The following is a 57,671-nucleotide window of genomic DNA, read 5'->3' as shown; positions in this document are numbered from 1 at the left end:
TTCGAACTGCAGCTCGGCCAGGGTCTGGAAGAACTCGCGCGCCTTGATCTTGGTCTTGCGAATCCGACGGTCCTCGACCATCTCGTGGTACTTGTCGGTCACGTTGATGTCGGCGAACGGCACGCCATAGACGCGCTCGACGTCGTACGGGCTGAACAGGTACATGTCGTCGTTGTTCTTGGCGAGCTGGAAGGTGATGTCGGGGATCACCACGCCGAGGCTGAGCGTCTTGATGCGGATCTTCTCGTCGGCGTTCTCCCGCTTGGTGTCGAGGAAGCGGTAGATGTCGGGATGATGTGCATGCAGGTACACCGCGCCAGCCCCCTGGCGCGCGCCGAGTTGGTTGGCGTAGGAGAACGAATCCTCGAGCAACTTCATGATCGGGATGACGCCCGAACTCTGGTTCTCGATCTTCTTGATGGGTGCGCCGTGCTCGCGGATGTTGCTCAGCAGAAGCGCAACACCGCCGCCGCGCTTGGACAGCTGTAACGCCGAATTGATTGCGCGCCCAATGGATTCCATGTTGTCTTCGATACGCAGCAGGAAACAGCTCACCGGCTCGCCCCGCTGCTTCTTGCCCGAGTTGAGGAAGGTGGGTGTCGCCGGCTGGAAGCGCCCCTCGATGATCTCGTCCACCAGCGCGCGCGCCAGCGACGTGTCGCCGTCGGCGAGCGTCAGCGCGACCATGCACACACGGTCCTCGAAACGTTCGAGGTAGCGCTTGCCGTCGAAGGTCTTGAGCGTGTAGCTCGTGTAGTACTTGAACGCGCCGAGGAACGTCGGGAAGCGGAACTTCTTACCGTACGCATGCCCGAAGAGCAGTTTCACGAACTCGCGATCGTACTTCGCGAGTACCTCCGGCTCGTAGTAGTTCTCCTCGAGCAGGTAGTCGAGCTTCTCGTCGAGATCGTGGAAGAACACCGTGTTCTGGTTGACGTGCTGCAGGAAGTACTGATGCGCAGCCTCGCGGTCCTTCTCGAACTGGATCTTCCCGTCGGCGTCGTAGAGATTCAGCATCGCGTTGAGCGCGTGGTAGTCGAGCTCACCCGGGTCGTGACCCGCCGGACCGTTGTGCACCCCCGACAGACTCGCGGAGGTCGTGGTGTCGGGGACGGTGGATTCCGAGACGGATGCGGTAGGCGACACGAAGAGACTCCTCGGAGATGGATGCGTATGGAGATGGATGCGTATGGAGGGCTGTGCGGAGCGAAAAGCAGGGACGGAAGACGCTATGAGGGATACCGGGTATGTGGTCGAGACGGGTATGTGTCAAGACGATAGCTGGCGCTACCGACACTCAGACGCGGACGTTGACGGCCGTCTCGGGATCGACGAAGGCGTCGCTGTGCGCGAAGTCGGCCAGCCCGCTACGGACGCGGTCGACGTCGTCGGAAGTGCCCATGAGCTCGAATCGGTAGAGATACGGAACCGAGCACTTACGCGAGATGATGTCGCCGGCGAGACAGTACTCCTCGCCGAAGTTCGTGTTCCCCGCGGCAATGACGCCACGGATCAGCGAACGGTTGTGTGTGTTGTTCAGGAATTTGATGACCTGCTTGGGCACGAACCCGTTGCTTCCCGTCGACGACGGTTTGCCGCCACCGTAGGTGGGACAGATCAGAACGTAGGGCTCGTCGACCTCGAATGCCGCACCCCCTCGCCGCCCACCGTCGAGAACCGGGATGCGCGCGACACGCATTCCCAGCTTCTCGACAAACCGATGGGTGTTCTCCGACACCGATGAGAAGTAGACGATCAGCGGTGACTCGAGAGACGGTTGCGGCGTGAGAGATGATGCTGTGAGAGACATTCGATCCGGCTTCCCCTTCGGATCGTGATGCGGAGACTTCAGGCTGCGCGTGTTGCCAATGCTTTGATGCGGTCGAGACGGAAGCCCGACCAGTGCTCTTCGTCGGCGACGACGACGGGCGCCTGTAGGTAACCGAGAGCCATGACGTAATCGCGAGCGTCTGCATCCTGGGTGATGTCGACGACCTCGTACTCGATCCCTTGCTTGTCGAGAGCCTTGTAGGTGGCATTGCACTGCACGCAGGCCGGCTTGGTGTAGACGGTGATGGCCATCAGATTGCTCCTCGGTCGTGGTGAAGTCGTACTGCCTCAGATGGTTCTCCAGCGTGAAGATAGTGATTTGAGTCACCGACCTCACCGCCGTCTCTGAGGGTTATGAGCGATCCCCGTCGTCGGCCTTGCTGGTGTTCCAAACACTACACCTTGTGTCTGACATTTGGTTGAACCACTAGAGGTTGTAATCACATTGATGAAAGTCGCAGGTCGCAGGCCTACGCGATCGTGAACTCCGGCGTGTCACCTCGGGGAATGCGGCAGCCGCCCGCGCCAGAACTCACACATGTGTGATTCTTCCGACACGGGCGGCGGCGACACGGCGGCAGCGAGACGCCGGGTCAGGCGGCGACGGTGACCTCGGAGCCGAGCACGCGCACGGCGTCGACGGCCTGACCAACCACCTCGACCGGCAACTGGCCCGACTCGCCGAGCTGGCTTCCGGACAGTCCGAACTCGACCTCCTCGACGACCCGTCCGCCCGCGATCTTCACCGACTTGCGAATGTCCTCCCGCGACCAGACTCCGCCGAACCGGCCCAGCGCGGCGCCGATCACACCGACAGGCTTTCCGGTCAACGCTCCCGCGCCGTACGGTCGCGAGAGCCAGTCGATGGCGTTCTTCAGCACCGCGGGTGCCGAACCGTTGTATTCGGGCGTGACGATCAACACGGCGTCGGCGGCGGCGACCCGCTCCCGCAGCGCGACGACCTCGGCGTCTAGGACACCCCCATCCGATCCAGGCGCATGGTCGATGTCCTCGTTGTAGAACGGCACCCGCGCGATGTTGTCCACGACGCTGAACTCGATACCCGCGGGCGCGTTCTGCACGACCGCGGCCGCGAGTTGCTTGTTGATCGACCCGGATCGGAGGCTACCGACCAAGACTGCGACTGTGATGTTCTGACCTGTCACGCGATTTCTCCTCTTTGCGGCGTTACACTTACTCAAGTAAACGGACCACGGTCCGATTTGTTTCCAATCCAGAATTGGGTCCGCACGCCGGATCCGTCAACCGTTAGGCTCATCACATGCGTAAAGACGTCGAGGGAGGACTTCCGTCACTGCAGTTCACTCAACCGGACAGCGTCGAGCGCGCCGACGCAGCGCGTAACCGGCGGCTGCTCCTGGCTGCCGCGAAGAACCTGATCGACAACCATGGCGCCTCCGCCGTCACCATGGACGCCGTCGCGCGGGAGGCAGGAGTCGGTAAGGGCACGGTGTTCCGACGGTTCGGCAGCAGAACAGGGTTGATGTTCGCGCTTCTCGACCACTCGGAGTCGGAGCTGCAACAGGCGTACCTGTCGGGACCGGCGCCCCTGGGACCGGGAGCCGCCCCATTGGACCGGCTCCTCGCCTACGGCGCGGCGCGCGTGAGGATGAACGCGGCCCACCTCGACATCCTGCTCGAAGCAGATCTGCCCGGTGCCGAGTTCTGGACACATCCAGTGTCGCGCGCATCGAGCATGCACGTCCAGATCCTGCTGCGACAGTTGGGTTTTTCCGATCCTGTCGAGGTGAGCGCCATCGCGCTACTGACACCTCTGGGCGCCACGGCGCTCAAGCACCTGACCGAGGTCGTCGGGCTCGACCTCGAGACGATCATCACACAGTGGCAGACGATGGTGACCGCGATGGTCGACGGAGTGAGGCGCGGCTGAGCCCACGCCGAGATCGCCTCGACGCGCGCGGCGAGGTGATCGGCCCTAGCCTTGGTTTCACCATGGGAAGGGATGGATCGTGAAGGCAGTCATCATCGGTGCGGGTATGGGCGGCATGAGTGCCGCGATCGCGCTCAAGCAACTCGGGTTCGACGTCGAGGTCTACGAACAGGTGACCGAGAACAAGCCCGTCGGCGCAGCGATCTCGGTGTGGTCCAACGGCGTCAAGTGTCTCAACCACCTGGGACTCGAGAAGGAGACCGCGGCGCTCGGCGGGATCGTCGACACCATGAGCTACGTCGACGGCCACACCGGCGACACCATGTGCAGGTTCAGCATGCAGCCGCTCATCGACGAGGTCGGGCAGCGTCCGTATCCCATCGCGAGAGCCGAACTGCAACTCATGCTCATGAACGCCTACGGATTCGACGACATCAACTTCGGGATGAAGATGGTGTCCGTCGAGGACGGGCCCGACGCGGCCACAGTGCACTTCGCCGATGGGACGAGCGCCAGTGGCGACATCGTGATCGGGGCAGATGGTGCGAAGTCGTTGACGCGCGAATATGTGCTCGGCGGACCGGTGACCCGTCGCTATGCGGGATACGTGAACTTCAACGGCCTCGTCGACACCGATCCCGCGATCGGGCCGTCGACCGAGTGGACGACGTATGTCGGTGACGGCAAGCGGGTTTCGGTGATGCCGGTGGCAGGTGACCGCTTCTACTTCTTCTTCGACGTGCCGATGCCGGAGGGGCAGCCGTTCGAGCGGGGCACCGCCCGCGAAGTACTCACCAAGGAGTTCGACGGCTGGGCCGATGGCGTTCAGACGCTGATCGAGAAACTCGACCCGGCCACCACCAATCGGGTCGAGATACTCGACCTCGACCCCTTCGACACCTGGGTCAAGGGACGTGTCGCGGTGCTCGGCGACGCCGCGCACAACACCACTCCCGACATCGGGCAGGGTGGGTGCTCGGCGATGGAGGACGCGGTGGCCCTGCAGTTCGCGTTCCGGGATCATCCCGACGACGTCCATGCGGCGCTCGCCGACTACGCGGCTACCCGCACCGAGCGGGCAGGAGACCTCGTGCTGCGCGCCCGTAAACGCTGCGACGTGACGCACGCCAAGGATCCCGAGAAGACCGAGCAGTGGTACGCCGAACTCCGCGAAGAGGACGGCACCAACATCATCCGCGGAATCGTCGGAAACATCGTCGGCGGCCCCGTCACCTGAGCGACCCCGTCACCTGGGCGACCCCGTCACCTGAGCGACCCCGTCACCTGAGCGACCCCGTCACCTAGCCGGTCGGGTCACCGAGACGGTTCGCGCAACCGATGGTGCCTCCCCACCGGCGCGGGCACACGACTACTCCCCTAGCCGCCGGTTTTCGGCGAGTCCTCAGGTGGACTGACAGCCGTGCCTTCCGGGTCGGCGCCCATTCCGTCGTGTGCGACGAGCGCGTTCTCCCGCGACAGGGTCGGCCCGGCGACGAGCAATGAGGTCACATCCCACGGAGCGCGTGTCGGCGTCGTGCCGAGCCCGAGGATCGACCCTGTCTCGGCATCCGAGACGCCGTAGCGCACACCGGTGTCTGCGACATAGAACATCGATTCCGCACGCGCGCTGCCGGATTCGTTTCCGGTCACCTGGATATAGGCGCCGGAACCCGGACGCACGTACACCTGGTCGACACCCGGGCCCGGTCCGTCGGCGCTGGCGACCCGCACCGGGGTCGCTCCGTCGGGCAGCGGCAGCGCATCTCCGACGAGCAACGTCGTACGCGCGGGGTCGTCAGCTGCCTCGCGCGTCCAGGCTCGACACACCGTGGTGTCGCTCGCTGTGACGAGATGCGGTACCGCCACGGGGAAGTCGGCGATCGGCAGTTCGTCGAGCATCGGAGTAGACGCGATCACCCCGGGTGCCACGGTCGCGACAGGCGCGGCGTCGTCGAGTTCCGCGAGCCGCAGGATCTCGGCTGTCGCAGCGCTGATCGGCTGAACCCCGTCACGAAGCACGATGTAGTAGCCGACAGCGCCATCAGCTCCGGTGGTCTTGACCACCGAGCCCACCCGCGCTCCGGCACGCCCCACAGCACCCGTTCCGCCCTTGCCGGTGATGGACGGAAGCGTCAACGCGTCGACCTCGGGGAAGGTGTTGAGCAATCCCACACTGATCGGACGCGGCGTCTCGTTCTCGAGCCCCAGCGCCCGCAGCACGGGCACACTGTCCGTATCCACTTGCGCGCGAACAGGTGTCGCGCGCCCGTCGCGGTCGAGTTGGTAGACGAGAAACGTGTCGTCGCCAGCGGTCACGAAGAGCGCCTCGTCGGATCGTGCCGTACGGGTGTGTTGCCCCGTGTGTAATTCGCCTGCGATCACCGACAACAGACCGGTCCCGTGCGATGACGCGCCGAGTGCCGATTCGGTCACGCCCGACCGGGAGCCGGGGCCGTCGCACACCGACCACGTGGTGACCGACGACGTCGGCAATGCCGAAGGCGCCCCGGGGATACCGAGCAACGGGCCACGGGGATAGTGAGCGAGCTTGCGTTCCGACGCCGACGCCGGCTTCTCGTTGCTCCCGGTGATGAGTCGCGCAGAGGCCAGGTTCAACACGGGGTGCAGTGTGCCGTCGATCAGCACATAGGTGCCGCCCGTCTTAGCGGCGATGATCGTGGACTTGCCGACCGACCCCTGCGGGCTGACCAGTCCCCAGACCGCAAAACCGGCAAGCACGAGCACCCCGAGTACCGCACCGACGGCCAGGGCGCGTCCCTGGGAGCGCATCGGGTCGTGCAGCATCCGTACATCTCGGCGGATCAGCGCGTGATCAAGACGCCGCAGCAGAAATCTGTAACCGTTGACCTGTGCCCTGGTGGTCAGTTGACGCGCCACCGTTTCCCCCTTCACCCACCCCTGCGCTGCATCCCACCCCTGCGCCACGGCCCTCGGCATGCGGACCGGCGGTGGATGAACCCCGCGCCGCCTCACTCGCGCGGTAGTAGCCTAACCGAACCAGACCCGCACAAATCCGGCAATCCGGCGCGTCGGGCGCCGCTTGTGGACAACGTCTGATTCGGCGCGCAGCTGCCCGCGGCGCGGTGTACTAACCGAGCGAGTTCGACTCGATGAGCTCTGCCACACGAGCTCTACCGAACGAGCTGGGCAGAACCGAACGAGTGGGTGAAGACGGGTCGGAGGTGGCAGCCGGGTGCCACATGGACGAGAGGGTGGATACCCCATGGGGATCGGCACGAAACACCGCACACCGGCACGGTTGCCGGGACTCGCGACGTTGGTCGGGATCGAGGTGTTGCTGGCCGTAGGACTCGTGGGCTGGTGGTTCTCCGGCGCACGGTCGGGGATCGCCGCACTCGGGGTGGCAGTCCTCGCCGCGCTGACGCTCATCCCGATAGCCGGCCGAACGTCGTTGGCGGGCAGATTGATCCGTCGGGGCGGTTTCCTCGTGTCCCGCGCGCGCCGGCGGTCGGCCGGGTCGGCTCCTGCACCGTTCGACGTGCCGACGTCGGGTCGGCACCACGGCCGTTCGCCGACCTCACACGCCGAGACCGGGGTCGTGGGCGTCCGCTGGACAGGCGAAATGCTCATCACCGTGCTGCGGGTTTCACCGGCCCGCAGCGCTCCGACCTTCCTCTCGCCGTTCGGCTCCGAGACCACCGACCCTCCGCTGCCGCTGACGACGCTCGCCGAGTGCATCGATCCGTATGACATCCCACTCGCGTCGATCGACATCGTCGTGCAGGGCATCCGGGTCGGTGGCGCCGGGCCCGCGGCCGCGATCTACGAACGCACCCTTGGCCCGCTTCCTGCGACGACTCACCGCGACACCCTGGTGATACTCCGACTGGACCCGAGGCGATGCCCGAACGCGATCGCCCGACGCGGAGGCGGAGCGACCGGAGCACTACGGACCGCGACCATCACCACGCAACGGGTGGCTCGTCGACTCCGCGAGTGCGATCTGGCGGCCACTCCCCTCGATGCGGTCGGGATCGACGCCGTCACAACCCGGTTGATGCAGGGCGCACGTCTCGATGCCACGCACGAGGACTGGTCTCACGTGTCAGCGGGGCGCGTCCGCTTCCGCACCGCCTCGCTCGACCCGCGCAAGCTGTCACGTGCGCTCGAAAGACAGTGGGGCGGTACACCGCTCTCGACGACCCTGACACTTTCTCTCTCGCACGGGCCCGCCGGTGACCTGGAGGTGCGAGCGCTCGTCCGCGTCGACGAACTCCCGGATGCGGGACGTGTCGCCACCGCATGGCCCCACGGCGCCGAACCACTCGACGGACGACAGTTCGACGCTCTCGCGGCGTCGCTGCCGACCACGGGCGCGAATCGTATCCACCGTCACCTCCCGGTGGCGGCGGGCACCGAGGCGTTCGCGCTGCTCGACACGCTGCGTGTGGAATCAGGCGGCTGTGGCCAATTGATCGGCGCCGATCACACCGGCCGCGCGGTCACGGCGCGGCTCTTCGGAACGGATGTGCCAGAGGTCGCGCTGATCGGCACCACCGCTCTGGCCACGCAGGTCGTGCTACGGATCGTCGCCACCGGTGGGCGCGTTGCGCTCCACACCTCACGCCCCGACCGATGGCACCATCTCGTGGACGCAATCGGCGATCGCCATGTGCTCGGCTTCGCAGATAATCGGAGCGGACGCGACATCGACGCGCGTGTACAGCTTTTCGACAGCGTCGCGCCCTGTGCTGTGGCCGACGGCGTGACCCGCATCCTCGTCGTACCGCAGGATCAGGAGGTCGACGACGTCCGCACCGGTGCGATCGTGTTGAGGCAGCACCGGACGTGGGCACATCAGCTCACTCTCGAGACGAGCCGCGACAGGGTCGGTGTCACGATGGTCTCGACACCGGAGGAGTCGGGGTTCATCGGGCAGCGCTCACGGCAGCCGTCCGCCTACCCCGCCCCGCAGACTGTCGCGACCACCTAGAGCGTCGGTGGCGTCTGAACTGCCGACGCCCGGGCGTGTACCGACCCGTCTGGGTCGCTGACGGGCACCCTGGCACGGAAGAACAAGGCCCGACTCGACGACGCACGCACCACCACGTCCGGATCGCCGTCGGGAATCCAGACGGCATATCCCGAGGAGACAGCCAACGGCGGGTCTCCGGGTAGCCGAACCTCGATGGTTCCACCCAGAGTCGCCAGAATCTGCGGACCGGGCATGTCGAAGCAGATCGACGACGGCTGATGCAGGCCCGTACCCTCCAATTCGACTCGGGAGAGACGGAATTCAGGCGCAGGCGTCACGTAGATCCGCTCAGCGCCCACCGTGCGCATCCTCGGTGTGAGATCGCCGACGTCAACCGGTGCGAAGTCGAGCACACGCAGCAGTTCGGGCACATCGATGTGTTTGGGGGTCAGACCACCGCGCAGCACATTGTCCGAATTGGCCATGATCTCGACACCCGTGCCGCTGAGATAGGCATGCAGCACGCCGGCGGGCAGATAGAGACCTTCGTTGGGCGACAGGTGAATCCGGTTGAGCAGCAACGACGCGAGCACTCCCGGATCGTTGGGGTATATCTCACCGAGTTCCAGTGCCGTACGCAGTTCCGGAGCGAACTGCGACCCTGCGTTCAATGCGTCGACCGCGCCGGAGAGCACCGCGGGTACGACCGTCCGCAGACTCGATTCCGGCAGCGTGAGCCACGTGGTGAACACCGCGCGCAGCCCCTCGGCGTCCGGTTGGCCCACCAACATGCCCAGGTACGGGTCGAGTTCTCTGACCTGTAGTTCACGCAGCAGGTCGATCGTTCGCGCCGGGTCGCGGAAACCTGCCAGCGCATCGAACTCGGAGATCGCGACGATCAGCTCAGGCTTGTGCGACGCATCCTTGTAGTTGCGTGTCGGCGCGTCGATCGGAACTCCCGCTGCCTCTTCGCGGGCGAACCCCTCGCGCGCCTGCTCGGCGCTCGGATGCGCCTGCAAAGACAACGGTTCGTCCGCCGCAAGAACCTTGAGCAGGAGCGGCAGCCGCGCACCGAACTGATCGATGCTCGCCGCGCCGAGCGCTCGCTGGGGATCGTCGTCGATCAACTCGAGCAGATCACCCTGGACCCCACCGTCTGAGCCGAGAACCGTGGCCGGACCCTCGGCGTGCGCCCCGAACCAGAGCTCCGCTTCCGGGTGCGGAGACGGAACCGGTTTCTGCCGTAACGACGCGATAGCCGTTCGTGACCCCCATGCGTAGGGCCGCACCACTCCGTCCAGCAGTTTCATCGTTCTCCGATTCCGGTCAGATGTAGGTACACCGCAGCAATGTCGACGCGCAGCGCGAGGATCACGTACCCCGGCAGATCGCTGGGACCGTCAGCAAGGTCTTCGGGACCGGCGGGCACCTGAGGTCGGACGACGGACTCTGCTTCATCGACGTCGCCGCTCACCGCCTCCGCGTCAGGGATCCCGGCGATTCGCTGTGCGGCGTACCACCGCCTCGCAGCGGTGGTGACCGCGAGGACGCGCGGCGGCTGATCCGCCAGTGGTCCGTCGATCTGCGGATCGTGGAAGATCGAATCGACCGGCGACGCCCCACCCGCTGTCCACGATTCCCGCGACAGACGCGCGACGTCGTCGATATCTGCTGCGGCGCAGATCTTTCCCGACAACACGAAGAGCGATGAGGCGTTTCGTGCGGCAACCACCGACGCCGCGGGACTGTCGCCTGTCCACACCACTCGACGATCAGCCAACCGCGCAGCGAGTAACTTGGCGCGATTGTGGAACGTCTCCCTCGTCGGATGATCTGCCGCTGCCTCCTCATCGAGCGCGTCGGCGATGTCGCTCACGAGTGGGACGGGACCGGTGAAACGCACGTCGGACAGCGCGCTGAACACGGCAAGCAACGTCGCGACATATCCTGCGAACCGAAACCGGGCGTCGACGTGTACGCGTGGCGATAGATCGATCCCGCTGCCGCCCAGCGCATCTCGCAACGGCCCCTCCACGGGTGCAGCGACAACGACCTCGGCGCGACGACGCTGAGCACGTGCTGCGGCGTCGGCCAGCGCCATATCACCTGCATCGTCGCCCGCGACGACCACGACGTCGAGCGGACCGACCCAGCCAGGCAGAGCGGGCACGGACACGATCGGGACGTCGACGCGATTCGCCACGCACGCCACGACAAGCGCGACAGCGTCGCGGACCACACCGGACACGCCGTGCACGACCACGACGCTACGAGGACGCAGCGACGCGAGTGGTTCGAGGACACCCTCGCGCATCGCCTCCGCGACCGCGCGTACCTGGGCGCCCGCCAGCGCCGCAACAGGCAGCAGACCTTCGGTGTCCCCTGCGATCAGATCATCGACATCATCGAGGTCGGCGGCACCCGTACGCATGTGCTCAGCCTAGCGACGTGCGGCGCCGCTGCCCACACGCACGCAGATTACGACTCACCGCAGTTATCGGAGGCAATCAATCGACCGGATCAGGCAGCACTCGCAGATGCCCACGCCTGCCCGGACGCGGCTTGACCGCCCCACTGCGACGCGGCGCATCCGACACCGAACGACCGTCACCGGTCGGCGCACCCGCGCCGTAACCGCCCGACGCCCCGGCACCGCGTCCACCAGGAGCACCAGCACCGCGTCCACCAGGTGCACCGGCACCGCGTCCACCAGGTGCACCGGCACCGCGTCCATTAGAAGTGCCAGCACGGTGACGACCGGCCCGGGCATCGTCGAACACGTCCTGATCGAAACCGGGCGCCCGGCCGACAGCGCCGGCTATCCCGCGTGCACCCACCTCACGCACGGCTTCGGCGAGCGCGGTGAGTTCGTAATCCTCGGCGACCGGAGCCGAGAACCCCCGCTCGCTGCGCAGCATCTCCCAGCCGCGCGGAACCGTGATGCGTCGTGCATGCTCTTCGCACAGATCCCATGAATGCGGCTCGTCCGACGTGGCGAGGGGACCGATGACCGCCGTCGACTCGGCGTAGACGAACGTCAGGGTCGCCACCGCCGACCGGGAGCAAGCCGGGCGGCAGCACTGTCGGGGAAGCTTCACAGCAGAAAGGTTAGTCGCACCCGTTCTCCATCGGCGGGGCGACACGCGGCGTCGGGTCTCGCAGGTGACAGCGCGGCGGCGGGACTTACAATCACCGCATGCGTATCGAACGACGACGCACCGCGCGTGATCGGAGTCAGGGCTCCCCGGTACGCATCCCTGAGCCCCGCGTGTCCGACATGCGGCTTTCTGCCGTTCGGGCAGCACGACGAGCGCGACGAGACCGTCGCGGACGGGGACTGCGTTCGCCGCTCCTGCCGCAGGGAGTACCCGCGTGGCGGAGCAAATCAGATGATTTCGACGCCGTGGCGCTCGAGGCCTTCGCCGAGATCGACACACACTGGCACGATCAACTGGCCGGACTCGACATCGCCGTCGACGAGATCCCGCGGCTGCTGCCCCGCGACCCCGACACCGTGCAATGGCCCGACGAGGTGACCGCGGACGGAGCCGTTCCACTGGCCAGACTGATGCCCGCGGGCGTCGACGTCCACGGGGCGCCCACCCGAGCGCAGATCATCCTCTTCCGTCGCCCACTGGAGAGTAGAGCCAAACGGGGTGAGGAGTTACTCGACCTCGTACACGAGGTCCTGGTACAACAAGTCGCAACTCACCTGGGCCTCGACGAGGAGACCATCGACCGGGGACCGGAGTAGAGCGCAGCCGAACACGACCGCGGAGCTGAATACAACCTTGCCCGGACCGCGTCGGATCAGATGATGCCGCGCTTGAGGCGACGGCGCTCGCGCTCAGACAATCCACCCCAGATACCGAAGCGCTCGTCGTTGTGCAGGGCGTACTCGAGGCATTCTGCTTTCACCTCGCAGCCCTGGCAGATGCGCTTGGCCTCGCGCGTCGATCCACCCTTCTCCGGGAAGAAGGCCTCGGGATCGGTCTGCGCGCACAGCGCGCGGTCTTGCCACTGATCCTCGATGACGTCGAACAAGTCCTCGAAGTCGTTGGGCACCAAGGACAGATGTCGATGCTGCGAGATCTCGTCGCTCCCGGATGACACGTCAGGTGTTCCGATCATCGAAACATCAACGGGCCCAAGGGTTGTGAAGTTCGGATCCTCACTCACCGGGGACTGCATCTCGGAATGTCCATGCGGTTCAAGGGGATTGCCGATCGCGTTGTCGAATGCCATCGTCGGCGCCTCCTGCCTGGGAAGTCGTTTTTCTCTGTCGTCAGAGCGGCGCGGCATCGGTGCCACACCGCCACTCATACCCGTACATTTCGATCTTCACCAAGTGTCCGGCGCGATCTGGCACCACCACGGTGTCGGACCAACCTTTCCGCATTCGAACAAGTGATCGAACTTCGTTGCTGTGCACCGATTCTCGATCTCGAACCAGAAATGACACTGATGTGATTAGACACGCCAGAGACCTGTTCGGTCAAGTTGAATCGAAATATTCCTTAATACCATCGACCGACAGGAACTCCCCGCGCGACACGAGTTGTGTTGCACGGACTCGTGAATGTCACATCGAACGCGAACAGCGAGCAGAGCGTCGTGGTCCATGGTATCGACTCGATCCGCACTCACTAGAGTGGGTCGTTGTGAAGGTGACGGTACTCGTCGGCGGTGTCGGCGGAGCACGCTTTTTGTCCGGGGTCCGCGAATTGCTCGGTCCGACGCCGTTCCCGGCTGTCGCGGCCGACGGGGAGTCGACCGACGGGAAGTCGGACGACAGGAAGTCAAACGACGGGGGCCACGAGATCACCGCAGTGGTCAACGTCGGCGACGACGCGTGGATGCACGGCGTACGGATCTGTCCCGATCTCGACACCTGTATGTACACGCTCGGCGGCGGAATCGACCCCGAACGTAGTTGGGGTCGCGCAAACGAGACCTGGCATGCCAAGGAAGAGCTCGCTGCCTACGGGGCAGATCCCGACTGGTTCGGCCTGGGCGACCGCGACCTCGCGACCCATCTGATCCGCACGCAGATGCTCGACGCCGGATACCGGCTGTCGGACGTCACCGCGGCGCTCTGCCGCCGATGGCAGCCGGGAGTTCGGTTGTTGCCTGCAACCGACGAGCGCCACGAGACACACGTCGTGGTCTCCAAACCCGGTGGGCAAGAAGGTGAACGGGTAGCCATCCATTTCCAGGAGTGGTGGGTTCGTCATCGTGCGCAGATCCCGACCTTCGGATTCGCGCAGGTCGGCTCGGACGACACCGCGCCTGCACCCGGCGTCGCCGAGGCGATCGCGGAGGCGGACGTCGTTCTGCTCGCGCCGAGCAATCCGGTCGTCAGCATCGGCGCCATCGTCAGCGTTCCCGGAATTCGCAGCGCATTACGCACCACGTCGGCGCCGGTGGTCGGCATCTCCCCCGTCATCGACAACCGGCCACTCCGGGGCATGGCCGACGAGTGCCTGTCGGTCATCGGTGTCGAGTCCTCCGCGGAAGCCATCGCCGCGCACTACGGAGCCCGCAGCGGCAACGGCATCCTCGACGGCTGGCTCATCGCCGACGGCGACACCGCACACGTCGACGGAATCGCGATCGGGGCGGCTCCATTGCTGATGACCGACCCACAGGCCACCGCCGCGATGGTCCGGGACGCCTGCGCCCTCGTCGGGGTCGACGTCCCGGACGTACCACGGCAGGTGTCGAACGGCGGCGCCCGGTGACGGCCGACCACGCCCCGGCGAACGCGGAACGGCTCGTCGACGACCACCGGGCACCGGCCTCACTGGAGATCATCCCCATCCTCGGCCTGCCCGAGTTCGACACCGCCACCGACCTGGCGTCGGAGATCGTGCGCGCCGCGCCGTGGCTACGCGATGAGGACGTACTCGTCGTCACCAGCAAGGTCTTCTCCAAGACAGAGGGGCGGATGGTTGCGGCACCTGTCGACCCTGACGAGCGTGATGCGCTGCGCCGCAAGCTGATCGATGACGAATCAGTGCGCGTTCTGGCGCGAAAGAACCGCACACTCATCACCGAGAACAGGCTCGGCCTCGTCCAGGCCGCCGCTGGTGTCGACGGCTCCAACGTGCCGACGGATCAGATCGCGCTACTGCCCACCGACCCCGACGGAAGCGCCCGGAAGCTACGGGAGGCCATCACCCGCCTCACCGGCGTGCACGTCGCGGTCGTCGTGACCGACACCATGGGGCGTGCGTGGCGCACCGGGCAGACCGATGTCGCCATCGGCGCGTCCGGAATCGCCGTCACCCACCCCTACGAGGGTGGCCAGGACGCGTACGGGAATCCGTTGCTCGTCACCGATATCGCGGTCGCCGACGAGATCGCCTCGGCAGCCGACCTGGTGAAGGGCAAGCTCGACGGGGTCCCCGTCGCCGTGGTGCGGGGGCTCCGTGTACACGACGACGGGTCCTCGGCGGCCCACCTCGTCCGGCCCGCCGACGAGGACCTGTTCCGACTCGGCACCCAGGAGGCGATCGCGCAGGGCAGGGTCGAGGCGGTTCGCACCCGACGTTCCGTCCGGCACTTCTCCCCCGAGCCGGTAGACCCTGACGCGCTCAGGGCGGCGATCGCCGACGCACTGACAGCCCCCGCACCCCACCACACACATCCGTTCCGTTTCGTCTGGGTGCGCTCAGAGGAACGTCGCCGCGCCCTTCTCGACGCCATGGCGGTCGCCTGGCGCGCCGACCTCACCGTCGACGCCAAGACCCCGGAGTCGATCGACAAGCGTGTGAGCCGCGGTCGGATACTGTACGACGCACCGGAACTGGTGATCCCCATGCTCACCGGCGACGGCGCGCACACGTATCCGGACTCGCGTCGCAACGCCGCCGAACGCACCATGTTCACCGTCGCCGCCGGTGGCGCCGTCGCCAGCCTGCTCGTCGCGCTGTCAGCGCGCGGCATGGGCAGTTGCTGGGTGGGATCGACGATCTTCGCGCCCGACGTCGTACATCGTGAGCTCGACGTCGACCCGTCATGGCAGCCGCTGGGTGCCGTCGCCGTCGGACACCCCGCCGAATCGCATCCGCTGCGCGAGCCCGCCCCGACCGACGAGTGGGTGATCGAACGATGAGCTCACAGTCCGTCCACGCGTCCGCCGTCGAGCTTCTGCGATCGTGGAACGCCTCAGAGCCGGAACAGGATTCGCTTCGTCATACCTACCTCGCGTTCCTCCACGCGCAGCCGGATGCGTGCCTGCGACGCAACGTCCCAGGCCATCTCACCGCGTCGACGATCGTGTTCGACGCCGCCTACACCCATGTCCTGCTGACGCTGCATCCGCGCGTGGGCAAGTGGATTCAGCTCGGCGGGCACTGCGAGGACACCGATGACTCGATCGGCGAAGCCGCACTGCGTGAGGCGCGCGAGGAGTCGGGCATCGACAACCTGGAGCTCGGCGGCCTGGCGCAACTGCACACCCACCCCATCACGTGCTCGCTCGGTGTGCCGACCCGGCATCTCGACGTCCGCTTCGCCGCTGTCGCGCCGCCGCAGGCTGGTGGCGGGCTCCCGCGCTTCGAGGTGAGCTCGGAATCCGATGACCTCCGGTGGTGGCCCGTGGACGATCTGCCGTCGGACGACGGCACCGAGATCCAGAGTCTCGTCGACGCAGCGCTGAGTCGCGGGCCGGACCGAACCACGTAGTCCGCGCAGAATCCTCGCCTCGGTGTCTTCCCCTGCTGTCTTCGCGCAGTGCGCGACGAATGGCGCGTGACGCGGCGGTCAGACGTGAGTGCCCTTACCGACGGTGACCACTTCACCGTTGCTCACCGCGAACCGCTCGCGGTCGGCGACAAGGTCGACACCGACCTGTTCACCGTCGGAGATCACGACGTTCTTGTCGAGAATCGCGTGGCGGACGACGGCACCCTTCCCGATCCGTACACCTGGCATCAAGACGCTGCCCTCCACGATCGCGCCGTCCTCGATGTGCACATTCGCCGAGATCACCGACTGCGACACCGACCCGCCCGAGATGATGCTGCCGCCGCCGACGACAGAGTCCTGCGCCGACCCACCCTGCACGAACTTGGCAGGGGGCACGTTCAACGACTCGGCTCGGATCGGCCAGTTCCGGTTGTAGAGGTTGAACACCGGATGCACCGATACGAGATCCATGTGTGCGTCGTAGAACGCGTCGAGTGTCCCGACGTCGCGCCAGTAACCCTTGTCGCGTTCTGTGGCACCGGGAACCTCGTTGTCCTTGAAGTCGTAGACGTACGCGGTCTTCCGATCGACGAAACCGGGAATGATGTCGCCGCCCATGTCGTGGTCGGAGTCGGCGTCGGCCGCATCTTTGATGATCGCCTCGACGAGCGCATCGGTCGTGAACACGTAGTTGCCCATCGACGCGAAGGTCATGTCCGGATCGTCCGGGGTACCGGGCGGATTGCTCGGCTTCTCCAGAAAACGCGTGATGTTCCCCGAGTCGTCGGAATCGATGACACCGAACGCCGATGCATCAGCGCGCGGGACACGAATCCCCGCGACGGTCACCTCGGCACCCGACGCGATATGCGCCTCGACCATCTGTGACGGATCCATCCGATACACGTGATCGGCACCGAACACGACGATGTATTCGGGTTGCTCGTCGAAGATGAGGTTCAGCGACTGATAGATCGCATCCGCACTACCCGTGTACCACCGCGGCCCGAGACGCTGCTGCGCCGGCACCGGGGTGATGTACTCACCGTGAAATCCCGATGTCCACCAGGTTTGCGAGATGTGCCGGTCGAGCGAGTGGGACTTGTACTGGGTGAGCACGCAAATGCGTTCGTATCCGGCATTGACCAGATTCGACAGCACGAAATCGATCAGCCGGTACGCACCGCCGAACGGAACCGCCGGTTTCGCGCGGTCCTTCGTCAACGGGTACAGACGTTTTCCCTCGCCACCGGCGAGGACGATTCCGAGAACGTGCGGCTGCGATCTCACACCCCCCAACTTAACCGCCATCCACGAGCGAGGCCATACGAATCGCGCGTCCCCACCACGTGAATGGCGAAGTGGCACTCTTACAGCTAGCGTCAGGTGCCATGAGGGTGGCGATGATGACACGGGAGTATCCACCCGAGGTCTACGGCGGAGCCGGTGTCCACGTCACCGAACTGGTCCGGCACCTCCGAAGCCTGGTCACAGTCGATGTGCACTGCATGGGTGTCCCGCGCGACGACGCCTACGTCTACTCACCCGACCCCGCGCTCGTCGAGGCCAATCCGGCCTTGTCGATGCTCTCCACCGACCTCCGCATGGCACAGGGTGCCGCCGGTGCCGACATCGCGCACTCACACACCTGGTACACCGGTACCGCTGGACACCTCGCCGCACGCCTGTACGGAATCCCCCATGTGCTGACAGCCCACTCCCTCGAACCACTACGGCCCTGGAAGGCCGAGCAACTCGGCGGGGGTTATCAGGTGTCGAGTTGGTCGGAGCGCAACGCCGTCGAGTACGCCGACGCCGTCATCGCAGTGAGCTCCGGTATGCGTGCCGATGTGGTCAACGCCTACCCGAGGTTGAACCCGGACCGAGTTCACGTCGTGCGCAACGGAATCGACACGACGATCTGGTATCCGGTCGACGAACCGTACAACCAGGAGTCGACGCTCGTACGACTCGGCGTGGATCCCTCGCGGCCCGTGGTCGCTTTCGTCGGACGCATCACCCGGCAGAAGGGCGTGGGACATCTCGTCGCCGCCGCTCACCGCTTCGATCCGGCGATCCAGCTGGTGCTGTGCGCCGGTGCTCCCGACACACCCGAGATCGGCGCCGAGACAGAGGCCGCCGTCGCCGAGTTGTCGGCGGCGCGCGACGGCGTGCACTGGGTGCGCGAGATGCTACCTCTACCCCGAATCCGCGAGATACTCACCGCAGCAGATGTTTTCGTGTGCCCGTCCGTGTACGAGCCACTCGGAATCGTCAACCTCGAGGCCATGGCATGCCAGACAGCGGTCGTCGCGTCGGCCGTGGGCGGGATCCCCGAAGTGGTGCGCGACAACGTCACCGGCCGCCTCGTGCCCTACGACCCCGCCGACACACGAGCATTCGAGCACGGACTTGCCGAGGCCGTGAACGAGGTCGTCGCAGACCCCGCCACCGCGACCGCCATGGGTGTCGCCGGACGCGAGCGCGCCGAATCCGAGTTCTCCTGGGACACCATCGCCGAACAGACTCTCGACGTCTACCGGTCGACCCTCGCCTGACAGACCGTCACGGTGACGGCGACGGTCACCGGAGTCGGTGCCGAGGCGAAGGCGTGTGCCGCACGCTCGATCTCGTCGCGGTCGCGGTGAAAGGCGGTGGGACCCATGGACACGAGGTCGGCGATCACCGGAGCCGACACATCGTTGCGCTCGCGGACCACACGCTGCTCGACGATGTCGAAGCGGCTACCGACCGCCACCGACAGGGCGTCGGCCTTGTCTTCTGCGACCGACAGCATCGCCATCGGTTCGATCAGTTCACCGAGATGATCGGGTTGCGGTGTGACGATGATCCACCGTCCGCCCTCCCGGAGTATTCGAGCGGTCTCGTCGACGTTCCGCGGCGAGAACACCGAGAGCACGACGTCGGCGACACCGTCGGCGATCGGCAGGTCACGCCAGACGTCGGCGACGACGGCACCCGCGCGCGCGACGCGCCGCATCAGCGCGCGGGCACAGTATTTCGAGAGATCCACTCCGATGCCACGAGCCTCGTCGGCGTCGGCCAGCGCTGCGTCGAGATAGTGGCCGGGTCCAGAACCGAGGTCGACGATCAGCGGTGAATACCGGTCCACACCGACAGCGCCGGGTCCCCGCGGCGTGAAGGCGTCTGTCGTGGCGTCGACCACGGCGTTCACGACCGGACCGAGGACACCCGCGTCGTGAACGCGGACTCGAGCAGAGACCATGTCTGCGGTGTCGGACCTGAGCGCACCGGACCGGCCGTCGAGCAGGGACACGTAGCCCTGCTTGGCGATGTCGAAGGAATGTCGATGTGCGCAGAACAGGCGCCGGCCTTGTTCATCGACCTCGAGGGGCTCACCACAGATCGGACATCGGAGCTGCTCGACGATGTCGGCGACGCGGCCGACCGACCATGGCGGCACCTGGTTCAGCCGGTGACCCCGCGCAGTTCCTCCCCGAGGGCCGCGGCTTCGTCGGCGGTCAATTCGACGACGAGACGACCGCCACCCTCGATAGGAATGCGGACAACGATCCCACGCCCCTCCTTGGCTGCTTCCAGGGGCCCATCCCCAGTACGTGGCTTCATCGCCGCCATTTCGCAAACTCCCTTCAGAGTTCTCCTCGCCGTGGTGGTCCTCCGACGACAGCGCACGGCTGCCGGGTCAATGATACGTGTTCCTCCGATGAGGCCGACCGACTGCCATATCCGTGCGTGTCCTCCGCCGGGCTCGGTGACCTCGGACCACACGTGCCTCAGTCGTCGGCTGGTGGCGCCGCGCGACGTCGACCGTCGGTGTCGCGGCCATCCGCGGACGGCGGACGCGTCGACGGCGAAGGCGTGGCGAGGTCGGATGTGGAGATGTGGTCGGACGTGGAGTCGTAGACCGGCGCACCTGACGCGGGTACGGGCTCGGCTCCATCGCGGGCCTGCAGCGTGAGCACGACAGAACGTAGCTCGTCGATCTCGGCGGCAAGACGTTCAAGCGCCCAATCGACCTCACGCGGCTTGTAGCCGCGGACCGTCTGAGCGAACACGAGTGCCCGCACGTCGTCGCCCGCGATGCCTGCCGCGGGCAGTCGGGTGAGGGTGGTGTCGTCGTCGAGCGGCGGCAGGTCCTCACCTCGTCCGAACACGAACCACACGACAGCGAACACGGCGACCACGACCACCACCATGATCAGCAGGTAGAGCAAGAGCGTCTGCATAATGTGAAGTCTATGGCCGCCGTGCGGCAGCTCAGGTCAGCTGGCCATCTCCTCGGCGTCCGCGTCGGCTGCGCGCACCGTGTTCATCGGGGGACGGTCCTCAAGGTAGAGGTCGGTGGTGTGCGGCGTGAACGTGCCATCGGGTTCCGCGGTGAACTGGGTGAGCCCTGCTCCCGAGTCCTCGATGCCGCATCGCCGCATGAGGGTGCCGACGATCTGGCGGCTCATCACACCGAGTTCGATCAGCGGGCGGTTGCGATGGGTGCGGACGCCCAGATTCACCTGTCCGATGCCGTGTAATCCGTAGCGGTCGTAGGTGTCGATGAGCAGCCCGATCTCGACACCGTAGCCGGGGGCGAACGGAACCGACGACAGCAGCTCGCGGGTTCCCGCGTATTCGCCGCCGAGCGGCTGGAGGACTGCGGTCAGCTCGGGCTTCTGCGATGCCAGCAGCGGTCGGGCGACGAGCTCGGTGACCCTACCCCCACCGTTGGCGTCCTGGGTGGCCCCGGTTCGCAGTGGTCGGCGGTAATAGCCCTTGACCAGCTGGATCTGTGGGTTCACGAGGAGAGGTCCGAGCATCTTGGGCACGAACATCGGATCGGGATCGATGAGGTCGGAATCGACGAAGGCTATGAGGTCGCCGGTCACCGCAGCGATCGACCGCCACAGCACCTCCCCCTTGCCCTTGACCGGTTCGAGCTCTGGCACGGCTTCTTCACGGCTGATGACCCGCGCTCCCGCGGCTGTCGCGCGTTCGGCGGTCGCGTCGGTGGAACCGGAGTCGAGGACGATGAGTTCGTCGACGAGGGTGCCGACGAGGGGACGGATCGTCGCGATCACGTCGGCGACGGTCTCCTCCTCGTTGAGCGCGGGCAGGACCACCGACACCGTGCGGCCCTGCTTGGCCTCCACCAGCTCCTCGATGGTCCAGTCCGGCTGTTCCCACGTGTGCGTGCTCGACCATTCCCGTTCGTCGCCGGCGCTGTCGGCAGGTGCGGGCCACATGGCGGTGCGGTCGCGGTTGTTCGAAGCGGTCGCCCGGTGGCGGGCGTGGGTCCGTCGTACCTGATCGGTCATGCGAGTCCCCTGACTGTTCGGGCGGGAGGTCGTGTTCCCGCTATTGCAGCGACCATGTCGACCACGCGACGCGTGGCGGCGACCTGGTGGACGCGAAAGATCCGAGCTCCGGATGAGGCGCTCAACGCTGTCGCAGCCAGTGTCCCCTCCACTCGTCCGTCGAGGTCCACACCCAGAGTCTCCCCCACGAAATCCTTGTTGCTGAGCGCCATCAGCACTGGCCAGCCTGTATTAACAAGATCTTTTACGTGGCGTAACAGGAGCAGCCCGTGGTGAGTGTTTTTGCCGAAGTCGTGTGTCGGGTCGATAACGATTGAGTCGCGGGCGACACCTTCTGCTTCGGCTGCCGCGGCCGCTCGCGTCACGTCGGCGATCACCGCGGCGACCACATCCTCGGGCCTGTCCCCGTAGGCGACCCGGTGCGGGCGTGTCCGAACGGCCATGCCGCCCGTATGCGAGCAGACGATGCCGGCACGGCGCGCGGCTGCGACCTTGACCAGATCCGGGTCAGCGCCCGCCCACGTGTCGTTGATCAGGTCCGCACCCGCTGCGCAGGCGCGATCGGCCACCTCTGCACGCCAGGTGTCGACACTGATCAGAAGGTCCGGATAGGTCTCCCGAATCCACTCGACCATGGGCACCACACGCTCGATTTCGGTCGCCGCGTCGACCTCGACGCCCGGCCCCGCCTTCACGCCGCCGATGTCGACGATGTCGGCACCTTCGGCGACGACCTGGTGCACACGGGCAGTGGCGGCGTCGTCGGAGAAGGATGCTCCCCGGTCGTAGAAGGAGTCCGGGGTGCGATTGACGATCGCCATCACCAGGGCACGGTCGGCGGCCACAGGCCTACCGCACAGGGTCGCGTTCATGGATGCCAGCGTATCGATCGCCGACATCGACACATCGTCGGCGAGTGTGCGCCGGACGGGCTCAGCTCTGGCCCCGCCCGGTCCGCGACGAGTCCGTCGTCGATGCGCTCAGTTCTTGGGCACCTTGGCGTTGGCGACGTCGTCGACGTACCCGTCGTAGTACTCGACGTATCCCTCCGAGCGTCCCTTGAGCACGTAGAGCGGATCGTCGCCGGTCTCGGAGTAGCCCTCGTCACGAAGCTCGACCTTGCGGTTCTTGAACGTCGACGTCGCTTCGAGATGGTCGACGACGCGCACGAACAGCGGGATCGCGTACACCGGCAGGACGTCGTAGAGGTGGGCTGCGAGCTTGTTGCCGTCGAGTTCGCCGTCGCGCAGGGTGACCACACCCATCCCCGCCTTGCCGTCGGTTCCGGGTACCTCCACACCGAAGACGACCGATTGGCTGATCTGGTCGTAGCCGTCGAGCCCGGCCTCCACCTCGGTCGTGGCCACGTTCTCACCCTTCCAGCGGAACGTGTCGCCGAGTCGGTCGACGAACGCGATGTGGAAAAAACCCTGGTCACGGACGAGGTCGCCGGAGTTGAACCATTCGTCGCCGTCCTTGAAAGCGCCTCGGATGATCTTCTTCTCGGTCTCGGCGGGATCGGTGTATCCGTCGATCGGCACACGGTCGTTGATGCCGGAGAGCAGCAGGCCGATGCCGCCCCGCTTGACCTTGGTCAGGCGGCCGTCGGCGTCGCGTTTGGGTTTGCCCTCGTCGTCGTAGTCGACGATCGCGTACGGGAGCGGGCAGAATCCCGCGGTCCGCTCGACACTGAAGGCATTGACGAAGACGAGGTTGAGCTCACTGGCACCGTAGAACTCGACGATGCGCTCGATGCCGAAGCGTCGCTGGAATTCATCCCAGATGTCGGGTCGCATCCCATTGCCGACGATGAGCCGGACGTCGTGTGCTCGGTCGGTGGGCTTCTCGGGCTGCGCCAGGAGGTACCGACAGAGTTCGCCGATGTAGCAGAACGCTGTTGCCCGATTGCGGATGACGTCGTCCCAGAACTTCGACGCCGAGAAGTGCTTGCCGATGGCGATGCAGGCGCCTGCCGCGAGCACCGACGAGAGCGAGACGCTGAGCGCATTGTTGTGGTAGAGCGGCAGCGGAACGTACATGGTGTCGTTGTGCTTGAGGCGCACCGCAAGCCCACCGATTCCGGAAAGGCTTGCAAGCCAACGATTGTGGCTCATCACGCTCGCCTTGGGCATACCCGTGGTGCCGGATGTGAAGATGTAGAACGCCTCGGTCGACGCGGGCAGCTCCGCGGTGATGGACGGATTGCTCTCCGACTTCCCGTCGGCCTCTTTCTCGAACTGCTCGAAATCGTAGACGTGCGAAGGCAATACGTCGGCCTCGATGGACTCGAGAGCTTCGGCACAGTCCGGATCGAAGACCAGCACCCGGGCACCGAGCAACTTCACACTGTGCTCGAGCACGCTGCCGCGCTGGTTGTAGTTCAGCATCCCCGCGATGGCGCCGAGCTTGACCGTGGCGAGCATGAGCATGAGGTCGGTCGGACAGTTCTTCGACAGGATGGCGACGACGTCGCCCTTGCGCACACCGTCGTCGGTGAGCACCGCGGCAAACCGGTTCACGTGGCGATTGGCTTCGCCGTAAGTGATGGTCTTGCCCTCGAAGCGGATGAACGGGCGCTCGGGATGGTCGGCGGCACGCTTGGCGAAGATCGACCCGATGGTCCGCTTGGCATCGGGCGGACGCCTGATCAGACCCGGCGCGTTCTTGATCATGCCGACGGCGTCGGGCGCCATCTTGGCGACACCCTTCAACACGTCCGTGATTCCGACGACCTTGGTGGCGTCACCTGACATCTACTTCCACCCTCCCGCTACGTTGCCGACACGCGTTGACGTGTTGTTCGACACCTTACCGCTCAGTAGCAAACGCGAGAGCGCCCGGCACCGTCTCGGTCACTCGGAGACGGGATAGTGATCGCTCCGACACGAATCCCTCGCCACGCAAGTGTTGCAGCCACCCGAGCAGCGGCGCATAGAAATCGAAGGGGTCGCAGATGATTACCGGTTTGGCGTGCATACCGAGGTAGCCGCCGGTCCAGGTCTCGAAGAATTCCTCGAGGGTGCCGATTCCGCCCGGCAGCGTGATGAAGGCATCGGCACGGTCGTCCATCAACTGCTTGCGCTGGCGCATCGTCTCGGTGACGACCAGTTCGTCGGCGTCGAGGTCGGCCACCTCGCGCTCCATCAGCGCCCGCGGAATGATCCCGACCGTCGTGCCGCCCGCGGCCCGCGTCGCCGACGCGACGGCACCCATCATCGAGACGTTGCCTCCTCCGGAGACCAGGGTGTGCCCGGCTGCACCGATCGCGGTGCCGAGGTCGGCGGCGAGGTCGAGATAGCGCTGCTCGACCGGACCGGACGCGCAGTACACACAGATCGCGGTCATCGGGTCGGGGTCGCATCGGTGATGATCTGGACCGCTTCCTCCGGTGTGTCGACGACGTGGAAGAGATCGAGATCGTCGGCCGAGATCATGCCGCCCTCGAGGAGTCGGTCACGCATCCAGTCGATCAGCCCCGCCCAGTGCGCGCGTCCGAGCAACACGATCGGAAAGCGCACCACCTTCTTGGTCTGGACGAGGGTGAGCGCCTCGAAGAGTTCGTCGAGTGTGCCGAACCCACCCGGGAGGCAGACGAATGCCTGCGCGTACTTGACGAACATGGTCTTGCGCACGAAGAAGTAGCGGAAGTTCATCCCGAGATCGACCCAGGGATTGAGGTGCTGCTCGAACGGCAACTCGATGTTCAATCCGATAGAACGCGAATCAGTGTGCGCTGCACCGCGGTTGGCGGCTTCCATGACACCCGGGCCGCCCCCGGTGATGACTGCGTAGCCCGCGTCTCCCAGCGCTTTACCCAGCCGGACACCCAGGTCGTACTCCGGTGTGTCCTCGGGGATGCGGGCCGACCCGAACACCGTCACCGCTTCGGCGACGTCGTTCATGGCGTCGAATCCGGCGACGAACTCGGACTGGATGCGCAGCACCCGCCACGAATCACGCATGGTGCGCTCGGCCCGCAGCGTCTGATCGCGGGGATCGACCCACTGCAGCAGTCGACGATCGGTGGTCTCGGGTTGCTGCAGATCCCTGCGGATGCGCATCGGGCCGACGTAGCAGGCGGCGGCGTCGTCGACGATTTCCTCGTCGTAGCGCTGGGACACGGCGTCGGAATCACGCGGGTTCTCTGACGTTGCGGACATGCAGGTCACGCTAGCAAGCGTGCGCAACCCGATGGCACTCCCGAACGCGGTGCGCGACGACCACGAGGACCCGACGGTCAGGACGGGGCCGGTGCGGACAGATAGGTCCGCAGCAGTTCGGTCACCTCGGTGACCTGGGCGACGGGCACGCGCTCGTCGACCCGATGGGCCAGATTCGGGTCACCGGGGCCGAGATTGACCGCGGGGATACCGAGCGCGGAGAACCTCGAGACGTCGGTCCAGCCGTACTTGGCGCGGAATCGGCCGTGCGCGGCGTCGACCAATGCGGCCGCGGCGGGATGGCTCAGTCCTGGAAGTGCTCCCGGGGCGGCGTCGGTCAGTTCGAGTGTGATCATCTCGGTGTCGAGGTCTTCGGCGAAGACGTCGCGGACGTGGTCGAGCGCGTCGTCGACGCTGCGGTCGGGAGCGAAGCGGAAATTGATGGTGACCCACGCGTCGTCGGGGACGACGTTGCCCGCAACACCTCCCCCGATGCCGACGGCCGACAGCCCCTCGCGGTACTCGCAGCCGTCGATGTCGACGTGGCGGGGTTCGTAGTTCGCGAGCGTAGTGAGCACACCGCCGAGCTTGTGAATCGCGTTGTCGCCCATCCAGGATCGCGCGGAGTGCGCACGCGTACCCGACGCGGTGAGCCGAACACGCAGTGTCCCCTGGCAACCCGCCTCGATCTGGCCTGCGGTCGGCTCACCGAGAATGGCGACGTCTCCCGAAAGCCATTCGGGCAATTCACGTTCGAGAACTCCCAGACCGTTGTACTCGGCGGCGATCTCCTCACAGTCGTAGAAGATGAGGGTCAGGTCGTGGGCGGGGTCGTCCATCGTGGCCGCAAGGTGGAGGAACACCGCGTCGCCCGATTTCATGTCGACCGTGCCGCAGCCGTGCAACACATCACCCTCGACGTCGTCGACGGTGCGTCGGCTCGGCAGGTTGTCGGCGACCGGGACGGTGTCGAGGTGACCGGCGAGGATGACCCGGCTGGGTTTACCCCTGTCGGTGCGGGCCAACACGCGGTTGCCGTGCCGGAGCACGTCGAACCCGATCGTCTGCTCGCGCAAGGCCTCTTCCACGGCGTCGGCGATCGCGGACTCGTTGCGCGACTCGCTCTCGATGTCGACGAGGGCCGCGGTCAGTTCGACGGGATCGGCACGCAGATCGAGGTGTGTGACCGGTGTTCGGGATGTACTCACGACCACCAATTTATCGCTGCGCCGTGTCCGAGACGCGATGGCAGACTGGAATACATGTACGGCACCGTCATTCACGCGCCCTTCGATGTCCGATTCGAGGAGGTCGAACGTCCGCAGATCGACGAACCGACCGACGCCGTCGTGCGACTCACCGCGACGTGCGTGTGCGGTTCGGATCTGTGGACCTATCGCGGGATCAACGCGATCGACCGCCCCGTCCACATGGGACACGAGTACGTCGGGATCGTCGAGGAGGTCGGTTCCGCGGTGCGCACCGTCGCTCCGGGACAGTTCGTCATCGGCTCGTTCTTCGCCTCCGACAACACCTGCGAGATCTGCCTGGCCGGGTACCAGACCGGATGCGTGCACCGGGCTCCGGTCCGCGGAGCCCAGGCGGAGTATCTGCGGGTGCCGTTGGCCGATGGCACGCTGGTCGCCACACCCAAGGTGCCCGATGACGAGGTCGTGCCGGATCTGCTCGCCGCGTCGGATGTGTTGGGCACGGGGTGGTTCGGTGCCACCGCGGCCGAGGTCGGCCCCGGCAAGACCGTCGTGGTCGTCGGCGACGGCGCGGTCGGACTGCTGGCGGTGCTCGCCTCCGCGCAGTTGGGCGCCGAGCGGATCATCGTCATGAGCCGCCACGAACAGCGACAGACACTCGCGCTGGAGTTCGGCGCGACCGACATCGTGGTCGAGCGCGGTGACGAGGGTGTGAGCGTCGTGAAGGACCTCACGCACGGAGTGGGCGCGCACTCGGTGATCGAGGCGGTCGGCACCCAGCAGTCGATGACGCAGGCCATCGATTCGGCGCGGCCCGGCGGCCACGTCGGATTCGTCGGAGTGGCACACGGCGTCGAGATCCCCGGCGACCAACTGTTCTACAAGCTCGTGCATCTACACGGCGGACCGGCTCCGGTACGACGCTTCCTGCCGGAGCTCATCACCCGCATCACGAACCGGGAGATCAACCCCGGCAAGGTATTCGACCTCGAACTCCCGCTCAGCGAGGTGGCGCAGGGCTACGCGGCGATGGACGAACGCCGGGCGATCAAGACCCTGCTGCGGCCCTGACTGCCCGATGTGTCTGGACTACCCGGACTGTCATCTCCCACCTGTCGCCGATCTGTATGACAGACGCCCCGGATTCGCGGACCGCTCGTCATACTCATCGGGCCGCGTCGGGATCACGCTGCCGAAGACCCACCGCGGATGGGACGAAAGACCCTCTCCCCCAGCGCAACCGGGGTCGAGCATGGACATGTAGACCACACTCGTCGAGGAGATGATGTTCGATGTCCATCCAGCGCACGCACGCCGACAACCCGCAGCACCCCGCAGCCATCGTCGGTTTCGCGATCTTCCTGATCGGTTTCGGCGCCGCACCGCTCGCACTGACCGCACTCGCATTCGGAAACGGGACAGCCGCCGTCGTCGCCGCGATCGTCGCGGTGATCGCGATGTCGGTGGGCATCGGCATCGTCTCGGTGATGACACGACGCCTCAACCACAGCGCGCTACTGCCGGATTCGACGTCGAGCGAGAAGCAGCACTACCTGGAGGTCTACCGCCACCAGGCCGCGTGACGCGCGTTCGGAGAAGCCGACCGCGCGGGGTCGGGATCCGCGAGTGACACGGGTCCCGACCTCGCGCGATCGTCCGGGCCCGGTGACGGTCGAATCTTGCCCGCTTCGACCGTCAGAATGTGATCTCGGTAACACTAAGGTGAGGGGCGTCGTCGAATCGAGGAGATGGCGCCATGACCACTTTTCACAGGTCACATGTCTCGCACGGCAACCATCCGATGGGTGTCGTCGCGTTCGTCCTTGTGCTGGTCGGCTTCTTGTCGCTGGCGGTCTCGCTGACCATGTTCGCCACCGGCGAGCACACCGCGGGGATCGTCTGGGGCGTCGTGATGGTTGCCGCCTTCGTGGCGAGCGCAGCGGTCCTGGTCACGTTGAGTCACCGGATGCACCACAGTGCGTTCTTTCCGGTCAACAGCGATCACGACCGCGCCGAATACGACCTCATGTATCACCAGCACTGAGCGGGTGAGTACCGGCGACCTCCCCACCTGCGGGACGAGCTCGCCGGTAAACTCCTGCCCGTGACGACGAATGGCGCATACGCAACAGGCATCGCAACGGTGACCAACGGGGGGTCGGCGGATCCCGGCGTTGTCCTCGACGTCTGGTACCCCGACCCCGAACTCGCAACACCTGATCTGGCCGACACCAAGATCCTCGAGGGCGACGAGATCCCCACCCACCTCAACGATCTGGTCGGACTCGACGAGGCACGCGGGGTCAAGATCGTCGCTGTCCGCACCTCGATCGCCGATCTGTCCGCCGCACCGACGGACGCCTACGACGTCTACCTGCGACTGCACCTGTTGTCGCATCGATTCATCGAGCCGCACCAGGCGAATCTCGAAGGCATCTTCGGACTGCTGTCCAACGTCGTGTGGACCAACTTCGGCCCCTGCCCGGTGGAGGGCTTCGAGAAGGTTCGCCGACGCCTGCGGGCCCGCGGCCACGTGACGGTGCTCAGCATCGACAAGTTCCCCCGCATGGTCGACTACGTCGCGCCCGGCGGAGTGCGCATCGGCGACGCCGATCGCGTACGTCTCGGTGCGCATCTCGCCCCCGGCACGACCGTGATGCACGAGGGTTTCGTCAACTACAACGCGGGCACGCTCGGTTCGTCGATGGTGGAGGGCCGTATCTCGGCGGGCGTCGTCGTGGGCGACGGCTCGGACATCGGTGGCGGAGCGTCGACGATGGGCACGCTGTCGGGCGGCGGCAAGGAGATCATCTCCCTGGGTAAGCGGTGCCTACTCGGGGCGAACTCCGGGTGCGGCATCCCGCTTGGCGATGACTGCGTCATCGAGGCAGGCCTCTACGTGACCGCGGGCACCAAGGTCACCGGACCCGACGGCGCGTCGATCAAGGCGCGTGAACTCTCCGGTCAGTCGAACCTGCTGTTCCGCCGCAACAGTCTCACCGGCGCCGTCGAGGTGGTGCCGTGGAAGGGCGACGGCATCGCGCTCAACGAGGCGCTGCACAAGAACAACTGAGATCCGGCGCTGAAACACGCGCTTCTGACACCTGCGAGCGACGCGTCGCGTGCCGGTGTCGGAAGCGCGTGTTTCTGCGTCAGGCGGCAGTCAGCCGCTCCACCGCGGCGTCGATGCGCTCGTCGGTGGCGGTGAGTGCGAAGCGCACATGGTTCGTACCGAGAGGCCCGTAGAAGTCGCCCGGCGCTACCAGGATTCCCCGCTCGGCGAGCCACGCCACGGTGTCGCGGCAGCCCTCACCGCGTGTGGCCCACAGGTACAGGCCCGCCTCCGAGTCGTCGACGCGGAAACCCGCGTCGCGTACGGCGGGCAGCAATCGCGAGCGACGTAACTGGTAGCGGGCACGCTGCGCCTCGACGTGCGTGTCGTCGGAGAGCGCCGCGGTCATGGCGGCCTGGATGGGGAACGGCACGATCATGCCCGAATGTTTGCGCACAGCAAGGAGTTCGGCGATCAGATCGTGGTCGCCGGCGAAGAAGCCCGCACGATAGGACGCGAGGTTGGAGATCTTCGACAGTGAGTGGATCGCCAACAGCCCGGTGTGATCGCCATCGCTGACCCGCGGGTCGAGGATGGAGACGGCCTCGGTGTCCCACGACAGCCCGAGGTAGCACTCGTCGGAAGCGAGGATCGTGCCGTGCTCACGGCACCACGCCACCACCTTGCGCAGGTGGTCGACGCCCAGCACTCGGCCCGTCGGATTCGACGGCGAGTTGATGAACATGAGCGCAGGCGCAGAACTGCCCATGACCGGGCCGATCTGCAGCGTCGAATCGGCTCGGGTCACCGTCGCTCCCGCGAGCAGGGCACTCACCTCATATGTCGGGTACGCGACCTCGGGGATCACGACGTTGTCACCGGCGCCGATGCCGAGCGCCGACGACAGACCCGCAATGGCTTCCTTGGTACCGATGACCGGAAGGATCGACGATTCGGCGAGTCCGGTCGCCCCGTAGCGCCGGGCCAGCGCCTCGGCGGCAGCCTCGCGAAGGTCCGTGGTCCCGACTGTCGCCGGGTATCCGGGGAACTCCGACGCCGAAGCGAGCGCCTCGCGGATCAGCGTGTCGACCGGATCGACCGGGGTACCGACCGAGAGGTCGACGATTCCGCCCTCGTGGGCTGCGGCGCGCGCCTTCGCCTCCGCGAGCGAGTCCCACGGGAAGTCGGGCAGCGCCTCACTCACACGTGCCCGACGGGCCGTGTGCAAGTCAGTCCTCGCCCTCGTTCATGGGCGGGAGAGCTTTGACGAACGGCGGGTCGTAGTCGGTCTTGCCGACCTTGCTCGCACCGCCCGGCGAGCCGAGGTCGTCGAAGAAGTCGGCGTTGGCGCTGACGTAGGGCTCCCACTCGTCGGGGACGTCGTCCTCGTAGAAGATCGCTTCCACCGGACACACCGGCTCGCAGGCACCACAGTCCACGCACTCATCCGGTTGGATGTACAGACTGCGGCCACCCTCGTAGATGCAGTCGACAGGGCACTCCTCGACGCAGGCCCTGTCCATCACATCCACGCAGGGTTCCGCGATGATGTACGTCACCACATTCTCCTTCTTCGCACTTCTACCGCTTGTGTGTCCGCTCTGGCCTGCGTGTGCGACGAGGCGGCGGACCTGGCGCGAGGGCTGATCGCGCCGGACGCGCGCACCGTCGGCCTCCCCCGAGACAGGCGCGGAGCACACGCGGGTTCAACCTTATCTGTCCGATACCACCGGAGCCCACATCGCCCCCGCTCAGCGCCACTCGAGACGACGAAGATCACAGTTTCCGCGACGAGGCGCGACGCTCAATACCACACCAAATCGTGGAGCGTCCGTTGCGTTCAGCGTGACGCCAACCCTCCCGTCGGAGATGAGTCGGGCGCATCCTGTGCTTGCGAGCCCGACCATCACCTTCGTCCGGAGTGCCCATGACCTCGACTCTCGATCCCGTGCACCGCGCCGCGACACGGCCGACCAGTGCCACACTACCCACCCGGCTCCGGCCCGCTGATCTGCTGCGCATCACCGACCAGGGCGTCGCGGACGTGATCGACGGCCGATACAACCATCTGCTTCCGACGAGCTGGGATCCCGTCGAACGCTGGTCCACCCGATTGGAGTCCGACGACGACCTCGACATCTGGCTGATCAGCTGGACCCCGGACCGCTCCACCGACCTCCACGACCACGCTGGCTCACTCGGAGCGCTGACCGTGTTGTCGGGCGCGCTGCGCGAGTACCGCTGGACCGGCAACGACCTCGCACTGCGTATCTTGTCGGCGGGCGACCAGGCCTCGTTTCCGCTCGGCTGGGTGCACGACGTCCAGCACCACGCGAGCGCGCCACCGCTACGCGGCCTCAATCAGTCGCACGCAACCTCCCAGCGGCTCGGTTCGGTGCACGAGCCCGGGCCGACGCTCAGCGTGCACGCCTACTCGCCGCCGTTGACGGCGATGTCGTTCTACGAGGTCACCGACACCGGCCGGTTACGGCGCACGCGCACCGAACTCACCGACGAACCCGAATGACCTCAACAGCGCCGAATGACCCGAATAGCATTGTGATGTGGCCATGACGATCAATGACCTCCTGCTGACCGCGCGCGAGAACCTCGACCGGGTGGACGCCGTCGATCTCGCGACAGAACTCGACAACGGTGGTGTGCTCGTCGACATACGTCCCGCGGCGCAGCGCGCCTCCGAGGGCGAATACCCCGGAGCGCTGGTGCTCGAACGCAACGTGCTCGAGTGGCGGCTCGACCCGGCGAGTGACGCCCGCATCCCCGAGGCCGTCGACCACGACGTGCGGTGGATCGTCTTGTGTTCGGAGGGCTACAGCTCGTCGCTGGCCGCCGCGACGCTGCAACAGCTCGGACTGCACCGCGCGACCGACGTCGCCGGCGGATACCAGGCGATCCTCGCCGCGCGACCTGTCGACTGAGTCGACGACTCGGGTGGGCGATGGCCTCCCCTCACCGGGCCGCGACCCGGACGCTCACGCGACAGCTGCCGGCCAGGGCAGTCCGGACGGGCGGGTATCGGCCGCGAGGCCGGTGGTCGGATCGGCGAGCGCCGCCACGTGCGCGGTCAGCGATGGATCGATCCAGTTCTCGGCATCGAGCACGTACGGAGGCTGGGCGGTGATCCGCTCGGCGAGAACGTATCCCGACTCCGCGGTGATCTCGGCGAGTGTCGTGAGGTTGGGCCACGGACGCTCGGGGTTGACGTGGTCCGGGGTCAACGGCGACACCCCGCCCCAGTCGTCGATACCCGAAGCGATGAGCGCGGCGCACTCCTCACGCGAGACGAGATTCGGTGGTGCCTGTACCCGCATCTGCCGACCGAGCACCAGACGTGCCGTCGCCACCGCCGCGAGAAACTCGGTCATCTCGGCGTCCGGTGTCCCGCGCATCGCGGTGTCGGGCTTGGCGCGGAAGTTCTGCACGATCACTTCCTGGATGTGACCGGCGCGAGCGATGTCGGCGAGCGCGAGGAGCGATTCCGCGCGTTCGGTCAGACTCTCACCGATCCCGACGAGGATGCCCGTGGTGAACGGTATGCGTAGGTCACCGGCATCACGTAACACCTGGAGACGCACCAGCGGGTCCTTGTCCGGGCTGCCGTAGTGCGGTTGGCCCTTCTCGGTGAACAGTCGACGCGACGTCGTCTCGAGCATCATTCCCATCGAGGGGGCAACCGGACGAAGCACCGACATCTCGTGGGCGCTCATCACTCCCGGATTCAGATGCGGAAGCAGGCCGGTGTCCTCGAGGACCGCGACCGCCGCCGCCCGCACATAGTCGAGCGTCGACGAATACCCGCGCGCTGCAAGCCATTCCCCTGCCTGCGGCCAGCGGTCCTCGGGTCGGTCGCCGAGGGTGAACAGTGCCTCCTTGCAACCGAGCGCCGCCCCCTGACGGGCGATGGACAGCACCTGGTCGATCTCGAGGAACATCCCCTCACCTGCTCGTGCCAGCTTGCCGGGCACGGTGACGAATGTGCAGTAGTGGCACCGGTCGCGGCACAACCGGGTCAGCGGCACGAAGACCTTGCGCGAGTAGGTGATCTGGCGGTCTCGACCCACCTCGGCGAGTCCCTCGTCGCGCAGCTCCGATGCCGCCGCTGCCACCGCCGTCAGATCGTCACCCGACGCCGCGAGCAGCGCCGCGACCTCGGCGACACCGAGGCCATCACCCGAGCCGGCGGCATCGAGCGCTTCACGAACGGCCATCGACTGCGTCATCGGCGTTCACTCCCCTCGCTGGTCTCGACGACATACGGCCCGACATCGAACGTACCGTTGCGTTCGCGGAACGAGACGGCCGTACCGGGCCAGAGGAGGGTGAGTCGCCCACTGACAGGATCGACGTACCAGCTGTTGCAGCCGGTCAGCCACACCGTCGACGACGCACGTTCGTCGATTTCGGCCGTGTAGGCGGCCTCGGCGTCAGCGGACACCTCCAGCGACCGGACATCGCCGTCGCCGAGTACGTCGAGCGCACCGAGGACGTAGTCGAGTTGAGTCTCGATCATGTAGATCGCGGAATTGTGTCCCAGCGCGGCGTTGGGACCGTCGAGCACGAACATGTTGGGAAAGCCGTGGACCGTGGTCGACGCATACGACGTCATGCCATCGGACCAGTGCGCGTCGAGGCGCTCTCCCCTGGCACCGGTGACGCGCGTGGCGACCGGTGGGCGCGCCGCCTCGAATCCTGTTGCCATCACGAGAAGATCGAGGTCGTGACAGCGTCCACTGGCGGCCCTCGCCTTCGATTCACTGACCGAGTCGAGTGCGCTGGGTTCGAAGACGACGTTGCCGCGGACCAACGTCGGATAGAAGTCGTCACTGAGCAGGATGCGTTTGCAACCGATCTCGTACTCCGGGCTCAGCAGTGAGCGCAGCTCCGGGTCGTCGACCTGTGCGTGCAGGTGCGCGCGCGCACGTGCGCGGATCTCGTCGATGTCAGGCCGCAGACCCTGTCGCTGTCGGAACGCGACGTCGGCGTCACGAAGCAGCTGGTCTCGAATATCTTGCGCCACAACGGGATCGAGATACGCGTCCCGCTCCCGCGCCGTGTAGCGACGGTCATCGCGCGGGACCACGTATGGCGGCGTCCGGCAGAAGACCACGAGTTCGTCTGCCTGCTCGGCGAGATGGGGGGCGATCTGCACCGCCGAGGCGCCCGTCCCCACCAGACCGATCCGTGCACCGTCGAGCGGGAGGTCGTCACGCCACGCCGCGGTGTGCACCACCTCGCCGGTGAAGGAGTCGAGTCCCTCGATGTCGGGAATACGTGCTTCCGAGAGCCGCCCAACCGCCAAGACCAGGGCGCGACAGCTGATGCCCCCATTCGACGTCGACAGTGCCCAGCGTGCGGTGTCGGGGTTCCATGAGGCATCGAGCAGTTCGCAACCCAGCCGAACCCTCTCTCCGAACCCCTCGTCGGCGACCGTGCGTTCGAGATAGCGCCGGATCTCGGCGCCGCTGGGATACACCGACGACCAGTCGGCGGGCGGCCGGAACGAGTACGAATAGAGGTGAGCCGGGATGTCGCATGCGATACCCGGATAGGTGTTGTCACGCCACGTTCCCCCGACGGCAGCGGCCCGTTCGAGAACGACGAACGACTCGCGTCCACGCCGAGCGAGCCGCGTGGCCATTCCGATACCGGCGAAGCCGGCACCGATGATCGCGATATCGACCTCTGTGGCGAACACCGACGGCGCCATAGTCACCCGCAGGCCTGCGCATTCTCATTCTGCGGCAGCACTGTTCGTTGCCCGGGGGGCGGATCTCCGTAGTCGGTGCGGCGCTGACGCGGCACCCGCCCCACCGCGTCCGCGATGGCGATGACGTCGTCGACGGTCAGGGTTCGTCCGGCTTCCTGGCCGGATTCGGGCGAGAGTTCGCCGTCGAGTAGCAGGCCGCCGAGGTCGTCGGCGCCACCCGAGAGGACCTCGAGGACGACGTCGCGGTCGAGTTTCGTCCAGGCGACCTGCAGGTGGTCGATGTGGCCGACGGTCATCAGACGGGCCACCGCGTGCACCGCGCGGGTCTCGCGGCGACTCACCTCCGCGGTGGCTACGTCTGCAAGGTGTGGCGGCGCGTTCTGCGGGAGCAGTGGCATCACGATCAGCTCGTGGAAGCCGCCGGTCTCGTCGGCGATGCGGTTGAGCAGCCGAAGGTGCGCGACCACATGCCCGGCTGTCTCGACGTGTCCGTAGAGCAGCGTCGCGGTGGAGAACAGGTGTGCGTCGTGCGCGGCGCGGATGGTGTCGACCCACTCCGACACGGGCGGCGGTGTGCCGACGGGATGCAGTGCCGCGCGCACCTCGTCGTCGAGTATCTGTGCCGCTGTCCCGGGTACCGACCCGAGTCCGGCGTCGCGTGCGCGGCGGAGGAACTCCGCGACGTCGATCCCCATGCGCGAGGCGGCGTCGACGATCTCCGGTGGCCGGAACGCGTGCAGGTGCATGCCCGGTGCCGCGGCACGAATTCGCCTGATGATGCTCAGGTAGGCGTCGGGATCGACGTCGTCCCTGCTGCGCGGCAACGGTCCCTGCATGCAGATCTCGGTGGCGCCGAGCGCCCATGCCTCGGCCACGAGGTCGTCGATCGACACGTCGGCCTGCGGCGCGGCGACCACCGCGGTGTCGAGGTTCCGGTTGACCACAAAGGTCATGACGTCGGGTTCGGTGGCCTCCCTGCGCGCGACGTCGGCAAGGGTACACAGCTCAGTCAGTTCGTCGCCGTCGGCGCCGAGCAACGCCGCCCAGTCGGCATCGGTGAGCGAGGTCCGGTCGGTGCGCAACGCAGCCAGCGCCGACCGAACCGATCCGCCTGGGGCGGGGCGGTCACTCGCCCACGCGCGCAACACCATGCAGAACACTCTAACGACCACGCACCGTCGCCCGTCGACGGCTACAGGTCGCACGGATGTCGACGCGTCACGCCTCGGCGTCGGGAAGTCTCCTCGACCAGGACAGTGCGACGGGTGCACCGAGCCCGATGATCACCAGCAGTGATGTGGCCAGCGTCGTACTGCCCTGCAGCGTAAGCATCACGTCACCACCCGGACCGCCCATCCCGGCGACCACCAGTACCACCAGCCACGCCACCAGCGGGCCGTAGCGCAGGGGGCCGTCGGTGTACTTCGCAGCCAGCCACAGCAGCACGCAGTTGAGCAGGCCGGCGAGGACAGCCGCGATCGGCACCGCGGTTCCCCCGATCCGCAGGTACACGAAGCCGACCGAGAGCACGCCGACGATCAGTCCGTCGAGGATCAGCAGTCCGAGGAGAACGCGGTCGGCGACGCGCATCAGACATCTCCATCGGGGCTGAACGGGATGGGTGTGAACAGGTCGGTTGCCCGTCGACTCGGCGCACCACGACCGCGCGGCGACCGCAGCACGAAGTGCTCGGCAGCCATGATCGGTTGCAGGATGTTGTTGCTCAACGCGTACTCGGTTCCCGACGCCGCGACGGTCACCTGGGTGGCATGCGCACGCAGGCCCGCGACCTTGTGGTCGTACACGGTCGTGATGTCGATCTCGGCGTCGATCTCGTGGTCGGGGTAGCTCGGCAACTCCCCGGACTCGGGCATCCGCCATCCCGCGGGCACGCTCTGCGCTGCGGCGAGCCCCTTCTGCAGAGCGCTGCGTTCGGTCACCGACTCCCAGACGACGAGATCGCGACCTGTGCGTGCCTCGACGAGCGGAATAGCCGCCATCGACGCGGTGTGGACCATCTTGTGGTCGGGATGACCGTAGGTGCCTGCCATGTCGTAGGTGACCAGGACCTGGGGGTCGAAGTCGGCGATCACATCCGCCAGGGTTGCCACGACGTCGTCGAAGAGTGCCTGCGCGAGTGCGCGGGGGTGCTCGGCAGACGGAGATCCTGCCATTCCCGAATCACGCCAATGCCCCGCGCCGCCGAGGAACCGGGGACGCAGCGGATCCGAGCCCACCGGCGAGAGCGCGGCGAGGGCGTCGGTCAGTTCACGGATGCGGTAGCCGCCGAGCTGATCGGCACCGCCGTCGGCGACCAACTGCGCCCACTCGTCGCCGATCACTTCGCCTTCCTCGCCGAGCGTGAACGTCAGCACGCGCACGTCGACGCCTTCGGCGAGATACCGCGCGATGGTTCCGCCGGTCATGATCGTCTCGTCGTCGGGATGCGCGTGCAGCAGCAACAGTCGACGGTCCGCACGGTGTTCTGCCACGAGATGTTCTGCCACGAGGTGTTCTGTCACGAGATGTTCCATCTACTCGCCGTACCGAAGATCGAGACCTGTATCGGCCCCGAGAGCGGGACGTCGGTCACCTTGCGTGTCACACCCACCATCATGCTGTCCTGATAGAGCGGCAGATAGATCGACTGCGCGGCGAGCAGCGGTTCGGCCTCCGTCAGCTGAGGTAGCGGGTCCTGCGACGACAATGCGTCACGTGCGAGTCCGATGAGCACCGGATCGCAGACGCCAGAAGGGTTGGACGCATAGACGTCCTGAGTCGACGACTGCTGTTGGTCGGGAGCATCGCTGGTGGGCGTCGGCGGTGTCGACAGGCTCGGTGCGGTGCCCGGCTTGGGTTGATCACAATCGACCTGGGAGGCCAGCGCCGCGGCAGGCGGTACGCCCAGGCCGGTCCACCCGACGGCCATGTCGACCCTCGAGTCGGTGAGCGCGACACCGTAGAGCTCGTTGTTGGGCAACGAGACGACGGCAGCGCGCACTCCCGCGTTGCGAAGTTGGTCGACGATGTTGGCCGCAGCAGCGGTCGACCGCGCGTCGCCGCTGATCGCGCCGACACGAACCGCGAGGTCGCGACCGTCCTTCTCGAAACCCGCGACACCTTCGGGGACAGCCGACATGGTCGACGCCGGGTCGTCGGATGGTGCAGCTGAGGAAGGGGCAGACGTGGAGGAGGCAGCCGAGGAGGGCGTGCTCGCCGACGAACCGTTCGGGGAGGGTCCCGGCGACGACGAGTCGGCAGACGGTGTGGTCGACGTGGTGGCCGGTCCGCGCCGATAACCGGCCGACGCGAGGAGCTCGTCGACCTGGTCGGGACTGGGACGTTGCCGATCGACCGCGAAGTATCCCGGGTCGGAGGGTGCGAACACTGTGTTCTCGTACGGCTGTACGACGAGGTCACCGGCACCCGCGTAGGTGACGACCGCCGGGTCGATCATCCCCAGGATCGCCCGACGCACCGCCACCGAGTTCATGACCGGGGTACGCGCGTTGACGCTGATGCCCAGCGCCCGCGACGTCGCCGAGCGCTGTGTCGCGATCCCCGGGACCGCGGCGAGCTCGGCACTGCTGGCGGGCCCGGTACCCAGCGTCGCGATCGACGAGTCACCCGACCGCACGGATTCGACCATCTGCGACGCGGTACCCGCCCGTCGTAAGACCACCTGGTCGAGGATCGAGGGCTTCACCCAGTAGCGGTCGTTGCGGATCAGGCGCACCTCGTCGCGGGTGGTGTCGATGGAGAACACCGAGAACGGACCCGCCGACACGGGCTTCCCGCTGTCCATACCCGTCTGGAAGCCCGCGGGTGCGCCCTTGAGGACGTGGCTGGGCAGCAGCCACGTGAACATCTCACGCCACGCCGGATATGCACGCGCGAACTTGACCGTGACGACCTTGCCGCCGCTGCTCGATTCGACCGAGTCGATCAACCGGTAGCCGGCCGGGGCGACGACATTGGGCTGGCGGGACATCTGTTGCCACAGATAGCTGAAGTCGTCGCCGGTGACCGGCAGGCCGTCGGACCACTGCGCGTTGGTGTGGATCTTGTAGGTGACGGTGAACGGCTCCTGCGAGGTCACCTCCGCCGACGTCAGCAGCGCCTCCGAACGCTGCCACACGACACCGTTGGGTGTCTGCACCGGCTCGAAGGCACTCGGCAACGTCATCGCGGCGATCGCGGTGGTCACCGGGCTCTGGTCGGCGGCCAGGTGCGGGTTGAAACCCTCACCGACAGAGTCGGTTGCGACGTAGATCGTCTTCTCCGTCGGGTACTCCGCAGGTGTTTGCTGCACCTCCGTCTCACGGACCGGAGGTGGCGGATCGGACATGCACCCCGCCGTCACCAGCGCGACGAAAGCACCGAGCACGGCCAGAAGGAGGCGACTGCGACCAGCGACGACACCGCGTCCGTACAGAGACCTGCTGCCGGTCACCACCCGCTCACCCCCACACCTCGCTCCGGCCACTGCACACCAGTTCTCACCCGGGGCCGTCGACTCCTGAACCGGTACGCCGGTCCTGCGACGCGAACCCGGTCGGGATCAGCCAGCCGCCTGGTCGCGCGACTTGGCGCGCGAACGCTCACGGGCGCGAGTGGACGCATCGAGGTGCACCTTACGCACTCGCACGACCTCCGGAGTCGCCTCGACACACTCATCGGCGGCGCAGAATTCCATCGCGCCCTCGAGTTCGAGGTGCATCGGCTTGGCCAGGGTCTCCATGACGTCGGCCGAGGACTGACGCATGTTGGTCAGCTTCTTCTCACGGGTCACGTTGATGTCGAGGTCCTCGGCGCGCGGATTGATGCCGACCACGTGGCCCTCGTAGGTGTCGTCACCCGGGTTGACGAAGAACGTGCCGCGGTCGGCGAGCTGGATCATCGCGAACGGCGTCACCGTGCCCGCACGGTCGCTCACCAGCGAACCGGTGTGTCGTGCTCGGATCTCACCCGCCCAGGCGTCGTAGCCGTCGAACACCGCGTTGGCGATACCGGTGCCGCGGGTCTCGGTGAGGAAGTCGGTACGGAAACCGATCAGTCCGCGCGACGGAACGCGGAACTCCATGCGGACCCACCCGGACCCGTGGTTGTTCATCTGGTCCATACGGCCCTTACGCGCCGCGAGCAACTGGGTGACCGCGCCGAGGTACTCCTCGGGGACGTCGATGGTCAGGTGCTCGAACGGCTCGTGCACCTTGCCGTCGACCTTGCGCGTGACCACCTGCGGCTTACCGACGGTCAGCTCGAACCCCTCGCGACGCATCTGCTCGACGAGGATCGCCAGCGCGAGCTCACCGCGGCCCTGCACCTCCCAGGCATCGGGACGATTGATGTCGACGACGCGCAGCGACACATTGCCGATGAGCTCGGTGTCGAGGCGGTCCTTGACCATGCGGGCAGTCAGCTTGTGCCCCTTCACCCGTCCCGCGAGCGGCGAGGTGTTGGTACCGATGATGACCGAGATGGCAGGCTCGTCGACCGTGATGCGCGGCAGGGCGACCGGGTTCTCGGCGTCGGCGAGGGTGTCGCCGATCATGATCTCGGGGATACCGGCGATGGCGACGATGTCGCCAGCAACAGCCGACTCCGCGGGGCTGCGCTCCACGCCGACGGTGGCGAGGAGTTCTGTGATCTTGGCGCGCTCGGTGACGGGCTCACCGTCGACCTCACGCATCCAGGAGACGGTCTGGCCCTTCTTGAGGGTGCCGTTGTGGATGCGGACCAGCCCGAGGCGCCCGAGGAAGGGCGAGGCGTCGAGGTTGGTGACGTGTGCCTGAAGCGGCGCCTCGGCGTCGCCCTTGGGCGCGGGAACGTGCTCCATCAGGACGTCGAAGAACGGGTCGAGGTTCTCTCCCTCGGGGACCTCTCCGTTGGCGGGTTCGACGGTGCTGGCGATGCCCGCACGCCCGGAGGCGTAGAGCACCGGGAGGTCGAGGACCTGCTCGGCCGCCGTGGCCGCTTCGTCGTCAAGGTCGGAGGCGAGGTCGAGGAGCAGGTCATGGGTCTCGGAGACGACCTCCGAGATGCGCGCATCGGGGCGGTCGGTCTTGTTGACCAGCAGGATCACCGGCAACGACGCACTCAGCGCCTTGCGCAGCACGAAGCGTGTCTGCGGCAGCGGACCCTCGGACGCGTCGACGAGCAGCACGACGCCGTCGACCATCGACAGGCCGCGCTCGACCTCACCGCCGAAGTCGGCGTGGCCGGGCGTGTCGATGACGTTGATGACGACCTCGGTGCCGTCCGGCTGACGACGATGCACCGCGGTGTTCTTCGCGAGAATGGTGATGCCCTTCTCGCGTTCGAGGTCACCGGAGTCCATCACGCGGTCGACGAGCTCGGCGCGCTCACCGAACACTCCGGACTGGCGGAGCATCGCGTCGACCAGCGTGGTCTTGCCGTGGTCGACGTGCGCGACGATCGCGACGTTGCGGAAGTTGGGGGCAGCGCTCACTGAGCTCTCTTTCATCTACTTCGACGTCCCGGAGGCATGCGCGGGCCGTCGGCGATCCGGTTGGTGGCACCGGATGTGGACTCTACGACGCTCAACAGGGTATCTGCTCGGAGGATGAGAGCGCGATCACACAGCGCCATGAACGTCGTCGCGGCACGTCCTGCTGGGCGGTCGCGAGCGCCAGGGCACGCTTATCCGCTGGTTGGAGCGACGCGCGGCGCCCGTCAGTGCGACCTGCGGCTCGCCTGCAGCACAATCGCCCCGGCGACGGCCACGATTCCGAGTAGTTCGGTGATCGCGGGGATCTGCCGCAGCGCGATGAAGCCCACCACTGCCGCCGTCACGGGCAACAGCGCCAGCAGCACCGCGAACCTCGCGGGACCCACAGACCGCAGGATCACCTGGTCGAGAGCGTAGGGAACCGCCGTGGACAGCACACCGAGCCCGAGCGCGAGCAGGAGCAGCCACCAGATGCTCTCGCCCGCGTCGACGGCCGGTCCGATGGTCAGGGCCAGCGGTGAGGTCAGGATCGCAGCAACCACGAATCCCGTGGTGAGGTCCTCGATCCCCGCTCCACGAACTGCGACCCGCCGTCCCAGCATGATGTAGCCCGCCCAGCACGCGGCGGCGGTGAGCGCCAGCACGACGCCGAGCACACTCCCGGCCCAGTGCACATCGACGATGAGCACCACGCCGATCACTGCCGAGAGCAGTGCCGCGACGTCGCGTCTCGTGCGGGAACCGGCTGCGGCCACCGCGATCGGCCCGAGGAACTCGAGTGCGACGGTCGTGCCGAGCGGGAGATGGTCGAGTGCGAGGTAGAAGGCGATGTTCATGGCCGCTGTCATCAGCCCGAACAGTCCGGCCAACCGCAACCGACCCCAGCGCCACGCATCACGGCCGGGCCGCACCACCACCGCCAGAACCACGGCGGCGCCCGCGATGCGCAACCAGGCGACTCCCGCGGGCGACACGGTGTCGAACAACTCGATCGCTATCGCGGCGCCGAGATACATCGAGGTTCCGCCGACGAGCATCAACGCCGGAGCCAGCCAACGCGCGCCGTGTCGCGCTCGCGGTTCCGCTGCCCGGCCTCGTCGCTGTTGCGTCACAGGCGCCGAAACTACCCCGTGACCGCGCCCCGGCGCGCCGGGGTTTCCTCGCCCACTCCGCCGATCGCGTTCCCACGGTGCGCAGCCGAAGCCGGCAGCCGCACTCAGGAAGAGCCGGACGATCCTGCAGAGCCGGTCGTAAGCCCGTTCGACGGTGCTGTGCGCAGGCATCCGGTCGCCGGCGCCTTACCTGCGAACCTGTCGGCCAGCCAGCCGTACGCCTCGTTGTATCCGGCGACCCCGCCTGCGATGTGGCCCAACGGAGTTCCGCCGAGGACGGGGAACGAGATACTGCGATACTCCAGTGACCGCGGCTGCTGTGCGCACCACTCGGCGAACAGGGCCTGCCCCTGCGACACCGGTACCGTCGGGTCGACGGGATTGCTGGACAACAGGATCGGGATGTCGGTCGGCGCGCGCAGCCCGACTTTTTGCTCGTTGACCCGGGCGGCGAGGGTCGGAGTCTCGTCTATGAGTTGACCTATCGACTTTCCGCTGACGGTCCAGGTGCTCGTCCTCGGTGAGCCGATCAGCGTGGTGGCCACGATGCATTGTCCACGAACGAGATTCGTGAGGCGTTTGCCCTCGGCATTGAGCATGGGTGGGATCTGTTGTGCCATATCCGGATACAGGGCCATCGCACCGACGATCGCCCACCCGATCGCACCGCCGAGACGCTGGCCGTCGAGATGATCGAGCAGGCTGCGCAGATCCGTCGGCGCACCGCCTGCATAGATGCCGACGACCTGCTTGGCGAGGTCGGGGGCGTAGCTGTCGATGAGTTCTGCTGCCGCGGCGGTCGCTGCGCCTCCCTGCGAGTACCCGGCAAGCGCCACCTGGGTGCGGGGGTCAACCGTCGGGAGTTGTAGTGCGGCGCGGGCGGCGTCGATCACCGCATCGCCCTGGTCGACGCGCATCGCGAAGGTGTGGTCGCCCGGAGTTCCCAACCCGATGTAGTCGGTGCTCACCACACCGTATCCGCGGGCGAGCAGGTTGTAGGTGATCAGTGTTTCGATCTCGACCATCGGACCGCCCGGCGAGGCGAGGGTCGGCGAAGCGACGAGACGTGAAGGGGCACACTGGTCTCCCATCCCGTGTGCCCCGGGACCGTACGACACCAGCGGTCGCGGCCCCGGTCCGGTCCACCGCCGCGCGGGCTGTAGGTAGTAGCCACTGACGGCCACCCGCTTGCCCAGGCCATTGGTCGACACGTACAGAATCCTCGTCGCAGATGCGGGAATCCCGCCGGTCCGGTTGGGGATCGTGATGAACGTCGACATCGCCTGCGTTCGAAGCAATGTCCCCGCCGCGGGGAGCGGACCGGTCGGCGGCGTATAGAAGGCGCTGTTGGGGCCGGACGACCCGCCCGACCCGGTCTCGGCTGACCCGGATGAGCCGGGTGGTGCCGCACCGGCCCGCGAACCACCGAGGACCCCGGTTGCGCCGAATGCGACCATGGCCGCTACGAGAACGAGACAGCAGGCCCTCACGAAGGACATCCCTGTCACTGCACGCAATCGGAATGCACGCCGATACCGCATCGTGCCCACCATCCCCCACCCTCCGCCGTTCCCTCACAACCGGTTTCGTGTACACCGCAAGTCGGCGACGCGGACTCTGCCTCGTTCTCGGCCACGCTCGGTGTTCGACCCTAAACCGTTGACCGACCGGGTGCGCAGGTCGATGACTGATTCGTGATGTAACGAATCGGCAGCCCGACCCTCCCGACCTCGGCGAGAGCGTCACACGAGATGGAGCGCTCAGCGCGCCGGGAACGCCTTATCGTGCTCGACGCAGTACGCCGGACAGTTCGGGCACCCACACGGTGTCGGCGGGTACCAATTGGTGCCCGGCAACCATCTTGTCGAGTTCCTCGGCTGTGACCCAGCGCAATTGAGAATGTTCGACGGGGCGGGGCACGCCGTCAGTGATCCGTGCCCACAGCGCGATGAGGGTGAGGTCGTCCGAGAGGGCGACCGTCTCGGCAAGACGCTCCCCCACCTCGACACCGACGTCGAGTTCCTCGCGTAGTTCCCGACGAAGCGCGGACTTCACGTCCTCGTCGTCTTCGGCCTTACCGCCCGGAAGCTCCCACAACCCGGCCACGGTAGCCGGATAACGCCGCTGCGCCAACAGAAGTCGATTGTCGACGCTCGTCACGGCTCCGGCGACCACGATCCGCGGGCTCACGGTCCGATCACCGCGATGTGCTCGGGCCGTAAACGCAGCGCAACAGTGTCGCCGACCCGGACGTCGTCATGCGAGACCGCGTCGACGTCACCCACCGACGCCGACACCCGGAGTCGGCGGCCCGCGGGAAGATCCGCCACAGCGACGACGTCACCGAGGGCAGTGGCTGAGGGGTGCGCTGTGACGTCGGCGAGTCGCGCAGTCAGCGATTCCGCGCGGAGACCGAGTTCTCCCGTCTCCCACGACGTATCGACACCCACCGCGGAGGCGTCGACGTCACCCAGCGGTGTGGCGAGTGTGCCATCGGTGCGCCTGGCCGGCAGCACGGTGGTGCAGCCGAGAAACCGGGCGACCCACGCGTCGACCGGCCGCTTCCACAGTCGCGCAGGCGGATTCGTCTGCACGATGTCGCCCGACCTCATCACGGAGATGGCGTCGGCGATCAGTGCCGCTTCGGTGTGGTCGTGCGTGACGAGGATCGTGGGCGTGTCGGTCGCGCGCACGGCTCTCCCGATGTCCACGGCGAGGTCGTCACGCAGCCTCCGATCGAGGGCAGCGAGAGGCTCGTCGAGCAACAGCAACCTGGGGTGTGGTGCCAACGCACGCGCCAGTGCAACGCGCTGCGCCTGCCCGCCGGAGAGTTCGTCGACGGAGCGTTTCTCGAAGCCCGGCAGCTGCACGAGTTCGAGCATCTCGGCCACGCGCCGCGCGACCGATGTCCGCGACATACGTCTGGCCCTGAGTCCGTATCCGACGTTCGCGCCGACGCTCCTCCCACCGAACAATTGGCCGTCCTGGAACACCACACCGAAGTCGCGCCGATGCGGCGGGACGCGGCCGAGATCGGCACCGTCGAGACGGATACTGCCCCGTTCCACGTCCTCGAGGCCCGCGATGGCACGGATCAGAGTCGACTTTCCGCAGCCCGACGGCCCCAGTAGCGCGGTCACGAGCCCGTCGACGCCGACGCGCCAGTCGAGATCGTCGATGACCGTCTGCGACCCGTACGAGATGCGTACACCTTCGAGCTCGAGCATCAGATCGGTGCTCCCGAGCGGGGTCGGAGTAGTTCGACGGCCAACATGGCCACCGCGGTCGCCACGACGAGCAGCATCGATGCCGCCATCGCCGTCGCCAGCTGCGTTGCGCCCGGCCGATTGAGTGCCGATCCGATCAGCACGGGCAGAGTCGTGGTGTCCGCGCGTGCCAGGAAGCTCGTCGCGCCGAACTCGCCGAGAGCCATGACGAATGCGAATCCCGCGGCCGCGGCCAGCGACCTGCCGATCGCGGGGAGGTCGATGGTGCAGAACACCCTGAGCGGACCCGCTCCGAGCGTCGCAGCGGCCGCGCGTGCACGATCGGGAACCGCGTCGAGCGCCGGAACGACGATCCCGATCACCACCGGGATAGCGATCAGGGCCTGCACGCACGGGATGATCAACTCAGACGCCGCGATGCGGCCGGGCAGCTCCGACAGCACGATCAGGTATCCGAATCCGAGTGTCACGGCGCTGATCCCGAGCGGTATCAGCGCCAGAACCGCACCCACCACGCGCGCGGTCCCTCGCGCGTTGTGCAGCGCGACGGCCGCCAGTGCGCCGACGGCGACCGCGATCATCATCGCGAGCAAGGCCGACACCAACGAATACCGCAGTGTTGCAAGGGGTGTCACGCCATTGACCGGCTCCGCCAGGGCGCGATAGCCGGAGAGAGTCCACGCCCCGTCACGGCTCGGACGAACCGATCGCACCGCCAACACCGCGATCGGGACGATGAGAACCGCCACAGTCCACACCCACGCCAGACACGCCGACACCCTGGCCCAACCCGTGACGCGACGATGCCTTGGTGCGCGGGTGCCCTTCGTGGTGGTCCGCGATCGTGCCGTGACCACGCGGGTGAGGATGAGCGCGACGACGACGACGAGGATCTGCACCAACGACAGCGCCACCGCCTCCGGTATCCGGAAGTAGCCGATTGCTTGTTGGTAGATCTCGGTTTCGAGTGTGCGGAGTGTGCCGCCGCCCAGGATGATGATGACGCCGAAGCTCGTCGAGCAGAACAGGAATATCAGCGTGCCTGCCGCACCCACCGCCGGTAGCAAAGCTGGCGCGATCACCGTTCGCCATGCACGGAATCGCCCGGCGCCCAACGTGCGGGCGGCGTCGAGCGCGCGGGTGTCCAGTGATCGCCACGCCGCGCCGACCACGCGGACCACGACGGCGACGTTGAGGAAGGCGTGGGCGAGCAACACCGCCCACCATCCGGATCCGATGTGCGCGAACGCGAGCGGCCCATCTATCAGGGCCCTGAACGCCACGCCGACGACGACCGTCGGCAGTACGAACGGCACTGTCACCACCACGTCGAGGACCATCGCCGACGCTCCACGCAACCGCGAGTACAGCCAGACGATCGGCGCTGCGACCACCAGCGACAGCGCCGTCGACGCCGCGGCCTGCGCCACCGTCACCCACAGCAGATGAGCTGCTCGGGTACGTGTGAACAGTTCTGTCAGCGACGAACCGGTTGCGGCGTCGGCGCTGTCGGTGATCGCACGCCAGACGAGCGCAGCGACCGGCCACACGAACAACACTCCGAGGAACACCACGGGAATGACGGCAAGGAGCCGGCTCCCGACACGGTTCGCGCTCAGCGCCCGACTGCGCTGCGCCATTGTTGGAGCCACGTCTCCCGATTCTGCGCGATATACGCCGGTGGCAGGTTGACTGTCGACTGCGGGATGGGTGCGCGCTGAACCCAGCCGTCGGGCAACGGGGTGTCCTGCTGCACCGGGTACACGTACATCGACGACGGCAGCGCCTTCTGCACGGTGGGGCTGAGCATGAAGTCGACGAGCTTGCGGGCGCCCGCGGTGTTCGACGCACCCTTGAGCACTCCGACGTATTCGACCTGTCGAAAGCAGCTGTCGAGCAGCGCACTCGTTCCCGGCGTCGCCGCAGGCGAGGACGCGTAGGACAACACGATCGGCTTGGCGCCCTTGCCCTCTCCCGCGGTGAAGAGCTGGTTGTATGCGATCTCCCAGCCCGACACGATCGTCGCGCCGGCGGCGGAGACCTGCTTCCAATAGTCCTGCCAGTTGTCCCCGAAGACGCCGACGGTACTGAGCAGATAGGCCATACCCGGCGACGACGTACCGGGATCGATCAGCGCCGCCTGCTTGGCGTAGGTCGGTTCGGTCAGGTCACGCAGGCTCTTCGGCGGGGTCTGCCCCTCGCGTCGGTACCACTCGTCGTCGATGTTGAGGCAGACGTCCCCGCGGTCGACGGCGGTCAGCTCGTTGTTCGAATCGGGCACTGCGTAGCGGTCGGCACCGTTGGCGGCGGCGGCCGGTGTGTACGGATCGAGCGCACCCGCCGCGATGGGTCGGGTGGCGAAGGTGTTGTCGATCCCGTACACCGCATCGCCTTTCGGCGAACCGGGGGTGAGCGACACCGTCGAGGCCAACTGACCCGCGTCACCGCTCTTGACGACCTTGAGCGTCAGGCCAGTCTCCTTCTTGAACTCATCGAATACCGGTTGCGGCAGATCGAACGAGTCGTGAGTCAGCAGAGTGACCTCCGAAGTCGACGACGAGTCGTCCCCGCACGCCGTCAGCAGCGACGTACCAAGAGCGAGCACCGCCGCTGCGACCGCGCAGCGCCGCACACCCCTCCAACCCGGCACCCGCCGTCCCGACGTCTTCGCGACGGGTCGACCCGTCGCTGCGGTCTGCTCTGTCACCAGTGCTCCTCACCCAGGGTCGGCGACGTCCGCACACAGCCGGGCGGCGCACCATCGAGAAAACCTGACGTTGATCGAACTCCTGTCGATCTAACCAGTTCGGTCACGCACGGTCCGCCGACCAGCCCCGAGGACGCGGCGACTCGTAACATACGTAACAATTGCATCACCCATACCAGGAGTTGGCCATGCCGGGCGTTAGGCTCCCCTGGACACCGCCCCATCGCCGGGGCTTAGAATGACGCGGCGTCATTGTTGACCGACAACCGTGCGGGTTGCGCGGCGACAGGGCGCCAACAGCACCGGGGTGTCGGGGGACGCCACGTCATCCGACCGGCGTTCCGGGCGGTGACACCCGGGTAGTGTCCCGAGTGCCCGACACACACCGACAACCGATAGGACACCGACACGTGCGTCTATCAGCACTGACCAGCCGCGCCCGCATCGCCGTGGCCGCAGCAACGGTCGCCGTCGCGGCCTCGCTCGCCGCCCCGGCCATCGCCACTGCGGCACCGACGCCCGCGCCGAAGGTCGACCAGCGCACGTTGGACTCCCTCGGAGCCTTCGCACCTGCGATCATCGGCTCGGTCACGACACCGGGTCCAGATGGCAAGGTCAACGCTCAACTCCTGCAGCAGGCGCGCGCCATGGCCGATCAGCCGGGGCTCCCGCCCCAGGTGGCGTCGACCTGGCAGAAGATCATCGACTTCCTCGGTGAGCCCGGACGTCAGCAGGTCGCCCGCATGGAAGCGGCCAAGCCGGGAGAGCCCGAGATCCCGCAGGGACCCAACGCCCCCAAGATCCAACAGTTCCTCTATCCGACGCTGGGCTTCGGCTGCATGCCGGGCGGTGGAAACTCACTGGGCAGAGCGCTCGTGACGGCGGGCCCGCAGAAGGCGCCTGCGCCAGGGCCCAAGCGCGGACAGGCCGGGTATGTCTACACGAGCCTCGGCACCGGACCCGCGATCAACAACCAGGCTCGTCAGCTGCTCGTGAGTTGGATCAACATCGACAACGGGCGTACCGGCCAACTCCAGCTCAAGCGCAACCCCTTGATCAACGCAACCGACGGACCGGGCACGTTCACCGGGATCGCCTCGACCGGTAAGGGCCGAGTCATCTCGACGATCTATGGCGACGTCACCACCAAGACCAAGGGCAAGGTGCTCAACTGCACCATCGTTCCGACGATCGGACTCGCGATCATCTGATCCACGTCACCGTCACGACACCGCGAAGCCGGGGGAGCCAATGCTCCCCCGGCTTCGTCGTCTGGCCGGTCGCACGGGTATCGCGCGCACATCACAGCTCGGACTCACGACTTGAAGTCCCACCCGCACTCGTGATCTCTTGTAACTCTAGAAACATCTGTCACATCAGCACCATGCGTACCGGCACGGCGCTGATGGTCTTGTCGAGGAGAAGCATGATGACGTCGGTGCACGAGAATGCGCACGAGGCAGCACACGGACACCACGCAGAGACCGTCCATCGACCAGCAGGGCAGCGCGCGGCAACCGGTCGCCGAGTGCGCACCACCCGTCGACTCCGCCTGGGTGTCGCCGGGGTCGCAACAGCACTCGCCGCACTCGTCCTGGCACCGGCGACCGCCTCGGCGGATCCCGCGCTCCCGACCCCACCGACCACGCTCGCCCCCGACCCGCAGGCGCTGGGCGGTGTGCCGCTCGACCATGAGCTCGCCGAGGCGGTCAAGGCGCTCAAAGCCGCGGGCGTCGACCAGCTCGCCCTCAAGGCCGCCGAGGCCGTGAAGTCGTCACTGGGGCAACTCTCCACCGCCGACATCGAGGACAGACTCAACACACTGTCGGTCGCTCTCGGCGGCAGCACGGCATCGCGCGATGTGAGTGCGGGAGCATCCGCACGTCCGGCCGCGGGCGCAGACGTGACGTCAGTTCTGAAGGCTGTTGGCATCCAACCGTTCTCACCGGCCATCGCACCGTTGTGCACGACGCCGACCGACCACAACCCGCTCGGGATCGTGACCGGTGCCGCGGGCGCCGCGCCCGGCCCGTGGCCTGCGAAGACCGAACCCATGACGGCGATCAAACCGCTCGAGCCACTGCTGCAACTGATCCCCGGCATCTCGCTGCCGGAGAAGCTCAATCTGGTCGACAAGGGCGAAACGGCATTCGCTTTCGTCCCGGCGACCAGCGGCACCGGGGGCGCCGCCGACGGACACATGCAGGTCGCGTGGTTCAACACCTCGACGTTGCAGGGCGGATTCGAGGATCTCAAGCCCGTGGCCGATCCCCGGGCGACGGTGCTCCTGCCGTTGCTGTCGGGCGTACGCCTCGCACCGGTGAAGACCGGCAGCGGTACGGTCCTGGCCGCCATCTACGGAACATCGAACAACGCGGGTCGCTCGTGCTTCTTCCTGCCGGCGATCGGCGTGGTGGACGCCAAGTGACCAGACCAGCCCGTCGCCGGAGGTCACGGAGACATCCCTCGTCCAGATCGATTCGCGCGGCCGCGTGTGTGGCCATGGTGTGCCTCAGTGTCGTCACACCTGCTGTGGCAGCAGCCGCTCCCACCGTCCAGTCGCAATCCGATGCCGCCACGGAGTCGTCGTCTGACACCACTGCCGCCCGGTCGGCAGGGGCGGTCTACTCGAGCCGTACGATTCCGTCGTCGGATCTCGTTCCCGGCGCCGCGAACGGCACGGTCTTCACGTATGCGACCACCGGCGCCGATCACAAGCCTCAGCGATCGAGTGGTGTCCTACTCACGCCCTTCGGCACCGCCCCCGCCGGCGGCTTCCCGATCATTGCATGGGCACATGGTTCACGCGGTTTGGCCGACGCGTGTGCGCCGTCGGCACGGCCTACCGTCACCGATCTCGACCAGGCACGTGCGTGGCTCTCGCGCGGATACGCAGTGGTCACCACGGACTATGCAGGACTCGGAACTGCAGGAACCCCACAGTATTTCGACTCCGACGCGACCGCTCGGAATATCGTCGACGCTGTGCGAGCCACGCGGTCGCTCGGCGACAGTCTCGCGCGCAAGTGGGCGGTGGTCGGTCAGGGCCAGGGCGCGGCCGCCGCGGTGACCCTCGCCCGCATCGCCACCACGTTGCAGGGCCCCACCCTCGACTTCCGCGGTGCCGCGGCGTCGTCGATTCCCGCAGAATTCTCGTCGCTGCTGACCAAACTCGGCCCGGGTACCGTCACGCTACCCGCCGGGTTGACGGCCGACGCCCTCTACACGCTCAGTGCGATCAGTCGTGCACGGCCGTCGGTGGACGTCGTCGACTACCTCACCGAGAGCGGCCGCACCTGGCTCAACCGTGCGGCGGATCTGTGCGTCGCCGACCTCACGCGCGAAGTGGACGGCTTGTCACTGGGATCGCTGTTCTCCAAACCACTCTCGGGTAATCGCGAGCTCGCCGGTGTCCTCGAGGCGGCGTCGGTGCTGCCCGTCCGCGGCTTCACCCGGCCCGTGATGATGACGCAGGGACTCGTCGATCCGTCCGTCATCGTGCCGCTGACGTTCAAATACATCAACGACGCACGATCCGCCGATCGACAGGTCTCGCCACGCCCCTACCTGACGTTGTCGGAGGACAGTGCCAACCGCATGGCGGACAACGACATCCGGGCATTCGTTGCGACCGTGATGCGTTGACGACTCGGCCACAGGTCTCGGGAGAGACCGGATTCGCGATCGCATACTCGGTTGCGTCGGCCGCGGCGACGATCGCCGGCGCATTCGGCTCGCACCGCGCAGCGGCCGTCACCAAGCCGGTTCCGCTCGCCCTACTCGCCGGACGAGCGGCATGGCGGGCACGTCGACGCCTCGCCAGACCGGGAATCGACGATGCCCTGCTCGCGGGCGCTATCGTGTTCTCGGCCGCAGGCGACCGCGCAATGCTCCTCGAAGAGTTCAGTCCTGCAGACACCGCGGCGCAATGGACGGCCAAGGACCGTCGACTCGCTACCGGAGCGGCGCTCTTCGCCGCGGGGCAACTCGGTTACTGTGGCCTGTTGTTCCGCCGAGGTGCGCGTCCCAGCCTGCGCGCATTCGCACCGCGGATAGCCGCGCTCAGTGAAGCGGCAGCGGTTCTCGCGACACATCGACCGCGGCCACTCACCGTTCTCATGCCGTACGGCACGACGTTGGCGATGATGTCGACACTCGCCGACAACCTCGATACCCCACAGCCGTCGACCCGTGTCGGCGGGTTGCTGTTCCTCGCATCGGATTTCACGATCCTGAATCGTCGACACCTCATCCGCGGGGCGACGGCACGTCGGGTCAGCGAGGCCTGGGTGCTCGCAAGCTATTTCACGGCCCAGTACCTACTGACGACCGCACCGGGGACCGCACCGGGGCCATCGACATCCCCGCGGGTCGCGCGCTCAGCTTGATTTCGCACGCCGCGTGGCCTCGAAGCGCGATAGGTCCTCGGCGGCAACGGCATCCATGTCCTCGAGCTCGAGGCCCTTGGTCTCGCGGACCTTCGCCTTGACGAAGAAGAACGACGCCGCGGCACAGAACGCGAAGAACCCGTACACCCAGCCGAGTCCGAGCGATGCACTCGCCTCGGGGAAGAGCATCGAGATGGTGAAGTTGGCGAGCCAGTTGAACGCCGTACACACGCCGAGTGCCACGCCCCGGATGCTGTTGGGGAACATCTCGCTCAGCATCACCCACATGACCGGACCCCAGGTGGCGGCGAACGCGATCACGAACAGATTGGCACCGATCAGCGCGACGACACCCCAGTGCCCGTTGAGTGTCAGACAGTCGGAGTTGGTGTTCCCCGGGGTGCACTGTGTGTCGCCGACGGAGCCGGTCTCCTTGTAGTGCGACTGGGTGAACGCCACGCACGCCATGACGAGGCCGATGAACATGCCGACCGAACCCCACAGCAACAACACACGCCGACCGATGCGATCGACGAAGAGGATCGCCACGAACGTCATGACAACGTTGATCGCCGACGTGATGACCGAGGTCGTGAATGCGGAGTCGGTACTGAAACCGACGGATGTCCACAGACTCGTCGAGTAGTAGAAGATGGCGTTGATACCCACGAACTGCTGGAAGATGGCCAGCCAGATACCCACCCAGACAAGGGGATGCAAACCGAACGACGGGCCGCGCAGGTCTGACAGCTTGGCCGACGACTCACGCTTGACCGTCAGTTTGATCTCTTTGACACGAGCGAGTGGATGCTCTTCGCCCGTGACCTCCTCGAGGATGCGGGCGGCTTCCTTGTCACGATTGTGTCCGACCAGGTATCTCGGCGACTCCGGGATCAACAGCGCGAGAACGCCGTACACGACTGCCGGGACGACGCCGACGAGGAACATCCACCGCCAGGCTTCCAGACCCCACCACAGCGTGTTCATCGGTTCACCGCCGGGGGCGGCCTGCTGGAAGAGCTTGTCGGACAGCAACGCGGCGAAGATACCGAGAGTGATGGCGAGCTGTTGCATCGACGCGAGCGCACCGCGGTACCGGGCGGGCGCGATCTCGGCGATATAGGCGGGCGCGATGACCGACGCGATACCGATGCCGAGACCGCCGATCACGCGCCAGATGAGCAGATCCCACACCGTCTGGGTGTAGGCGGTGCCGACGGCTGACGCGGCGAACATGACCGCGCCGAGAACCATGACGCGTTTACGACCCCAGATGTCGGCGAGCCGACCGGCGAACCATGCACCCACGACACAACCGAGCAGTGCGATGGCGACCGCGAAGCCCTTGAACAGGTCGCCGAGCCCGAAGGTCTGCTGAATGGAGTCGACGGCGCCGTTGACGACCGAACTGTCGAAACCGAAGAGAAAGCCACCGACGGCCGCAGCGACGCTGACGCCGATGACTCTGGCTGTGTGTTGCTCGGATGAAGGGGCAGAACGTGCTTGCGACATTTCCTGACCTCGCCTCGATACTCGGCTTTGGGGGACACTCGGCTCTCAGGTGCGCCGCGGCCCCGGACGTGATTGTCACGTTACCCAATGTTGTTCAGCGTGAAGGCACTTTGAATGTCAGTACGGGCGAAACCGTGACGGCGCGACGACATCGAGTTCAGATCGTGATGCTTCGGGCATCGGATCCGCGACGCGAGACCAGAGTCCGGTAGGTCGGCAGCACGCCCGGACCCGGTTTCCTCGTTCAGAACGACGCTAGGCGTTCGCAGTTCCTCTGCAGGACGACAATTGCGGGTTGACCATGGGCACGAATGCGATGGCCCCTATCTTCTGGTGGATCACGAACGACACCCGGCCGGGGCCGGGGTGGAGAACGATCTGCCAGGAGATGTGTCTCGCACGACTCGGCGCGCTGACCACGCCGCTGCGCCCCGTGGCCAGGTTGCGCCATGAGACCGTGACCTCCATCGAGTAGTCGACGAGTCCCGCGCGCGCCCGGTCGGTCCCGATCAGCTCGATCGCGGGCCCCGGTAGTCCGTCGGACGGAAAACGGATGTCGTTGAAGACGTCGACGTGGATGTCGAGCGGGCCGAGCGGCCACGGGTTGGCACTGCCGCACCGCAATGAGGTCACGAAGTTCGGATCGCTGTACTCGGGAATCGCGTGCGCCCTGCCGACACCGGCCGTCGTGAGTCCGGTCATCGCCACCACCGCGGCTGCCATCACCGCGACCGTCCGCCGCACCCCTGCGGCCCGTCCCCATCTGTGCATGGCGTCAGTGTAGGAGTCCCTAGGATGAGGCCATGGCAAAACTGCAGATCGCCCAGGATCCCGCCGCGGATGAACTGTTGTCGACCGATCCCTTTGCGCTGCTCACCGGGATGTTGCTTGATCAGCAGGTGTAGATACGATTGCAATATGCCTAAGCCAGTTCTCCGCGCGCTCGTCGGCGCGCGTGTGTCCGTCGTCCAAGGTCCGCAGAAGGTCTCCCACCTAGCCCAGCTCGAAACGGCAACCAAGTGGGCAGAGGCCAAGGGGTACGAGATCGTCGGATCGTTCGAGGATCTCGGCGTCTCAGCGGAGAAGAAGCCGGAGGACCGGCCCGATCTGGGGCCGTGGCTGACCGACGAGGGTGCAACCAAGTGGGACGTGATCGTCTGGTCGAAGATGGACCGCGCCTTCCGATCCACCCGCCACTGCGTCGACTTCGCACAGTGGGCCGAGGAGCGCCACAAGGTCGTTGCATTCGCAGACGACGGACTGACCCTCGACTATCGGCCCAAGATCCCGGGGGCCGTCAAGGGTATAGACGAGATGATGGCTGAGTTGTTCGTATACCTGGGTTCGTTCTTCGCCCAGCTCGAACTCAATCGGTTCAAGACCCGAGCCCAGGATTCGCACCGGGCGCTGCGGCAGATGGATCGGTGGGCGTCAGGCGTCCCTCCGCTTGGGTTCAAGGTGGTCGATCACCCGACTGGCAAGGGCAAAGGCCTCGACACCGACGAGATCGGTAAGGCACTGATCCAGTCGATGGCCACCAGACTGCTCGACGGCTGGTCGTTCATCCGTATCGCCGCATGGCTGAACGAGGCTCACACAGATCCCAGGTGTGGACGTAAGCACGTCGCCTGGTGCGAGTGTCGCGACGGTGCCGCGCTCACGAATATGGACCGGTCGAGGGTTGCCAAGGGTAATGCGGCGAAGGGACGACCGTGGACGGTGAACACGGTGATCGATGCGCTGACCTCTCCTCGTACTCAGGGGTTCAAGATGACCGGTCGCGGAAAGCACGCGCGGGTCGTACTCGACGCCGAAGGCGAACCCATCCGGCTCGCTCCCCCGACGTTTGATATTGCGACGTGGAAGCAGATCCAGGACGCGGCTCAACAGCGGAAGATCGGCCAGCGGACGCCGAGTAAGACCACCAACCCGATGTTGGGGGTCGGTGTCTGCGGATGCCAAGGCTGCGCCGCATGTGGCGAGGGGTCTCCGTGCGGCGCTTCGCTCGCGCAGCAGAAGTCACGGAACACGACTAAGTCAGGAAAGGTCAACGAACATCGCTACTACCGGTGTGGGCGTACTCCGTTGAACTGCAACGGAACTGTGGTCAACGCTGACCAGGCAGACGCGACTATGGAACAGATGTTCCTCGACCGCTGGGGCGACGCCAAGGTGACCCGGCGCGTATTCGTCCAGGGTGAGGACCACTCCGCAGAACTGGAGCAGGTGAACGCAACCATCGAGCGACTCCGGATGGAGTCCGATGCTGGTCTGCTCACGACACCCGGCGATGAGGCTCAGTGGCTGGTGCGGATGCAGACGCAGGTTGCCAAGCGCGACCAGCTCGCGGCGACGCCGTCACGGGCGTCGGGCTGGGTCACCGAAGAGACCGAGCAGACTTACCG

General features: G+C 66.5%; 55 protein-coding genes and 1 pseudogene (2 of these 56 cut by a window edge). 20 read left to right on the top strand and 36 right to left on the bottom strand.

All coding sequences use genetic code 11. The features are described from left to right. The 4 genes from nrdE to LK459_RS17930 all read right to left on the bottom strand — a co-directional run. Positions 1–1,146 carry the 5' portion of a class 1b ribonucleoside-diphosphate reductase subunit alpha gene (nrdE, locus tag LK459_RS17945; protein WP_227919873.1) on the bottom strand. It extends 1,065 nt beyond the left edge of the window, so the window shows 1,146 of its 2,211 coding nt (coding positions 1–1,146); the start codon lies at positions 1,144–1,146; its stop codon lies off the left edge, out of view. Positions 1,147–1,297: 151 nt separating this feature from the next. Further along, the gene (gene nrdI, locus LK459_RS17940; RefSeq protein WP_007240692.1) at positions 1,298–1,810 is read right to left on the bottom strand and encodes a class Ib ribonucleoside-diphosphate reductase assembly flavoprotein NrdI; all 513 of its coding nucleotides are present in this window, start codon (positions 1,808–1,810) and stop codon (positions 1,298–1,300) included. A 38-nt stretch (positions 1,811–1,848) separates the two neighbouring features. After that, positions 1,849–2,082 carry a glutaredoxin-like protein NrdH gene (gene nrdH / locus LK459_RS17935; protein WP_007240693.1) on the bottom strand — a complete coding sequence of 78 codons (234 nt, stop codon included), beginning with the start codon at positions 2,080–2,082 and terminating at the stop codon, positions 1,849–1,851. Positions 2,083–2,423: 341 nt separating this feature from the next. Then, positions 2,424–2,996: an NADPH-dependent FMN reductase gene (locus tag LK459_RS17930; protein WP_007240694.1), complete on the bottom strand. Its 573-nt coding sequence runs from the start codon at positions 2,994–2,996 to the stop codon at positions 2,424–2,426. Positions 2,997–3,112: 116 nt separating this feature from the next. On the opposite strand from LK459_RS17930, the gene LK459_RS17925 reads away from it, so the two are divergent. Then, on the top strand, positions 3,113–3,742 hold the full coding sequence (locus LK459_RS17925) for a TetR/AcrR family transcriptional regulator (RefSeq protein ID WP_007240695.1): 630 nt from the start codon (positions 3,113–3,115) through the stop codon (positions 3,740–3,742). A gap of 79 nt (positions 3,743–3,821) precedes the next feature. After that, on the top strand, positions 3,822–4,979 hold the full coding sequence (gene hpxO, locus LK459_RS17920) for an FAD-dependent urate hydroxylase HpxO (RefSeq protein ID WP_227919872.1): 1,158 nt from the start codon (positions 3,822–3,824) through the stop codon (positions 4,977–4,979). A gap of 140 nt (positions 4,980–5,119) precedes the next feature. Here hpxO and eccB read toward each other — a convergent pair whose 3' ends face one another. Next, positions 5,120–6,640: a type VII secretion protein EccB gene (gene eccB, locus LK459_RS17915; RefSeq protein WP_227923842.1), complete on the bottom strand. Its 1,521-nt coding sequence runs from the start codon at positions 6,638–6,640 to the stop codon at positions 5,120–5,122. A gap of 346 nt (positions 6,641–6,986) precedes the next feature. On the opposite strand from eccB, the gene eccE reads away from it, so the two are divergent. Further along, positions 6,987–8,717, top strand: a complete 1,731-nt coding sequence (eccE, locus tag LK459_RS17910) for a type VII secretion protein EccE (protein ID WP_227919871.1) — start codon at positions 6,987–6,989, stop codon at positions 8,715–8,717. Here eccE and manA read toward each other — a convergent pair. From manA to LK459_RS17895, 3 genes are all read right to left on the bottom strand, one after another. Further along, positions 8,714–10,009, bottom strand: coding sequence for a mannose-6-phosphate isomerase, class I (gene manA / locus LK459_RS17905; RefSeq protein WP_227919869.1), 1,296 nt, complete (start codon positions 10,007–10,009; stop codon positions 8,714–8,716). The genes eccE and manA overlap by 4 nt on opposite strands. Further along, positions 10,006–11,130, bottom strand: coding sequence for a hypothetical protein (locus LK459_RS17900; protein WP_227919868.1), 1,125 nt, complete (start codon positions 11,128–11,130; stop codon positions 10,006–10,008). Before LK459_RS17900 ends, manA begins: the two co-directional genes overlap by 4 nt. Positions 11,131–11,206: 76 nt before the next feature. Next, entirely contained in the window at positions 11,207–11,749 is a 543-nt protein-coding gene (locus LK459_RS17895; protein ID WP_407648630.1) for a DUF3499 domain-containing protein, read from the bottom strand. A gap of 227 nt (positions 11,750–11,976) precedes the next feature. Here LK459_RS17895 and LK459_RS17890 point away from each other — a divergent pair, with 227 nt between their 5' ends. After that, positions 11,977–12,453 carry a metallopeptidase family protein gene (locus tag LK459_RS17890; protein ID WP_039994015.1) on the top strand — a complete coding sequence of 159 codons (477 nt, stop codon included), beginning with the start codon at positions 11,977–11,979 and terminating at the stop codon, positions 12,451–12,453. 56 nt (positions 12,454–12,509) lie between these two features. Here LK459_RS17890 and LK459_RS17885 read toward each other — a convergent pair whose 3' ends face one another. Continuing rightward, positions 12,510–12,773: a WhiB family transcriptional regulator gene (locus LK459_RS17885; protein ID WP_169315811.1), complete on the bottom strand. Its 264-nt coding sequence runs from the start codon at positions 12,771–12,773 to the stop codon at positions 12,510–12,512. Between the two features lie 587 nt (positions 12,774–13,360). On the opposite strand from LK459_RS17885, the gene cofD reads away from it, so the two are divergent. From cofD to LK459_RS17870, 3 genes are read left to right on the top strand one after another with little or no spacing between them, the layout of a single operon-like run. Further along, complete coding sequence (cofD, locus tag LK459_RS17880; protein ID WP_227919866.1) at positions 13,361–14,440, top strand: 2-phospho-L-lactate transferase; 1,080 nt, start codon at positions 13,361–13,363, stop codon at positions 14,438–14,440. After that, entirely contained in the window at positions 14,437–15,816 is a 1,380-nt protein-coding gene (locus LK459_RS17875) for a coenzyme F420-0:L-glutamate ligase (protein ID WP_227919864.1), read from the top strand. Before cofD ends, LK459_RS17875 begins: the two co-directional genes overlap by 4 nt. Next, entirely contained in the window at positions 15,813–16,388 is a 576-nt protein-coding gene (locus LK459_RS17870; protein WP_007238866.1) for an NUDIX hydrolase, read from the top strand. Before LK459_RS17875 ends, LK459_RS17870 begins: the two co-directional genes overlap by 4 nt. A 78-nt stretch (positions 16,389–16,466) precedes the next feature. Here the strand turns inward: LK459_RS17870 and glgC are convergent, their stop codons facing one another. Further along, positions 16,467–17,681, bottom strand: a complete 1,215-nt coding sequence (gene glgC, locus LK459_RS17865) for a glucose-1-phosphate adenylyltransferase (protein ID WP_039994013.1) — start codon at positions 17,679–17,681, stop codon at positions 16,467–16,469. Between the two features lie 101 nt (positions 17,682–17,782). Between glgC and glgA the strand changes: the two genes are divergently transcribed. Beyond that, complete coding sequence (gene glgA / locus LK459_RS17860; protein ID WP_217997290.1) at positions 17,783–18,949, top strand: glycogen synthase; 1,167 nt, start codon at positions 17,783–17,785, stop codon at positions 18,947–18,949. On the opposite strand, the gene LK459_RS17855 is transcribed toward glgA, so the two are convergent. The 9 genes from LK459_RS17855 to dapE form a co-directional block, all read right to left on the bottom strand. Next, the gene (locus tag LK459_RS17855) at positions 18,928–19,836 is read right to left on the bottom strand and encodes a putative RNA methyltransferase (protein WP_322590791.1); all 909 of its coding nucleotides are present in this window, start codon (positions 19,834–19,836) and stop codon (positions 18,928–18,930) included. The genes glgA and LK459_RS17855 overlap by 22 nt on opposite strands. Positions 19,837–19,841: 5 nt before the next feature. Then, positions 19,842–20,009 (bottom strand): DUF3117 domain-containing protein, encoded by a 168-nt coding sequence (locus LK459_RS17850; RefSeq protein ID WP_004019232.1) that lies wholly within the window; start codon positions 20,007–20,009, stop codon positions 19,842–19,844. Between the two features lie 158 nt (positions 20,010–20,167). Beyond that, positions 20,168–20,620, bottom strand: coding sequence for a DivIVA domain-containing protein (locus LK459_RS17845; protein ID WP_227919863.1), 453 nt, complete (start codon positions 20,618–20,620; stop codon positions 20,168–20,170). A 36-nt stretch (positions 20,621–20,656) separates the two neighbouring features. Beyond that, positions 20,657–21,700, bottom strand: a complete 1,044-nt coding sequence (locus tag LK459_RS17840; protein ID WP_227919862.1) for a glucosyl-3-phosphoglycerate synthase — start codon at positions 21,698–21,700, stop codon at positions 20,657–20,659. Next, positions 21,697–22,572, bottom strand: a complete 876-nt coding sequence (gene folP, locus LK459_RS17835; protein WP_039994020.1) for a dihydropteroate synthase — start codon at positions 22,570–22,572, stop codon at positions 21,697–21,699. Before folP ends, LK459_RS17840 begins: the two co-directional genes overlap by 4 nt. A gap of 108 nt (positions 22,573–22,680) precedes the next feature. Continuing rightward, positions 22,681–24,453 carry a long-chain-acyl-CoA synthetase gene (locus tag LK459_RS17830; RefSeq protein ID WP_227919861.1) on the bottom strand — a complete coding sequence of 591 codons (1,773 nt, stop codon included), beginning with the start codon at positions 24,451–24,453 and terminating at the stop codon, positions 22,681–22,683. 55 nt (positions 24,454–24,508) lie between these two features. Continuing rightward, the gene (locus LK459_RS17825) at positions 24,509–25,045 is read right to left on the bottom strand and encodes an LOG family protein (protein WP_007238874.1); all 537 of its coding nucleotides are present in this window, start codon (positions 25,043–25,045) and stop codon (positions 24,509–24,511) included. Next, complete coding sequence (locus tag LK459_RS17820) at positions 25,042–25,860, bottom strand: LOG family protein (RefSeq protein ID WP_227919857.1); 819 nt, start codon at positions 25,858–25,860, stop codon at positions 25,042–25,044. Before LK459_RS17820 ends, LK459_RS17825 begins: the two co-directional genes overlap by 4 nt. A 77-nt stretch (positions 25,861–25,937) precedes the next feature. After that, positions 25,938–27,074, bottom strand: a complete 1,137-nt coding sequence (dapE, locus tag LK459_RS17815; RefSeq protein WP_007238876.1) for a succinyl-diaminopimelate desuccinylase — start codon at positions 27,072–27,074, stop codon at positions 25,938–25,940. Between the two features lie 48 nt (positions 27,075–27,122). Between dapE and LK459_RS17810 the strand changes: the two genes are divergently transcribed. The 4 genes from LK459_RS17810 (at position 27,123) to dapD (ending at position 30,141) form a co-directional block, all read left to right on the top strand. Continuing rightward, complete coding sequence (locus LK459_RS17810) at positions 27,123–28,139, top strand: zinc-dependent alcohol dehydrogenase family protein (protein ID WP_227919856.1); 1,017 nt, start codon at positions 27,123–27,125, stop codon at positions 28,137–28,139. Positions 28,140–28,360: 221 nt separating this feature from the next. Then, the gene (locus LK459_RS17805) at positions 28,361–28,651 is read left to right on the top strand and encodes a hypothetical protein (protein WP_227919855.1); all 291 of its coding nucleotides are present in this window, start codon (positions 28,361–28,363) and stop codon (positions 28,649–28,651) included. Between the two features lie 173 nt (positions 28,652–28,824). After that, positions 28,825–29,112: a hypothetical protein gene (locus LK459_RS17800; RefSeq protein WP_227919853.1), complete on the top strand. Its 288-nt coding sequence runs from the start codon at positions 28,825–28,827 to the stop codon at positions 29,110–29,112. Positions 29,113–29,172: 60 nt separating this feature from the next. After that, entirely contained in the window at positions 29,173–30,141 is a 969-nt protein-coding gene (gene dapD, locus LK459_RS17795) for a 2,3,4,5-tetrahydropyridine-2,6-dicarboxylate N-succinyltransferase (protein ID WP_083835907.1), read from the top strand. Positions 30,142–30,220: 79 nt separating this feature from the next. Here dapD and dapC read toward each other — a convergent pair whose 3' ends face one another. Next, the gene (gene dapC, locus LK459_RS17790) at positions 30,221–31,348 is read right to left on the bottom strand and encodes a succinyldiaminopimelate transaminase (protein ID WP_007238859.1); all 1,128 of its coding nucleotides are present in this window, start codon (positions 31,346–31,348) and stop codon (positions 30,221–30,223) included. A 1-nt stretch (position 31,349) separates the two neighbouring features. Then, positions 31,350–31,682: a ferredoxin gene (fdxA, locus tag LK459_RS17785; protein WP_039994011.1), complete on the bottom strand. Its 333-nt coding sequence runs from the start codon at positions 31,680–31,682 to the stop codon at positions 31,350–31,352. 365 nt (positions 31,683–32,047) lie between these two features. Between fdxA and LK459_RS17780 the strand changes: the two genes are divergently transcribed. Further along, the gene (locus LK459_RS17780) at positions 32,048–32,647 is read left to right on the top strand and encodes a cupin domain-containing protein (protein WP_227919852.1); all 600 of its coding nucleotides are present in this window, start codon (positions 32,048–32,050) and stop codon (positions 32,645–32,647) included. 43 nt (positions 32,648–32,690) lie between these two features. Next, complete coding sequence (locus tag LK459_RS17775) at positions 32,691–33,059, top strand: rhodanese-like domain-containing protein (RefSeq protein WP_227919851.1); 369 nt, start codon at positions 32,691–32,693, stop codon at positions 33,057–33,059. Between the two features lie 54 nt (positions 33,060–33,113). Here LK459_RS17775 and cofG read toward each other — a convergent pair whose 3' ends face one another. From cofG to LK459_RS17710, 13 genes are all read right to left on the bottom strand, one after another. After that, positions 33,114–34,361: a 7,8-didemethyl-8-hydroxy-5-deazariboflavin synthase CofG gene (gene cofG, locus LK459_RS17770; RefSeq protein ID WP_227919849.1), complete on the bottom strand. Its 1,248-nt coding sequence runs from the start codon at positions 34,359–34,361 to the stop codon at positions 33,114–33,116. Then, positions 34,358–35,848, bottom strand: a complete 1,491-nt coding sequence (locus LK459_RS17765; protein ID WP_227923840.1) for a flavin-containing monooxygenase — start codon at positions 35,846–35,848, stop codon at positions 34,358–34,360. The genes cofG and LK459_RS17765 overlap by 4 nt, the downstream gene beginning before the upstream one ends. 2 nt (positions 35,849–35,850) lie before the next feature. Next, the gene (locus tag LK459_RS17760) at positions 35,851–36,999 is read right to left on the bottom strand and encodes an FO synthase (RefSeq protein WP_227919848.1); all 1,149 of its coding nucleotides are present in this window, start codon (positions 36,997–36,999) and stop codon (positions 35,851–35,853) included. 67 nt (positions 37,000–37,066) lie between these two features. Then, the gene (locus tag LK459_RS17755; protein WP_007238852.1) at positions 37,067–37,438 is read right to left on the bottom strand and encodes a hypothetical protein; all 372 of its coding nucleotides are present in this window, start codon (positions 37,436–37,438) and stop codon (positions 37,067–37,069) included. Next, positions 37,438–38,274 carry an N-acetyl-1-D-myo-inositol-2-amino-2-deoxy-alpha-D-glucopyranoside deacetylase gene (mshB, locus tag LK459_RS17750; RefSeq protein ID WP_265416878.1) on the bottom strand — a complete coding sequence of 279 codons (837 nt, stop codon included), beginning with the start codon at positions 38,272–38,274 and terminating at the stop codon, positions 37,438–37,440. The genes LK459_RS17755 and mshB overlap by 1 nt, the downstream gene beginning before the upstream one ends. A gap of 92 nt (positions 38,275–38,366) precedes the next feature. Then, complete coding sequence (locus LK459_RS17745; protein WP_227923838.1) at positions 38,367–40,196, bottom strand: ABC transporter family substrate-binding protein; 1,830 nt, start codon at positions 40,194–40,196, stop codon at positions 38,367–38,369. A 213-nt stretch (positions 40,197–40,409) separates the two neighbouring features. Beyond that, on the bottom strand, positions 40,410–42,320 hold the full coding sequence (gene typA / locus LK459_RS17740) for a translational GTPase TypA (protein ID WP_007238849.1): 1,911 nt from the start codon (positions 42,318–42,320) through the stop codon (positions 40,410–40,412). 224 nt (positions 42,321–42,544) lie between these two features. Next, entirely contained in the window at positions 42,545–43,336 is a 792-nt protein-coding gene (locus tag LK459_RS17735) for an EamA family transporter (protein ID WP_227923837.1), read from the bottom strand. 200 nt (positions 43,337–43,536) lie between these two features. Next, entirely contained in the window at positions 43,537–44,931 is a 1,395-nt protein-coding gene (locus tag LK459_RS17730; RefSeq protein WP_227919847.1) for a lipase family protein, read from the bottom strand. Between the two features lie 280 nt (positions 44,932–45,211). After that, positions 45,212–45,622, bottom strand: coding sequence for a (deoxy)nucleoside triphosphate pyrophosphohydrolase (locus LK459_RS17725; protein ID WP_227919846.1), 411 nt, complete (start codon positions 45,620–45,622; stop codon positions 45,212–45,214). Beyond that, a complete protein-coding gene (locus LK459_RS17720; protein WP_227919844.1) occupies positions 45,619–46,659 on the bottom strand; it encodes an ABC transporter ATP-binding protein in 1,041 nt (346 codons plus the stop codon). Before LK459_RS17720 ends, LK459_RS17725 begins: the two co-directional genes overlap by 4 nt. After that, positions 46,659–48,299 carry an ABC transporter permease gene (locus LK459_RS17715; protein WP_227923836.1) on the bottom strand — a complete coding sequence of 547 codons (1,641 nt, stop codon included), beginning with the start codon at positions 48,297–48,299 and terminating at the stop codon, positions 46,659–46,661. The genes LK459_RS17720 and LK459_RS17715 overlap by 1 nt, the downstream gene beginning before the upstream one ends. Continuing rightward, positions 48,275–49,366 carry a thiamine ABC transporter substrate-binding protein gene (locus tag LK459_RS17710; protein ID WP_407648625.1) on the bottom strand — a complete coding sequence of 364 codons (1,092 nt, stop codon included), beginning with the start codon at positions 49,364–49,366 and terminating at the stop codon, positions 48,275–48,277. The genes LK459_RS17715 and LK459_RS17710 overlap by 25 nt, the downstream gene beginning before the upstream one ends. Positions 49,367–49,776: 410 nt before the next feature. Here LK459_RS17710 and LK459_RS17705 point away from each other — a divergent pair, with 410 nt between their 5' ends. From LK459_RS17705 to LK459_RS17690, 4 genes are all read left to right on the top strand, one after another. After that, positions 49,777–50,577 (top strand): Rv1157c family protein, encoded by an 801-nt coding sequence (locus LK459_RS17705; protein ID WP_007238842.1) that lies wholly within the window; start codon positions 49,777–49,779, stop codon positions 50,575–50,577. Between the two features lie 173 nt (positions 50,578–50,750). Continuing rightward, positions 50,751–51,794, top strand: a complete 1,044-nt coding sequence (locus LK459_RS17700) for a hypothetical protein (protein ID WP_227919843.1) — start codon at positions 50,751–50,753, stop codon at positions 51,792–51,794. 74 nt (positions 51,795–51,868) lie between these two features. After that, positions 51,869–53,011, top strand: a complete 1,143-nt coding sequence (locus tag LK459_RS17695; protein WP_227919842.1) for an alpha/beta hydrolase family protein — start codon at positions 51,869–51,871, stop codon at positions 53,009–53,011. Then, positions 53,008–53,754: a lysoplasmalogenase family protein gene (locus LK459_RS17690; RefSeq protein ID WP_227919841.1), complete on the top strand. Its 747-nt coding sequence runs from the start codon at positions 53,008–53,010 to the stop codon at positions 53,752–53,754. The genes LK459_RS17695 and LK459_RS17690 overlap by 4 nt, the downstream gene beginning before the upstream one ends. Here LK459_RS17690 and LK459_RS17685 read toward each other — a convergent pair. Together LK459_RS17685 and LK459_RS17680 are read right to left on the bottom strand one after the other, a co-directional pair. Continuing rightward, entirely contained in the window at positions 53,746–55,266 is a 1,521-nt protein-coding gene (locus tag LK459_RS17685) for a sugar porter family MFS transporter (RefSeq protein WP_007238838.1), read from the bottom strand. The two genes, LK459_RS17690 and LK459_RS17685, sit on opposite strands and share 9 nt — an antisense overlap. A gap of 255 nt (positions 55,267–55,521) precedes the next feature. Next, positions 55,522–56,037, bottom strand: a complete 516-nt coding sequence (locus LK459_RS17680; protein WP_227919839.1) for a hypothetical protein — start codon at positions 56,035–56,037, stop codon at positions 55,522–55,524. Positions 56,038–56,069: 32 nt separating this feature from the next. On the opposite strand from LK459_RS17680, the pseudogene LK459_RS17675 reads away from it, so the two are divergent. Both LK459_RS17675 and LK459_RS17670 read left to right on the top strand, forming a co-directional pair. After that, a pseudogene (locus LK459_RS17675) lies at positions 56,070–56,165 on the top strand (HhH-GPD-type base excision DNA repair protein); the annotation flags it as partial. A gap of 19 nt (positions 56,166–56,184) precedes the next feature. Then, positions 56,185–57,671 carry the 5' portion of a recombinase family protein gene (locus LK459_RS17670; protein ID WP_227919838.1) on the top strand. It continues 175 nt past the right edge of the window, so only the first 1,487 of its 1,662 coding nucleotides appear in the window; its start codon is at positions 56,185–56,187; the stop codon falls past the right edge of the window.

It is taken from the genome of Gordonia otitidis, assembly GCF_020735545.1.
GTDB lineage: Bacteria > Actinomycetota > Actinomycetes > Mycobacteriales > Mycobacteriaceae > Gordonia > Gordonia otitidis.
The sequence above is the reverse complement of the archived record's forward strand: the minus strand, read 5'-3'. Positions and strand labels throughout refer to the sequence as shown.

Coding starts and splice junctions, on each gene's coding strand:
- LK459_RS17760 (WP_227919848.1), bottom strand. CDS start 36,999: ATGGTGTTGCGCGCGTGGGCGAGTGACCGCCCCGCCCCAGGCGGATCG.
- LK459_RS17840 (WP_227919862.1), bottom strand. CDS start 21,700: ATGACCGATCAGGTACGACGGACCCACGCCCGCCACCGGGCGACCGCT.
- eccE (WP_227919871.1), top strand. CDS start 6,987: ATGGGGATCGGCACGAAACACCGCACACCGGCACGGTTGCCGGGACTC.
- LK459_RS17870 (WP_007238866.1), top strand. CDS start 15,813: ATGAGCTCACAGTCCGTCCACGCGTCCGCCGTCGAGCTTCTGCGATCG.
- LK459_RS17695 (WP_227919842.1), top strand. CDS start 51,869: ATGGTGTGCCTCAGTGTCGTCACACCTGCTGTGGCAGCAGCCGCTCCC.
- LK459_RS17820 (WP_227919857.1), bottom strand. CDS start 25,860: ATGTCCGCAACGTCAGAGAACCCGCGTGATTCCGACGCCGTGTCCCAG.
- LK459_RS17825 (WP_007238874.1), bottom strand. CDS start 25,045: ATGACCGCGATCTGTGTGTACTGCGCGTCCGGTCCGGTCGAGCAGCGC.
- LK459_RS17850 (WP_004019232.1), bottom strand. CDS start 20,009: ATGGCGGCGATGAAGCCACGTACTGGGGATGGGCCCCTGGAAGCAGCC.
- LK459_RS17715 (WP_227923836.1), bottom strand. CDS start 48,299: ATGGCGCAGCGCAGTCGGGCGCTGAGCGCGAACCGTGTCGGGAGCCGG.
- LK459_RS17900 (WP_227919868.1), bottom strand. CDS start 11,130: ATGCGTACGGGTGCCGCCGACCTCGATGATGTCGATGATCTGATCGCA.
- LK459_RS17775 (WP_227919851.1), top strand. CDS start 32,691: ATGACGATCAATGACCTCCTGCTGACCGCGCGCGAGAACCTCGACCGG.
- LK459_RS17780 (WP_227919852.1), top strand. CDS start 32,048: ATGACCTCGACTCTCGATCCCGTGCACCGCGCCGCGACACGGCCGACC.
- LK459_RS17685 (WP_007238838.1), bottom strand. CDS start 55,266: ATGTCGCAAGCACGTTCTGCCCCTTCATCCGAGCAACACACAGCCAGA.
- folP (WP_039994020.1), bottom strand. CDS start 22,572: ATGAACGCGACCCTGTGCGGTAGGCCTGTGGCCGCCGACCGTGCCCTG.
- LK459_RS17765 (WP_227923840.1), bottom strand. CDS start 35,848: ATGGCGCCGTCGGTGTTCGCCACAGAGGTCGATATCGCGATCATCGGT.
- LK459_RS17890 (WP_039994015.1), top strand. CDS start 11,977: ATGCGGCTTTCTGCCGTTCGGGCAGCACGACGAGCGCGACGAGACCGT.
- mshB (WP_265416878.1), bottom strand. CDS start 38,274: ATGACCGGCGGAACCATCGCGCGGTATCTCGCCGAAGGCGTCGACGTG.
- LK459_RS17800 (WP_227919853.1), top strand. CDS start 28,825: ATGACCACTTTTCACAGGTCACATGTCTCGCACGGCAACCATCCGATG.
- LK459_RS17810 (WP_227919856.1), top strand. CDS start 27,123: ATGTACGGCACCGTCATTCACGCGCCCTTCGATGTCCGATTCGAGGAG.
- LK459_RS17805 (WP_227919855.1), top strand. CDS start 28,361: ATGTCCATCCAGCGCACGCACGCCGACAACCCGCAGCACCCCGCAGCC.
- nrdI (WP_007240692.1), bottom strand. CDS start 1,810: ATGTCTCTCACAGCATCATCTCTCACGCCGCAACCGTCTCTCGAGTCA.
- LK459_RS17925 (WP_007240695.1), top strand. CDS start 3,113: ATGCGTAAAGACGTCGAGGGAGGACTTCCGTCACTGCAGTTCACTCAA.
- LK459_RS17730 (WP_227919847.1), bottom strand. CDS start 44,931: ATGTCCTTCGTGAGGGCCTGCTGTCTCGTTCTCGTAGCGGCCATGGTC.
- LK459_RS17745 (WP_227923838.1), bottom strand. CDS start 40,196: ATGTCCGATCCGCCACCTCCGGTCCGTGAGACGGAGGTGCAGCAAACA.
- nrdH (WP_007240693.1), bottom strand. CDS start 2,082: ATGGCCATCACCGTCTACACCAAGCCGGCCTGCGTGCAGTGCAATGCC.
- LK459_RS17680 (WP_227919839.1), bottom strand. CDS start 56,037: ATGCACAGATGGGGACGGGCCGCAGGGGTGCGGCGGACGGTCGCGGTG.
- LK459_RS17735 (WP_227923837.1), bottom strand. CDS start 43,336: ATGTATCTCGGCGCCGCGATAGCGATCGAGTTGTTCGACACCGTGTCG.
- LK459_RS17830 (WP_227919861.1), bottom strand. CDS start 24,453: ATGTCAGGTGACGCCACCAAGGTCGTCGGAATCACGGACGTGTTGAAG.
- cofG (WP_227919849.1), bottom strand. CDS start 34,361: ATGACGCAGTCGATGGCCGTTCGTGAAGCGCTCGATGCCGCCGGCTCG.
- LK459_RS17700 (WP_227919843.1), top strand. CDS start 50,751: ATGCGTACCGGCACGGCGCTGATGGTCTTGTCGAGGAGAAGCATGATG.
- LK459_RS17720 (WP_227919844.1), bottom strand. CDS start 46,659: ATGCTCGAGCTCGAAGGTGTACGCATCTCGTACGGGTCGCAGACGGTC.
- LK459_RS17755 (WP_007238852.1), bottom strand. CDS start 37,438: ATGCGCGTCGCCGACCGCGTTCTCCTCGGACTGCTGATCCTCGACGGA.
- LK459_RS17845 (WP_227919863.1), bottom strand. CDS start 20,620: ATGCAGACGCTCTTGCTCTACCTGCTGATCATGGTGGTGGTCGTGGTC.
- glgA (WP_217997290.1), top strand. CDS start 17,783: ATGAGGGTGGCGATGATGACACGGGAGTATCCACCCGAGGTCTACGGC.
- manA (WP_227919869.1), bottom strand. CDS start 10,009: ATGAAACTGCTGGACGGAGTGGTGCGGCCCTACGCATGGGGGTCACGA.